The following is a 47,415-nucleotide window of genomic DNA, read 5'->3' on the forward strand; positions in this document are numbered from 1 at the left end:
CGGTCAGCGACTGGTTGTAGACCTTCTTCGCGGTACGCAGGCACAGACGGCCTTCCCAGTTCTTGTCGGCCAGCGCCTCGTAGGTGCTCAGCTCGGCAGGCTTCACCCGGTCGGTGGAGTAGGCGATGGTGCGCGCGCGAAGGCTCAGACCGGTCCAGCCGTGGGTCGACGAGCGATACTGCGGAGGAATGTTGGCTTCGATCACCGGCGAGGTGAACGGCTGCAGGATACCCATCTGCTCGGCCTGCCAGAGGTTGCCCGCATCGACCGTCAGCAACAGGTCGGCGGTGGCATTCTCGCCCTCGGCCTTGATGCGCTGCATCAGCGGCGCTTCCTTGTCGGTGATGAATTTGATCTTCACCCCGGTACTGGCCGTGTACGCATCGAATACCGGCTTGATCAGCTCGTCGATCCGGGACGAATACACCACCACTTCATCGGCAGCCTGAGCGGTGCTGCCCAGTAAGGTCAGTGTCAGAGCAGCCAGAAGACGCTTGCTTGCCTGCATCAGGGTATCTCGCGTTCGCAAAGGAGGCGAAATGGTAGTGAATCCCATTTGCTATCTCAATCGAAGCGACAGCGGAGCCGTTACCGGATGTGTCCAGGCTCGATCATGACCGGTGATCAGCACACAGCCCTGGCTCTGGAAAAGTTCGCCACCCTGCGCAGCTTGTCCACATCGAACACTTCCAGGTGTCCCTCTCCCAGGCGCACGATCCTGCGCTCATGCAGGTCCTGGAGCACTTCCAGCAAGGCCGGCGAGGCAAGCGCGAGACGCTCCGCCGCCTGAATGTCATCCAGCGCAATCAGGCGGCGTGCCTGGCTCAACGGGCCATACCCCTCGCTGAGCATCAACAGGCGCCAGGCAACTCGCGCCCGCGGCGGCAGGCGACGCATTTTCTCAGGGCTCTGCAGTGGCAAGCCGACCTTCTGGCTGAGCAGTGCGGCAAACCAGCGCCAGTACTCGGGGTGCCTGTCGAGCAGCCGGGCCAGGAATGGCTGGGGAATGTGCAGGAAGATGCTCTGTTCCAGCGAGCAGACTTCGAAACGGCGCGGCAGCCCGTCAAACAGCGAGACTTCGCCAAACCAGCACGGCGCGCTCGCCGATTCCACGTGCGTTAGCAGCCGCTGCTCGTGGGCGGCGCCGATTCGCACGCTGCCCTCCAGCAGCACATAAACACCGCACGGCAGATCGCCCTTGTCGAACAGCCGTCTGCCGGGCGTCTTGCGGCGCTGGCGGGCAGCCTCCAGCAGGCTATCCTGCAGATCGGCAGGCAGATGGGAAAACCAGTAATCGGATAGCAATCGTGACCGCCACGCCACTCCATTTGTCATTTTTGCTCCCTTCTCTTTCAGCCATGCATGTTGTACAAGAAATCAGGCTCAAGCCGGCCATCGTCTCAGGCAGGAATAATAATGAAAACCCTTGTCGATCATCTCAGCCAATACGCGGCTTATCACCGTGATTCACGCAATATCGTGACGCACTTCGTGGGTATCCCGCTGATCGTGCTGGCCGTGGCGGTGCTTCTCTCGCGACCGGGCTGGAATATGAGCGGATTGTGGCTCTCACCGGCGGCGCTGCTGGCCTTGGGCTCGACGATCTTTTACCTGCGACTCGACCGCGCTCTGGGCGTCGTCATGGCGGTGTTACTGGCGCTGTGTCTATGGGCCGGGGCCAACCTTGCGCAGCAGGCAACCATGGTCTGGCTGAGTGCGGGCGTCGGGCTCTTTGTAATTGGCTGGATCATCCAGTTCGTCGGCCATTACTACGAGGGGCGCAAACCGGCCTTCATCGATGACCTGACCGGGCTGATCATCGGCCCGCTGTTTGTGGTCGCGGAGCTGGCGTTCCTGATGGGCCAGCGCAAACCGCTGCAGCACGCCATCGAAGAGCGCGTCGGCCCGGTCGGGCGTGCGACCCGCAAGGCGACGACCTAGGCGCCAAGCGCCGGACACCGATCGTCGCCAGCGGCAACGATCAATGCCCGCCTCTTAGCCGGCAAGCCCGGTGCTGTTCTGCAACCCGGCCAGCAACAGCCGCTGATACAACTCTTCGCGCAAGCCCTGCGGCGCGTCGAGCTGCATGCGCTGCAAGTGCGTAAGGAAGGCTTCGGGGTCCGGCGCGTCGAGGGTCGCCTTGCCCAGCTCGAGGATTTCAGTGAGCTTGAGCTTGCTCTTCAGCCAGTTCAGGGCTCTCAGCAGGTCGCGCTCCTTGGCGGTAAAGTCGCAACCCAACGGGTACTCGGTAAACAGTGACGGGTAGCGTGATGCAGTGTCCTTGAGGCGCTCGGGCGTGTTGTCGGTGAAGCGCGGATCGAGACGGAAGTCCTTGGGCAGCTTGCCAGCCTTTTGCGCCTGCTCGATCAGGCCCGATTGAAACCGCGAGTCAGTGATATTCAGAATTCGCTCGATCACCGTCGCGTCGGTCTGCCCGCGCAGATCGGCGATGCCGTATTCGGTCACGACAATGTCGCGCAAGTGTCGGGGAATGGTGGTGTGGCCGTACTGCCAGACGATGTTGGAGCTGACCTCGCCACCCGACTCACGCCAGCTGCGCAGCATCAGAATCGAACGGGCGCCTTCCAGTGCATGGGCCTGCGCCACGAAGTTGTACTGACCGCCCACGCCACTGAGCACCCGGCCATCTTCCAGCTGATCAGCCACTGCCGCGCCCATCAGGGTGACGGTAAACGCACTGTTGATGAAGCGCGCATCGCGGCGTTGCAGGCGCTTGAGTTCTTCCTGGCCGTAAAGCTCGTTGATGTAGCTGATGGCGGTCATGTTGAACTGCGCCAGCCGCTCGGCGGGCAGCTCGCGCAGCCGCGCGTAAAAACTCTGCGGACCGAGGAAAAAGCCGCCATGCACGACCACGCCACCAGGATGGGCATCCTCATCCAGCGTGCCCATGTTGGCCAGCCGTTGCAGCTCTGCATCGGCATACACCTTGCGCCGCACGATGCCGGCATCGGCGAGTACCAGCAGGCCGTTGACGAACATTTCGCTGCAACCGTAAAGGCCGCTGGCAAACGGCTGAACGCCGCCTTCCCGATCTATCAGGGTCTGCCAGTTACTCATGTTCAACTCGGCCAGCAGGCCACGCCAGGTTTCGTTATCGGCCTGGCGAGCCAGCAGCGCGCCGGTCAGTGCATCGCCCATCGAGCCGATGCCGATCTGTAACGTGCCGCCGTCACGCACCAGCGTGCTGGCGTGCAGGCCGATCAGGTGGTCCTGATAGCCCACCGGCATATTGGGGGTGGAAAACAGCGTACTGCGCTCGTCTTCGTCGATCAGCACATCGAAGGCGTCGACGTCCAGTTCCGAGTCGCCCGGCATGTAAGGCAGGTCGGCGTGCACCTGGCCGAGCATCAGAATGGTCTCCCCGGCGGCCCGGCGCTTGGCGATCATGGGCAACAGGTCGAGGGTCACGTCCGGGTTGCAGCTCAGGCTCAACGTGCCTGGGCGCTGTTCGTCACGGGCCACCAGTTGCGCGACCAGATTCAGGCCATTGGCATTGATGTCGCGGGCGGCATGGCTGTAATTGCTGCTGACGTAGTCTTGCTGGGCTGAGTGGCTGTTGAGCAAACTGCCCGGCTGCATGAAGAATTGTTGCACACGGATATTGGCAGGGAGTTTGTCGCGGCGCAGTGCAGCGAGGAAATCGAGCTCCGGATAGTCAGCGAAGACGCGCTGGAGAAACGGTTCGAGAAACCGCGCCTGCAAACCCTCCCCCGGCGTCGGCCGCCCGAGTGTCAGCGCGGTATAGATCGTCATCCGTCGTTCGGGCAACTCGCTGATGCGCTGGTACAACGCGTTGACGAAGCGGTTGGGCTTGCCCAGCCCCAGCGGCATGCCGAGGTGGATATGCTCGGGTAGCTGCGCAAGAACGTGATCGACGGCATGCTCGATGGAACAGGAATACGGCATCCCAGCTCTCCTGAATTGTTATTGGGTGCAGGTTGGACCGGCGACAACGTCAAAGTGCTGCATGCTCGTCAGGCAGAGCATCATCGTTATACACAATCCCTGGAACACCCGGAACAAAAGGCTTCCTGGCTTCTGCCCAAAGGGCGTAGGAGCGAACTTGTTCGCGAAAAGGGCGTGTACTATCGCCAAAAATGCATCGATCTAAACATCATCTTCGCGAGCAAGCGAAGCGTCGCCCGGCTCGCTCCCACAAAACGTATGCACAGCGCCGGGCGTTCAGGCACGGGAACGAGGGTGCACCTCACTTCAACCCGGACATGCTCTGGATGGCGCTCTTCAGTTCGTCGTTTGTGCAATCGCCGCAGGTGCCTTTCGGGGGCATGATGCCGAGGCCTTTGATGGTGCTGGCCAACAGTCCATCAAGGCCGCCTTTTTGCTGGGCGCGCTGTTCCCAGGCCGCCGTGTCACCGATCTTCGGCGCGTTGAGCAGACCGACGCTGTGGCAGGCGACACAATGCGCCGCGATGATGTCGTCAGGGGCTCGGGCGCTATCGGCGGCTTGCGCATTGAACGCCCACAACGCCAGAACGCCTGCGCTGCTCAGAATCTTCCGGGTCAGTTTCACGCATCTCTCATCGCAAGGGGGCAGGTCAGAAATTGGCCGGGGTGGCCGCACTGATCAATCGTGCCGGGACATCGAACGGGTTACGAAAGCGATGCGGCCGGGTGCTTTCGAAATAATAGCTGTCACCTGCTTCGAGCACGTAGGTATCCAGCCCGACCACCAGTTCCAGCCGACCCTCGACGAGGATGCCGGTCTCTTCACCTTCGTGAACGAGCATTTCTTCGCCAGTGTCGGCACCCGGTGGATAGGTCTCGGTGAGAAAGGCGATGGCGCGGCCCTGATGCGATTTGCCGACCAGCTTCATGGTCACGGCACCGTCCGATATATCAATCAGCTCGCTGGCCTTGTACACCACTTGAGCCGCGTTTTCGGGCACGGATTCTTCCGAGAAAAATTCGACCATGGACATGGGGATGCCGCCGAGCACCTTGCGCAGCGAACTGATCGAAGGGCTGACGCTGTTTTTTTCGATCATGGAGATGGTGCTGTTGGTCACACCGGCGCGCTTGGCGAGTTCACGCTGGGACAAGCCTTTGAGCTTGCGAATCGATTGCAGTCGTTCACCCACGTCCAATGCGATATTCCCCCAGGTTTTGTCAGGTCTAGTCGATATGAACGCCATCATGGCAACAGCGTTCGATATTTACAACACTTCGACAGACACCTGACCTGACGCGGCCTGGGGCAAAGAGGACTGAATCAGTCTTCGGAGTAGATGCGCGGAACGCGACGCAGATTGCAGAAGATTTCGTAGGGAATGGTTTCCGCGCGCTGGGCCACTTCACTGGCGAGCACTTGCTTGCCCCACAGCTCGACTCGGCTGCCGAGCCCGGCCTGCGGCACATCGGTGAGGTCCACGCAGAGCATGTCCATGGACACGCGTCCGAGCAGCCTGGATGGCTGGCCGTCGATCTGCACGGGCGTGCCGGTGGGCGCGTGACGCGGATAGCCGTCGGCGTAGCCCATCGCCACTACCCCGATACGCGACGGCCGGTCACAGACAAATGTCGCGCCATAGCCCACGGGCTCACCAACGGGCAGTTCACGCACGCTGATGATCTTCGATTCCAGGGTCATCACCGGTTGCAGGCGATCCGCCAGCGGGTGCACCTGATCAAACGGCGTAGCACCGTAGAGCATGATGCCCGGGCGCGACCAGTCGCTCGGAATCTGTGGCCAGCCCAGCACCGCCGGGGAGTTTTTCAGACTGGTTTCTGCTGCCAGCCCCTTGCGAAAGGTCTCGAATACGGCGAGTTGTTCATCACTGCAGCCGCTGTTCAGCTCGTCGGCACGGGAGAAGTGGCTCATCAGCACGATTCTGGCCACTTTGCCGGTTGCCAGCAGACGCTGATAAGCCGCCTGGTACTCGTGAGGATGCAGGCCAACCCGGTGCATGCCAGTGTCGAGCTTGAGCCAGACCGTTATCGGCTTGCCCAGGCGCGCCTGCTCGATGGCCTCCAGTTGCCAGGTCGCGTGTACAACGGTCCACAAATCATGCTCGACAATCAGCGCCAGCTCGTCGGCCTCGAAAAAGCCTTCGAGCAGCAGGACTGGCGCACGAATGCCTGCCGCACGCAGCTCTAGTGCTTCTTCAATGCAGGCCACTGCAAAACCGTCGGCCTGTGACTCCAGTGCCTGCGCGACGCGCACCGCGCCGTGACCGTAGGCATCGGCCTTGACGACGGCGAGCGCTTTGCCGCCGCTGTTTTCACGGGCCAATTGGTAGTTGTGACGCAGTGCCTGAAGATCGATAAAGGCGCGGGCTGGACGCATGATGACGTTTACTTGCCTGAAAGGATGGAAAGGGACGATCAACCCGACGCGGGGACGCGCCGGGCAAAAAGGGTCAGGGCAGCGCGGCAACCACCGACAGTTCAACGAGGATTTCCGGCTCGCACAGCTTGGCCTCGACCGTCGCGCGTGCAGGCGCGAAACCCTTGGGCAGCCATTTGTCCCAGACGCTGTTCATGCCTGCGAAGTCGGCGTCGATGTCTTTCAGGTAAATGGTGACCGACAGGATACGCGTCTTGTCGGTGCCGGCCAGGTCGAGCAGGCGCTCGATGCTGTTCAGAACCTCTCGGGTCTGCTGCTCGACACCCGCAGTCATGTCATTACCGACCTGGCCCGACAGATAGACGGTGCCATTGTGGACAACGACCTGACTCATGCGCTCATTGGTGAGCTGGCGCTGGATGGACATGCTGTGCATTCTCCTGAGTGTTGCCGTAACGAGAGATATCAAGGCCTTCAGCACTGATACGGGGTGTCTTGCGGGCAATGAGGTCTGCCAGCAAACGACCGGAACCACACGCCATCGTCCAGCCCAGAGTGCCATGGCCGGTATTGAGGAACAGGTTACGGAACGGTGTTGCACCCACAATCGGTGTGCCGTCGGGCGTGGTCGGACGCAACCCGGTCCAGAAATCGGCCTGGGTCAGGTCGCCGCCCTGAGGATAGAGGTCACCGACGATCATCTCCAGTGTTTCGCGTCGACGCGGATTGAGCGACAGGTCAAAACCGGCGATTTCCGCCATGCCGCCGACGCGGATCCGGTTGTCGAAACGGGTGATCGCGACTTTATAGGTTTCATCGAGAATGGTCGAAGTCGGCGCCATGTCCGGGTTGGTGATCGGCACGGTCAGCGAATAGCCCTTCAGCGGATAGACCGGCGCCTTGATGCCCAACGGCTTGAGCAACTGCGGCGAGTAACTGCCCAGCGCCAGCACGTAACGATCGGCAGTTTCGAGCTTGCCGTCGATCCACACGCCATTGATGCTGTCGCCTGCGTGATCGAGGCGTTCGATGTTCTGCCCGTAGCGGAACTCAACTCCCAGCGCGACGGCCATTTCCGCCAGGCGCGTGGTGAACAGCTGACAGTCACCCGTCTGGTCATTGGGCAGGCGCAACGCACCGCTGAGGATGCCGGTCACGCCGGCCAGCGCGGGCTCGACACGGGCGATGCCTTCGCGATCCAGCAGTTCATAGGGCACACCGGACTGCTCGAGCACGGCGATGTCCTTGGCGGCGTTATCCAGCTGGGCCTGGGTACGGAACAACTGGGTGGTGCCCAGGCTGCGTCCTTCGTAGGCAATGCCGGTCTCGAGGCGCAGTTCATCCAGGCAATCGCGGCTGTATTCGGACAGGCGTACCATGCGCTCTTTATTGATGGCATAGCGGCTGGCCGTGCAGTTGCGCAGCATTTGCGCCATCCACAGGTACTGATCGATATCTGCCGTTGCCTTGATCGCCAATGGCGCATGACGCTGCAGCAGCCATTTGAGCGCTTTGAGCGGAACACCCGGCGCAGCCCATGGCGAGGCATAGCCGGGAGAAACCTGGCCGGCATTGGCAAAACTGGTTTCCATGGCAGCAGCCGGCTGACGGTCAACGACGGTCACCTGGAAACCGGCACGCGCCAGATAATAAGCACTGGTTGTACCGATGACGCCACTACCCAGGACCAGAACGCGCATGTCGATGACCTCATCGCGGATATCCGCTGATAATTCGAAGTTTTAAGCAAGGATGTGCGCAGTATATTGAGCAATGGGCAGTGCTTCTCACTGTATAAAGATCTATATTCAGTTTTTATTCGCGGCGATAAACGCTTTGCTAGAGGGGAAATGACCCGTGCGCACTCAACACCAGTCAAATCGTGAACTGGACAAGATCGATCGCAATATTCTGCGCATCCTGCAGGCCGACGGGCGCATCTCGTTCACCGAGCTTGGCGAGCGGGTCGGCCTGTCTACCACGCCTTGTACCGAACGGGTGCGCAGGCTGGAGCGCGAGGGGATCATCATGGGCTACACCGCCCGACTGAACCCGCAAAGCCTCAAGGCCAGCCTGCTGGTATTCGTCGAAATCAGCCTGGACTACAAGTCTGGCGACACCTTCGAAGAATTCCGCCGTGCCGTGCTGAAGCTTCCCCATGTGCTGGAGTGCCACCTGGTGTCAGGCGACTTCGACTATCTGGTCAAGGCACGGATTTCCGAGATGGCGTCCTACCGCAAACTGCTGGGCGATATCCTGCTCAAACTGCCGCACGTACGTGAGTCCAAGAGCTACATCGTCATGGAGGAAGTCAAAGAGAGCCTGAATCTGCCGATTCCCGACTGATTGCTCGCTATACCAGGACTTGCCGGGTCGAGGCCATATACTCATGAATCTGCTTTTCGACCCGGGGATGGATCAACTCGACCGGGCGACGTCCATTCGGGCAGGGCAGGCTTGCGGTGGTGCCGAACAGGCGGCAGATCAGCGGACGCTCGTCATACACGGTGCAGCCTTGCGGACCCAGGTGCACGCAATTGAGTTCGTCCAGCGCAGCGTCCTGTTCGGCAGCCGTCTTGCGCGGCAGACGCGACATTTCTTCGGGCGACGTGGTCACCGGCCCACAGCAGTCGTGGCAGCCGGGCACACACTCGAACGAAGGAATCTGGCGACGCAGATCCGCTATTTTCTGACGGTTGCAGCTCATTGACTCGACCACTCATACACAAGGCCGAGAGTTTGCCTCAGTTGGCAGGCTCATGACAGCGGCTTATCCTCCCGACACGCCATCCGCCGCCAACAGGACACGCTCATGAACGCCCGCGTTCAGCACTCGACTCGTCACGATCAGCACGCTGCTTCCTACTACGCCGCCAGCAGCCATGCGCAAGCGGATCATCCTGCGCTGCAAGGTGAGGTGAAGGTGGATGTGTGCGTGGTCGGCGGTGGATTCTCCGGCCTCAACACCGCCATCGAACTGGCCGAGCGCGGGTTCAGCGTTGCGCTGCTCGAAGCGCGCAAGATCGGCTGGGGGGCCAGCGGGCGCAATGGCGGCCAGCTGATTCGCGGGGTCGGTCATGGTCTCGAACAGTTCGCCAATGTCATCGGCAGCGAAGGCGTGCGGCAGCTCAAGCTGCTGGGCATCGAGGCCGTCGAGATCGTGCGGCAGCGCATCGAACGGCATGCTATCGATTGCGACCTGAAGTGGGGTTATTGCGATCTGGCCAACAAACCGCGCGACCTGCACAGCCTTGCCGAAGACGCAGAAGAGTTGCGCAGCCTGGGTTATTGCCATGCACTGCAGTTGCTGCAGCCCGAAGAGATGCACAGCGTGGTGGGCTCCTCGCGCTATGTCGGTGGCCTGATCGACATGGGCTCGGGGCATTTGCATCCGTTGAACCTGGCCTTGGGCGAAGCGGCTGTGGCGCAGTCGCTCGGCGTTCAGTTGTTCGAGCATTCAGCGGTGACGAGCATCGATTATGGCCCGCAGGTCAGGGTGCATACGGCTGGCGGCTCGGTGCAGGCGCAGACCCTGGTACTGGGTTGCAACGCCTACCTCAATGACTTGAATCCGGAAATCAGCGGCAAGGTATTGCCTGCCGGCAGCTACATCATCGCCACCGAGCCGTTGAGCGAAGCGCAGGCCCGTGAAGTGTTGCCGCAGGACATGGCGGTCTGTGATCAGCGGGTGACGGTGGATTACTACAGGCTGTCTGCCGACCGCCGCCTGCTGTTCGGCGGTGCCTGCCATTACTCGGGGCGTGACCCTCAGGACATTGCCGCGTACATGCGACCGAAGATGCTCGATGTGTTCCCGCAACTGGCCGCCGTGAAGATCGATTACCAGTGGGGCGGGATGATCGGCATCGGCGCCAATCGCCTGCCGCAGATAGGCCGGCTCAAGCAGCACCCCAACGTGTTTTATGCTCAGGCCTACTCGGGCCACGGTCTGAATGCCACGCATCTGGCGGGACGGCTGCTGGCCGAAGCCATCGCCGGGCAACACAGCGATGGCTTCGAGTTGTTCGCCAAAGTGCCGCACATGACCTTTCCCGGCGGCAAGCACTTGCGCTCGCCTCTGCTGGCATTGGGCATGCTCTGGCACCGCCTCAAAGAGCTGCGCTAGGCTCAGGGCCTCCAAAACGGCTTCATGGCCTCGACCCGCGCCTGGCGGAAATCCAGGCCGATGTCGCGCAACTGATCGTCGGTCAGTGTCAGCAAGCTGCGGCGCGATGCCCAGCGATGGCGGTACAGCGCCCAGCGCCCCATGCCTGCCAACAGATCGGCCTTGTTCGCGCGGACGGTTCTGACCGTCGCGGGCCGATACTCATTCAATTCATGGCTGTGAAGCGTAAGGCGCACATCGCTGAACCCGTTCATGTCCTATTCCCTCATCCTGGGTGGCTGTGGGTCCATGATGAAGCGAACAGCAAAACCAATACAGATTCAAAAGTCTTTTATATTTTCCATACAGATGATCAAAAAACGCCACTGAATGCTATATTTCCGGCCAATCTGTATTGCTTTACCGCACTTTAATTCCTGAGAGTACGCCATGACGCTCTACGTCAACCTCGCCGAACTGCTCGGCTCGCGCATCGAAAACGGCTTCTACCGCCCCGGCGACCGCCTGCCCTCGGTACGCGCGTTGAGCGTCGAGCATGGCGTCAGTCTGAGCACCGTGCAGCAGGCGTATCGGGTGCTGGAAGACAATGGCCTGGCCGCGCCGAAACCTAAATCCGGCTATTTCGTCTCGGTCAGCCGAAAAGCCCCTGCACTGCCAGCGGTCGGCAGGCCAGTGCAGCGGCCTGTGGATATCTCTCAATGGGATCAGGTGCTGGACCTGATTCGCGTTGCCCCTCTTGAAGCCGTCACGCAACTGGGGCGCGGCATGCCGGATGTCACCAGCCCGACCCTGAAACCGCTGATGCGCGCGCTGAGTCAGTTGAGTCGCCATCAGGACATGCCGGGGCTGTATTACGACAACATCTACGGCGTGCGCAGGCTGCGCGAACAGATTGCCCGGCTGATGCTCGACTCGGGCTGCAACCTGACCGCCAATGACCTGATCGTCACCAATGGCTGTCATGAAGCGCTGTCAGCCAGTGTCCGGGCCATCTGCTCGCCGGGGGACATCGTGGCGGTGGACTCGCCGAGCTTCTTCGGCGCCATGCAAACGCTCAAGGGCGTGGGCATGAAAGCCATGGAAATCCCTACCGACCCGTTGACCGGCATCAGCCTCGAAGCGCTGGAACTGGCGCTGGAGCAATGGCCGATCAAGGTCATTCAGCTGACGCCCAACTGCAACAACCCGCTGGGTTATGTCATGCCCGAAGCACGCAAGCGGGCACTGCTGACCCTGGCGCAGCGCTTCGACGTGGCGATCATCGAGGATGATGTGTATGGCGACCTGGCCTACAACTACCCTCGCCCGCGCACCATCAAATCCTTCGACGAAGACGGTCGCGTCCTGCTGTGCAGTTCGTTTTCCAAGACCCTGGCACCGGGGCTGCGAATCGGCTGGGTAGCGCCGGGTCGTTATCTGGAGCAGGTGCTGCACATGAAATACATCGGCACCGGCTCGACTGCCCCGCAGCCGCAGCTGGCCATCGCCGACTTCATCGAAGGCGGCCATTACGAGCCTCACGTGCGACGCATGCGTAGCCAATACCAGCGCAGCCGAGACCAGATGATCGACTGGGTGATGCGCTACTTCCCCGAGGGCACCCGCGCCAGCCGGCCACAAGGCGGCTTCATGCTGTGGGTGGAACTGGCCGAAGGTTTCGACACCCTGCGCCTGAACCGCGCCTTGCTGGGCAAAGGTGTGCAGATCGCGGTGGGGAGTATCTTTTCGGCATCGGGCAAGTACCGTAACTGCATGCGCATGAACTTCGCGGCCAAACCCAACCGCGAAATCGAGAATGCTGTGCGTATCGTGGGCGAGACAATTGCCCTACTGAATGCGCAAACTGACTGATGCGGGCAAATCTTTCCCGGTTTTGTGGGTCATATCGCCAAGTCGAGCCATGTCCAGAAGCGGAAGATCAATTTGAATAACTCATGGGCCTTGCCCTTTTGCTTGCTGGTTGCGTTGTGCGTCAGCGGTTGTGCGCATCAACAGGTCACCAGTGAGCCAAGCCAGGCCATGCCGTCTTCAGGCTCCGCGTTCGGCCGCTCGATCCAGGCCATGGCCATGCCGCACGAAGGGCGTTCGGGCTTTCGTCTGCTGCCTGACAGCAGTGACGCTTTCAAGGCTCGCGCCGAACTGATCCGCAACGCCAAAAGCAGCCTTGATCTGCAGTATTACATCGTCCACGACGGCCTGAGCACGCGCGCCCTGATCGATGAACTGCTCAAGGCGGCAGACCGTGGCGTTCGTGTGCGCATCCTGCTGGACGACACCACCAGCGACGGCCTGGACCAGGCCATCGCCACCCTCGCCGCTCACCCGAACATCCAGATTCGCCTGTTCAATCCGCAAAACCTGGGGCGCGAGACCGGCATCACCCGCAGCCTCGGGCGCCTGATGAACCTGTCGCGCCAGCACCGGCGCATGCACAACAAGCTATGGCTGGCCGACAGCAGTGTGGCCATCGTCGGCGGGCGCAATCTGGGCGATGAATACTTCGATGCCGAGCCGAACCTGAACTTCACCGATATCGACATGCTCAGCGTGGGGCCGGTGGCCGAGCAGCTCGGCCACAGCTTCGACCAGTACTGGAACAGCACGCTCAGCAAGCCTATCGGTGAATTCATCTATTTCCTGCCCGACGGCGAGGATCTGGCCGAGGCCCGGCGCAAGCTGGATGATTCTCTGGAGCAGGCGCACCAGCAGCACAAGGCGCTGTACGAGCGACTGATGGCCTACAAGACCCAGCCGCGCATGAAAACCTGGCTCAACGAACTGGTCTGGGCATACAACCAGGCGCTATGGGACGCACCGACCAAGGTTCTGGCGCAGGGCGAGCCTGATCCGCACCTGCTGCTGACCACGCAACTGGCACCTGAACTGCTGAACACTCACAAGGAACTGATGCTGATCTCGGCCTACTTTGTACCGGGCCAGGAAGGCTTGCTGTACCTGACCGGGCGGGCCGATGCCGGCGTCAATGTCAGCCTGCTGACCAACTCTCTGGAAGCCACCGACGTGCCTGCCGTGCATGGCGGCTATGCGCCGTACCGCAAGGCACTGCTGGAGCATGGCGTGAAACTGTTCGAGCTGCGCCGACAGCCTGGCGATACCGAGACGATGCGCGGCAGCGGCCCGCATCTGTTCAAGAAAAGCCATTCTCTGGTCAGTTCCGAATCGAGCCTGCACAGCAAGGCGATGATCTTCGATCGACAGAAAGTCTTTGTCGGCTCATTCAACTTCGACCCGCGCTCTGTGCTGTGGAATACCGAAGTGGGCGTGCTGGTCGACAGCCCGCAACTGGCCGAGCAACTGCGCGAACTGACCTTGCAAGGCATGGCCCCGTCGCTCACCTACGAAGCGCGGCTGGAGGACGGCAAAGTGGTGTGGGTGACCGAAGACAACGGCCAGATCCACACCCTGCATACCGAACCGGGCGACTGGTGGCGGCGTTTCAACGCTTGGATGAGCCGCGCCATCGGCCTGGAAAGAATGCTTTAAGCGAGCGCAGCCTGCGCATCCCCGAACGCGCCGCGTCGCCGGATCAGTATCAGCAGACCCAGCGCACCTGCAGCCATCATCAGCGGCAAGGCCTCACCGCTGACCCACTGGCTGCCCGCGCCGGCTATTAACGGGCCGAGCAGGCAGCCGATGCCCCACAGTTGCGCCACATGTGCGTTGGCGCGGACCAGCGAGTCATCGCGATAGCGTTCGCCGATCAGAATCAGCGACAGGGTAAACAGCCCGCCGGCACTGGCACCGAACACGGTCCACAGCGGCCAGATCAGAACAGTGTCGATCAGCAGCGGCACCAACAGGCTGGACGCCAGCAGCAGGGCGGCACAGCCGGTGAACATCGCGCGACGTGAAATGCGGTCGGCGAGCATGCCGATCGGCAGTTGCAGCAGCGCATCACCGACCACCACCACGCTGACCATGATCAGGGCGATTTCCGGGGTGAAGCCGTGGCGTATGCAATAAAGCGGCAACAGGGTGAGGATCAGCGCTTCGAACGCAGCAAACAGGGCGACCGCCCAGGCGATGGCAGGCATGCCGCGACAGAAGCCGGACAGATCGGCAAACGTCACATTGCAGGATTCGGTCGACGGCGCACCGGTACGCCCCAGCAGCAGAAACGGTGAGCCGACCAGCAGCGCGACACCAATCCAGAAACCATAGTCGCCCTGGGTGCCGATCACGCCCAGCAGCAGCGGACCTGCCAGTTGGCTCAATGCGTAGGTGCTGCCATACAGCGCCACCAGACGCCCGCGCAGGCGCTCGATGACCAGCTGATTGATCCAGCTTTCACCCAGCACGAAGACGATGGTCAGAATCACCCCAAGCGTCAGGCGCAAGACCAGCCAGATCCAGTAATACGGCAGCAGCGCCAGCGCGCCGACCGAAACCGCCCCGGCCCATAAGCACAGGCGCATGAGATTGGCCGTGCCGAAGCGCGCCGCCAGACGACTGGCCAGCGCCGCGCCGAGCAGCACGCCCACCGCCGGCATCGCCGCCATGATACCAATGGCAAACGAGCCATAGCCCCAGCCCGCCAGCCGCAATGAAACCAGCGGCATGCTGACGCCCATTGCCAGACCGACGCCCAGTACGGACGCCAGCACAGCAAAATAAGTCCCCCAACGCATTTCCACGCTCCTGCCCGGCGCTGCGCTACGCGCTTATCGCCTTGTACAAATCCTGTGCGGCGCGATGATCAATCTTGAGACCCCATCGTGCCAACGCTCCGAGGGCAGAGCCTCGGAGCAATAGGCAAATGACTACAGCTTGATCCAGGTCGACTTCAGCTCGGTGTATTTGTCGAACGCATGCAGCGACTTGTCACGACCGTTGCCCGACTGTTTGAAGCCACCGAACGGTGCGGTCATGTCGCCGCCGTCGTACTGGTTGACCCATACGCTGCCTGCGCGCAAAGCCTTGGCGGTCAGGTGCGCCTTGGAGATGTTCGCGGTCCATACGGCAGCCGCCAGGCCATACTGCGTGTCGTTGGCGATCTGGATCGCCTCTTCGGCCGTATCGAACGTCAGCACCGAAAGCACCGGGCCGAAGATTTCTTCCTGAGCGATTTTCATCGCATTGTTCACACCATCGAAAATGGTCGGCTCGACATAGGTGCCGCCGGTTTCCTGCAGGATGCGCTTGCCGCCCGCAACCAGCTTGGCACCATCGGTGTGGCCCGCTTCGATATAGGACAACACAGTGTTCATCTGTTGGGTATCAACCAGCGCGCCCACGGTGGTCGCAGGGTCCAGCGGATTGCCGGGCTTCCAGGCGCTGAGCGCCTCGATCACCATCGGCAGGAAGCGATCCTTGATGGAGCGCTCGACCAGCAGACGCGAACCGGCGGTACACACTTCGCCCTGGTTGAAGGCAATCGCGCTGGCGGCTGCGCTGGCGGCGGCCTGCAGATCAGGCGCGTCGGCAAAGACGATATTCGGGCTCTTGCCACCGGCTTCCAGCCACACGCGCTTCATGTTCGATTCGCCCGCATAGATCATCAGTTGCTTGGCGATCTTGGTCGAGCCGGTGAACACCACAGTGTCCACATCCATATGCAGGGCAAGCGCCTTGCCGACGGTGTGGCCATAGCCAGGCAGTACGTTGAGCACGCCCGCAGGAATGCCAGCCTCGATGGCCAGTTGTGCGATACGAATGGCCGTCAGCGGAGATTTTTCCGATGGCTTGAGGATGACCGAGTTGCCAGTGGACAGCGCAGGACCCAGCTTCCAGCAGGCCATCATCAGCGGAAAATTCCACGGCACGATGGCGGCCACGACACCCACCGGCTCGCGCGTTACCAGACCCAGTTGGTCATGAGGCGTTGCCGCGACTTCGTCATACAGTTTATCGATGGCCTCGCCGCTCCAGCTCAGGGCTCTGGCGGCACCGGGAATGTCGACACCGAACGAGTCGCCAATCGGTTTGCCCATGTCCAGCGTTTCAAGCAGCGCCAGCTCTTCGGCATTGTGCTTGAGCAGCTCGGCGAAACGGATCATCGTTTCCTTGCGCTTGGCCGGAGCCAGTCGCGACCAGGCACCGGAGTTGAAGGCGCTGCGCGCACTGTCGACCGCGCGTTGTGCGTCAGCGGTGTCGCAGCTGGCAACCTTGGCAAGCATCCGGCCATCGACCGGGCTAATGCAGTCAAACGTCTCGCCGGAGGAGGCTGCGGTGTATTCACCTTGAATGAAGGCACGGCCTTCGATCTTCAAATTCTGGGCGCGTTGCTCCCAGTCAGCACGAGTCAGGGTGGTCATTTGCATGTCCTCCTCTTGTTGAATGTGGGTGTGTCATGGTTGATTAAAGACACAATCTGAAATTTTTCAGGACGGCCGTTACCCTAAACCAGCGGCCCGACAAAACCAATATATTTGACATAAATAGCCGCTACGGTGCTTTTATGTTGATTTTATTAAACAGCTCCGCACGCGCGCCGAGGCACTAACGCACTGCACGCACGTCAAACCTTCAACGCATTCAGGACAAGGGGCCCATCATGAGCATCGAAAGCATCGTCGACTTCAGTGAAGCCAGCACCGCCGCCGAGCACTATCGCCCTGCACCGGAAAAGGTCTTCAAGGGCGATCCGGCACAAACCCTCTACAACCACTACAACAGCCCCTGCGGACAGATGAGCGCGGGCGTCTGGAATGGCGAGCCCGGGCAGTGGCAGGTGAATTATTCAGAGCATGAGTATTGCGAGATTGTGCAGGGTGTTTCAGTCCTGCGCGACGAGCAGGGCCACGCGAAAACCCTGCGCGCAGGCGACCGCTTCGTGATCCCGGCAGGCTTCAAGGGTACCTGGGAGGTGCTGGAAACATGCCGCAAGATTTATGTGGTGTTTGAGGCGACTGCAGATAAATAAATACCGCCCTGGCAGCGACGCCAGGAGCGCAGGCACAAAAAAACCCGCCAGAGCGGGTTTTTTTGCAGCCGACAGAATCAATTACTTGATTTTGCCTTCTTTGTAGATCACGTGCTTGCGTACAACCGGATCGAATTTTTTGATTTCGATTTTATCCGGAGTAGTACGTTTGTTCTTGTCGGTGGTGTAGAAATGGCCTGTACCAGCGCTCGACACCAAACGGATCAATTCACGCATGATTTTCTCCCTTAAATTTTGCCGTCGCGACGCAGTTCAGCGAGCACAACTTCAATGCCACGCTTGTCGATGATACGCATGCCTTTAGCAGATACGCGCAGACGAACAAAACGCTTCTCGCCTTCAACCCAGAAGCGGTGATGCTGCAGGTTTGGCAGGAAACGACGACGGGTTTTGTTGTTTGCGTGGGAAATGTTATTCCCAGTCACCGGACCCTTACCGGTAACTTGACATACTCTCGACATGCCTCAGCCCTCTAAAACCACATGCCCAACCCGGCATGGGTTGGCCGCTTAATCTCTCAGTCATTTGGCGCCAGGCGCCGCGTTTCTTTAAGGGTCTTACCGGCTACACCTACAGTGAAGGAACCGGGCCCCTAGAAAAGAGCGCTGCTTTATACCAGAAAGCCTTGGGCACAACAACAGGCAAAGCACTTTGACCCGAATGATCACGCCTCGCGCAGCGGTATGCTCAAGCACTGCGGGGGCACAGGCAAATCGACCGCTCGTCGCTCCATGACGATTGTTCTGCGCCAGTACATGGTCTAGGGTTAGTCCCTCACCAGACTGCGCCGGCAGATGGGGCCCTTTCTGAACAGGAAATAACGCCATGCGCCTAGCTGCACTCCCTTTTTTACTCGTTCCACTCCTGCTTCCCGTCGCTGCCCAGGCATCGAACCTTGTGGTCTGCACCGAAGCCAGCCCCGAGGGTTTCGACGTTGTACAGTACAACTCGCTGACCACCACCAACGCATCGGCCGACGTGCTGATGAACCGCCTTGTGGACTTCGATGCCAAGAGCGGCAAGCTGGTGCCGAGCCTGGCAGAAAGCTGGACCGTGTCCAAAGACGGCCTGACTTACGACTTCAAGCTGCACCCCGGAGTGAAATTCCACACCACAGATTATTTCAAGCCGACTCGCGAGCTGAGCGCAGATGACGTGCTGTTCAGCTTCCAGCGCATGCTCGACCCGCAGAACCCGTGGCACAAGATCGCCCAGAGCGGTTTCCCGCATGCGCAGTCCATGCAGCTGCCCGCCTTGATCAAGAGCATCGAAGCGCCTGACGCACACACCGTGCGCTTCACGCTCAACCATGCGGACTCGACCTTCCTGGCCACGCTGAGCATGGGTTTCGCCTCGATCTACTCAGCCGAATATACCGCGCAGCTGTTGAAGGCGGGCACGCCGGAGAAACTCAACAGCCAGCCGATCGGCACCGGGCCGTTCGTGTTCAAGCGCTTCCAGAAAGATGCCGCGGTGCGCTATGAGGCGTTCGACGATTACTTCGCCGGCAAGTCTGATATCGACACACTGGTGTATGCCATCACCCCGGACGCCAATGTGCGCCTGCAGAAAATCCGTCAGGATGAGTGCCAGATAGCGCTCTCGCCCAAGCCTCTGGATATACAGGCAGCCAGCGAGGACAAATCGCTCAAGGTCGAGAAGACTGAAGCGTTCATGACCGCATTTGTCGCGATCAACGGCCAGCATCCACCGTTCGACAAGCCGGAAGTTCGCCAAGCCATCAACCTGGCGTTCGACAAGGACAATTACCTGAAAGCCGTGTTCGAAGGCACCGCTGAAAAGGCCAATGGTCCTTACCCGCCCAACACCTGGAGTTACGCCAAGGACCTGCCCGGCTATCAGCACGATGTTGCCAAGGCCAAGGCGCTGCTGGCCAAGGCCGGTGTAAAAGAGGGCTTGAAGACCACCATCTGGACGCGACCATCCGGGAGCCTGCTGAACCCGAACCCCAGCCTGGGCGCTCAATTGCTGCAGGCTGACTTGAAACAGATCGGCATCAATGCCGAGATCAAGATCATTGAATGGGGCGAGCTGATTCGCCGCGCCAAGGCTGGCGAGCATGACCTGCTGTTCATGGGCTGGGCGGGCGACAATGGCGACCCGGATAACTTCCTGACCCCGCAGTTCTCGTGTGCGGCTGTGCAGTCGGGCACCAACTTCGCCCGCTATTGCGATAAGACACTGGACAAGCTGATCGCAGACGGCAAATCAGTCAGTGATCAGACCGAACGCAGCAAGCTGTATCACCAGGCTCAGCAACAGATTCAACAGCAGGCACTGTGGCTCCCCCTCGCCCACCCGACGGCTGCAGCTCTGGTACGCAAGGACGTCACTGGCTATCAGGTCAGCCCGTTCGGCAGGCAGGATTTCTACAAGGTGCAGGTCAAGTAAGTCGCCAGACTGACCTTGGCGTCTGTGTGTGATGTCGTGCCAATGCCTGCATTGGCACGACCCACCTCAAGACCGGGAAGAGCTCGCTACATCAACCCGCGTTCCACCATCGACAGTGGCTCGCCGTCCCCAACGATCACGTGATCAAGCACATGCACATCCACCAGCATCAGTGCTTCCTTGAGGCGCTTGGTCAGGTCGATGTCGGAACGGCTGGGCGTGGTGATACCGGAAGGATGGTTGTGGCAGAGGATCAGGCAGGCAGCGTTGTGCGCAATGGCTCGCTTTACCACCTGGCGCGGGTGCACGTAGGACGCGTTGATCGTCCCGCGAAACAATATCTCGAAGGTCATGACCCGGTGTTTGGTATCGAGAAACAGACAGCCGAAGACTTCGTGCGGCTCATGCCGCAGCAGGGCCTTGAGATAGCTGCGGACCTGGGTCGGGTTTTCCAGCGCTGATTCACGGCGCAGGGACTCGGCCATGTGCCGACGCGCCATTTCCATGACCGCCTGCAACTGCGCGAACTTGGCGGGCCCAAGCCCCAGTTGCGAGGTGAATGCCGACAGATCCGCATCCAGTAACGATCTGAGCCCGTCAAATTGATTCAGCAGATGACGCGCAAGGTCTACAGCGCTTTTTCCGGCCACGCCGGTGCGTAAAAAGATAGCCAGCAACTCGGCGTCGGAAAGGCTCGCCGCCCCCAACTCCAACAAGCGTTCCCGGGGGCGTTCAGCCGCGGGCCAACTGCGAATACTCATAGCACCTCCATGTGATTGGGCACCGCTGTTCCGGTGCGGTCGCTGTGCTATCTTAGCCCATCTTTTTTGCACGACGATCTGGCCTGGGGAGGCGTCATGGCCGTCGTGTGTTCACTCGACCAAAAAGGCAGGTCTATGCAGCGGCTGTATCGAAAACGCATCGTTCTTGGCGTCGGCGGCGGCATCGCGGCCTACAAGAGCGCTGAGCTGGTCCGCCGCCTGCGCGATCAGGGCGCTGAAGTGCGTGTGGTCATGACCCGGGGCGGCGCAGAGTTCATCACGCCGCTGACCATGCAGGCCCTGTCCGGGCACCCCGTGCACCTGGACCTTCTCGATCCGGCCGCCGAGGCCGCGATGGGCCATATCGAACTGGCCAAATGGGCCGACCTGATCCTCATCGCACCGGCCACCGCCGACCTCATCGCGCGCTTGGCGCAAGGCATCGCCAACGACCTGCTGACCACCATCGTGCTGGCCACCGACGCGACTGTCGCCATCGCCCCTGCGATGAATCAGGCGATGTGGCGTGACGCCTCGGTGCAGGCCAATACCCGTCTGCTCGAAGAACGCGATTTTCGTGTGTTCGGGCCGGCGTCCGGCAGCCAGGCGTGTGGCGATGTCGGCTTCGGGCGCATGCTGGAGGCCGACGACCTGGCCCAGTGCGCGGCCGACTGCTTCCAGCGCCTGACCCTGACCGGCAAGCATGTGCTGATCACCGCAGGCCCGACCCAGGAAAACATCGACCCGGTGCGCTACATCACCAACCACAGCTCGGGAAAAATGGGCTTTGCCCTGGCCGAAGCGGCGGTGGAGGCCGGCGCCCGCGTCACGCTGATCACCGGCCCGGTCAACCTGCCCACGCCTGATCGCGTCTCGCGCATCGACGTGGTCAGCGCCCGCGACATGCTGGCAGCGTGTGAGGCGGCCATCCCCTGCGACCTGTTCATCGCTTCTGCAGCCGTGGCCGACTACCGCCCGGAAGTCGTTGCCCCGCACAAATTGAAGAAAGATCCTTCGAACGGTGATGGCTTGCTGCTGCAGATGGTGCGCAATCCGGATATTCTGGCGACCATCGCAACCCGCCCGGATCGCCCCTTCAGTGTCGGCTTTGCCGCCGAGACCGAACACCTGCTCGAGTACGCTGCCCGCAAGCTCAAGGACAAGAACCTCGACCTGATTGTCGCCAACGATGTCGCTAACCCGAGCATTGGCTTCAACAGTGAGGAAAACGCCTGCAGCGTGATTGACCGAGGGTTGCACGCAACGCTTTTCGCCCAGACCAGCAAGGCCAAGATCGCTCGCCAGCTGGTCACTTTTATCGCCGACCGCATGAATCAGGTTTAACTACGAATGCACGCTCTACAAGCCAAGATCCTCGACCCTCGCATTGGCAACGAATTCCCGCTGCCGGCCTACGCCACTGTCGGCTCGGCTGGCCTGGACCTGCGCGCCATGCTCAAGGAGGACACGCTCCTCGAGCCCGGCCAGACCCTGCTGATCCCTACCGGCCTGTCGATCTACATTGGCGATCCGGGCCTTGCCGCGCTGATCCTGCCGCGCTCCGGCCTGGGCCATAAACACGGCATCGTGCTGGGCAATCTGGTGGGCCTGATCGACTCCGATTATCAAGGCGAACTGATGGTCTCCTGCTGGAACCGCGGCCAGACGGCTTTCAACATTGCCGTGGGCGAGCGCATCGCCCAATTGGTCCTGGTGCCGGTCGTACAGGCGCATTTCGAGCTGGTTGAAACGTTCGACGAAAGTCAGCGTGGCGCTGGCGGCTTCGGTCATTCCGGCAGCCATTGATCGCCATTCGGCACATAATCCGGGTTCGGGACAAGGCTCAGGGAGAGGTCGGTGAAAGGTAGTCAGCACAGCGCTTCACAGCACGTCGTACCCGCCGATAACTCGCCTCCGGCTGCGAGCCTCAAAGGCCTCGCGCCCGGCCTGGTGCCTGCCGCCATCGGCCTGCTCATCGCTGCGGCACTGGTCTGGATGGCTCTGGCCACCGGCCCGCAGCAACAGGACCAGCTGGTTCAGGCCTGGGGCGGCAGTCAGGCGGCAGCGGTGGGTCTGGCCCTGCGCCAGATCAACGCGGACACTCAGTCGGCCGCCTCCGGTGCTGCGCTTGTGCAGACACTGCAAAGCAATGATGCCGCTGCCCTGCTGTCCGCTCAGGATCGATTCACCCGCTGGGACGGTCTTGCAGGCGCCCGGCTTTACCCCAAGGGGCTGGCCGATGTGGATACGCAAGGCACACTGCCCGTCAGCTTCGCCACCCTGGACATGCTCAACAAGGCTGCACAAGGTGAGGCCGTCGCTCCGGAGGCGCGCAAGGTCGGCGAGCGCTGGTTGATCTACAGCGCCGCGCCGGTGCGTGCCGCTGCCAGTCAGCCGGTGGTGGGTACGTTGCTGTTGGCCTTTGATCTGCAGCGTTTGCTCAATGCCTTGCCGACGCTGCCTGCCGATGCCGGGCAAGTGGTGCTCAGCCAGCAGTTCGGCAGCGGACCTGCGCAGGTTTTCCTGCAGCGCGGTCAGGCCGATGAAGGCAAAGCCCAGGCCTTCGATACCGGTTATCCCGGCTGGAAACTCGAATTCACGCCCGGTCCCGGCCTGAAAACCTCTCCGTCCGTGCTGCTTCTGCTGCTGGCACTGATTATCGCTGCAGCAGGCGTGCTGCTTGGCTTGCACCGTAATGAGCGGGCCCTGCAGAAGCGTATTTGCGCCGACGCACGGCAACTGGATCAGCTGCTCCAAGAACTCTCACGCGGAAAAGCCGTCAAACCCTTCGGTTTGAGCCTCCCGGCCCTTAGCGGTCTGGCTCAGGCCCTTGCTCGTGTCTCGCTTCGTAGTCAGCCTCAGGCAGCGCCTGTCCTGGCGGCGGGCGAGCAGCGCGATGCAGATATTGCCAAAGGCAGTGCTTCGTCCACCGTGGCTGCATCACGCACCGACTGGACCGATCCGCTGTTTCAAGATACCGATATCCTTGATATCGACCTTCTCGACGAAAACCAGGACTTCCTGAGATCGGAGCATAACCTCGCTATGAACAGCCCAGCATCCGTGGCACCCAACCTTCCCGAGACTATTTTCCGTGCCTACGACATTCGTGGCGTGGTCGGGGACACCCTCAACGCTGAAACGGCTTACTGGATCGGCCGCGCCATTGGCTCCGAAAGCCTGGCGCAGAACGAACCCAACGTCAGCGTTGGCCGCGATGGTCGCCTTTCCGGTCCTGAACTGGTACAGCAACTGATTCAAGGCCTGCACGACAGCGGCTGCCACGTCAGCGATGTGGGCCTGGTGCCAACGCCTGCGCTGTATTACGCAGCCAACGTGCTGGCCGGCAAAACCGGCGTCATGCTGACCGGCAGCCATAACCCGAAGGACTACAACGGCTTCAAGATCGTCATCGCTGGCGACACCCTCGCCAACGAGCAGATCCAGGCGCTGCACGAGCGCATCAAGACCAACAACCTGACGTCGCAGAAAGGCAGCATCACCCAGGTCGACATCCTTGAGCGCTACTTCCAGCAGATCAAGAATGACATCGTCATGGCGCGCAAGCTGAAGGTCGTGGTCGACTGCGGCAACGGCGCGGCAGGCGTGATCGCTCCGCAACTGATCGAAGCGCTGGGCTGCGAAGTGATTTCGCTGTTCGCGGAAGTCGACGGCAACTTCCCTAACCACCACCCGGATCCGGGCAAGCTGGAAAACCTGCAGGACCTGATCGCCAAGGTCAAGGAAACCGGTGCCGACCTGGGCCTGGCTTTCGACGGTGACGGCGACCGTGTCGGTGTCGTGACCAACGCAGGCAACGTGGTGTACCCGGACCGCCTGTTGATGCTGTTCGCGCTGGACGTGCTCAAACGCAATCCGGGTGCCGACATCATTTTCGACGTCAAATGCACACGCCGCCTGACTCCGCTGATCAGCGAACATGGCGGTCGTCCGGTGATGTGGAAAACCGGTCACTCGCTGATCAAGAAAGAAATGAAGAAAAGCGGTGCGCTGCTGGCAGGCGAAATGAGCGGCCACATCTTCTTCAAGGAACGCTGGTTCGGTTTCGACGACGGCATCTACAGCGCAGCACGCCTGCTGGAGATCCTCAGCCAGGAGTCGGCCAATGCCGAAGACCTGTTCGAGACCTTCCCGAACGATATTTCGACGCCTGAAATCAACATCAAGGTGACGGATGTCACCAAGTTCAGCATCATCGAGGCCCTTGAGACGGATGCACAGTGGGGCGACGCCAAACTGACCACCATCGACGGTGTCCGTGTGGACTATCCGAAGGGCTGGGGTCTGGTTCGCGCTTCCAATACCACGCCGGTACTGGTGCTACGCTTCGAAGCCGAGACCGAGGCCGAATTGCAGCGTATCAAGGACGTGTTCCACGCAGAATTGAAGAAAGTTGCGCCGGACCTCGACCTGCCATTTTGATTGTTTTTCCTTTTGACTGGAGCCCTGAATGACCCTCGAACGCGATGCCGCCTCTAATGTAGCCAAGGTCCTTTCCGAAGCGCTGCCTTACATTCGCCGCTTTGTCGGCAAGACGCTGGTTATCAAGTACGGCGGCAACGCCATGGAGAGCGAAGAGCTGAAAACCGGCTTTGCGCGCGACATCGTGTTGATGAAAGCAGTGGGCATCAACCCGGTGGTGGTTCACGGCGGCGGCCCGCAGATCGGTGATCTGCTCAAGCGCCTGTCCATCGAAAGCCACTTCATCGACGGCATGCGAGTTACCGATGCGCAAACCATGGATGTCGTGGAGATGGTACTGGGCGGTCAGGTCAACAAGGACATCGTCAACCTGATCAACCGTCACGGCGGCAGCGCGATCGGTCTGACCGGCAAGGACGCTGAGCTGATTCGTGCGAAGAAGCTCACCGTCACGCGCCAGACGCCGGAAATGACCAAGCCCGAAATCATCGACATCGGTCAGGTCGGTGAAGTGGTCGGGGTCAACACCGGGCTGCTCAACATGCTGGTCAAAGGGGACTTCATTCCGGTCATCGCGCCTATCGGCGTGGGCCCGGACGGCGAGTCGTACAACATCAACGCCGACCTGGTCGCAGGCAAGGTTGCCGAAGCCCTCAAGGCCGAGAAGCTGATTCTGCTGACCAACATCGCCGGCCTGATGAACAAGCAGGGCGAAGTCCTGACCGGCCTGACCACCGAGCAGGTCGACGGCCTGATCGCCGACGGCACCATCTACGGTGGCATGCTGCCGAAGATTCGCTGCGCGCTGGAAGCGGTTCAGGGCGGGGTCAACAGCTCGCACATCATTGACGGTCGAGTGCCCAACGCGGTCCTGCTGGAGATCTTCACCGACAGCGGTGTAGGTACCCAGATCACCAACCGCAAGCGGCACTGATGCACACGTAACACCCAAAGGCCCCGTGAGCTAACACTCACGGGGCCTTTTTTGTTGGCTGATGCTCGAGAACACTATCGTGTTCATGCTCCGCGCTCAGCGTCATATACAAGTCTGCTCTTGATTCTGGCCGCAGGCCGTGGGAGCGAGCTTGCTCGCGAAGAGGCCGGTAAAGCCCCTGAAAATGGGGCGTCTGGACCATCGTATTCGTGAGCATTGCGGATCGCCGCCCGGTCACTCCCACGCACTTCGGGCAGAAGCCGGAAAGTCACGTTTCACGGGCTCTTCAAGACTTATGTATAACGTTGAGTGCTCCGCGTGGGTATGCCGTTCTGGACGCTCTGCGTCCTATCCTGATTGAGCGGCGCGGCGCAGATTTGTGACGCGGAGCGTCACGACAGGCATTCCCACGCTGGAGCGTGCGGAACGATAGGTGTCTGGCGGCGGCTCCTTTCGCGAACAAGTTCGCTCCTACGGCCTTCGGCCAGAATCAAAAACAGACCCGGGCATGACGATAGTGTCCGGTCACTGAGTCAGCCGCTGGACGCGGGCGCGATCGACGGCGAAGTCTGCTTCGGCCTTTACGCGTGCGGCCTGATACCCGGTGATATCGGCTTGCAGTTTCTGCTGCTGATCGCGCAGGTCGTTCAGTTGATCGACAAGTGCCTGCTGAACTGGACGCCCTGCGCGCTCAAGGTCGGCGGCCTGGCCTTGCAGACTGCGCTGCTGCGCCGCCAGCCCCTGAATGTTGCCTTGGGCAACGCCAACCAGTGCATCGAGCTCAGCCAGTTTGCGGGCCTTCATGCGGTCCACTTCAGCGACGCTGCTGTACAGGCTCAGCAGTTGTGCATCGGCGGCGGCCTGGCGTTTGTCCGCTTCGGACTGACGAATCTGCTCGGCCGTAGGCGCAGGTGGCACGACCTGAACCACCCGGCCACGACTGTTGAGCACTTCATAGCCTTTGGCAACGTAGTCGGGCGGCACGCCTTGCGTGTCGATCACTGTCACCCCGCGGCTGTCGACGTAGCGATAAAGCCGTGGCTCAGGTGCGTCGGCCGCTTGGGCGAGCATGGGCGCAAGCATGACGACAGCCAGCAAGGCCCGAAAAACGCTCAGCGCGCCTGAAACCGAAACCCATGCACCGCCGCCGACCGCCATAGGCACGTCCTCAGATTCCGAATTGCGCGCGATAGGCTTCGACGGCAGGCAGATGCTGCTTGAGCTGCGGATCGTCGGCCAGGAACTCGAGCACCTGATTCAGCGACACGATACTCACCACCGGAATCCCGAAGTCTCGCTCGACTTCCTGAATCGCCGACAGCTCGCCATTGCCACGCTCCTGACGATTGAGCGCGATCAGCACGCCCGCAGCTGTCGCGTCCTGGTCCTTGATGATCTGCATGACCTCACGGATCGCAGTGCCTGCAGTGATCACGTCGTCGATGATCAGCACATTACCCGCCAGCGGGGAGCCCACCAGACTGCCGCCTTCGCCGTGCGCCTTGGCTTCCTTGCGGTTGAAACACCACGGCAGATCACGGTCATGATGCTCGGCCAGCGCCACAGCAGTGGCCGACGCGAGCGGAATGCCCTTGTAGGCCGGACCGAACAGAACGTCGAAGGCAATACCGCTTTCAACCACGGCTGCTGCGTAGAAACGCCCCAGTTGTGCCAGTGCGGAACCGGTGTTGAACAGCCCGGCATTGAAGAAGTACGGGCTGGTGCGCCCGGACTTGAGAGTGAACTCACCGAAGCGCAGAACACCGCGATCGATGGCAAAACGAATGAAATCGCGTTGATACGCCTGCATGAAAAAAGCTCCGAATACCACGGATTTAGCTAATTAGGTAGAGCTCGGGTATCATACACGCACGTGATTTTTGGGGCCATTTATGCGGATCATCAGTGTGAACGTAAATGGCATTCAGGCTGCGGTCGAGCGTGGTTTGCTCAGCTGGCTGCAAGCTCAGAATGCCGACGTCATCTGCTTACAGGACACCCGCGCCTCCACCTTTGAACTGGACGATCCAGCCTTTCAGCTGGATGGTTACTTCCTCTATGCCTGCGAAGCCGAGGTTCCCGCTCAGGGTGGTGTGGCGCTGTATTCGCGGTTGCAGCCGAAGGCGGTAATCAGCGGCCTCGGCTTCGAGACAGCCGACCGCTACGGGCGCTACCTGCAAGCAGATTTCGACAAGGTCAGTATCGCTACCCTGCTCTTTCCGTCGGGGATGAATGGCGATGAAGACCTGAATCAGAAATTCAAGCTCATGGACGATTTCGGCAAGTACATGGACAAGCAGCGCCGCAAGCGTCGCGAATACATCTACTGCGGATCGCTCTATGTGGCGCAGCAGAAGCTCGATATCAAGAACTGGCGCGACAGCCAGCAGTCGCCCGGCTTCCTCGCGCCCGAGCGCGCCTGGATGGACGAGATCGTCGGCACCATGGGCTACGTCGATGCCCTGCGCGAAGTCAGCCGTGAAGGTGACCAGTACAGCTGGTGGCCGGACAACGAGCAGGCCGAGATGCTGAATCTGGGTTGGCGCTTCGATTATCAGATCCTGACCCCAGGCCTGCGCCGCTTCGTGCGCAGCGCCCGTCTGCCACGCCAGCCGCGCTTCTCGCAGCACGCGCCGTTGATCGTGGATTACGACTGGACCCTGACTATCTGATAGCCAGGCAAGGCAGCGAACACGAAAAAGCCGACTTGAAGTCGGCTTTTTGCGTTGCCTGAAGTGATGCTACTTGATCAGGCGCAAGGTGAACGGATAGCGATAATCGACGCCGTCATTGGCTTTTATCCCGGCAATGATCGCCAGCACTGCGGCACCGATCCCCACCAGCGTCAGTAACGCAAAGCCGATGATGAGCAGCACCAGCAGCATGCTGACGGTGGCCGCAATGGCGACCGTGATCTGAAAGTTCAGCGCTTCCTTGCCTTGCGCGTCGATAAACGGATCGGAATCTTTCTTCAACTGCCAGATAATCAGCGGGCCCAGCAGATTGCCGAACGGAAACATCAGTCCGGCAAACGCCGACAAGTGACAGAACATCGCCCACTGGCGAGCGCTTTGCGGCGGTTTGCTGAGCGGTTGCAAGCTGTCACTCATGATCGGACCCCTTCTGGGTATCAGTCGGCCAACGCGGCACGCTGCAATTCAAACAACTCGGTCATACCCTTCTGCGCCAGCGCGAGCATCGCGTTCAGCTCTTCAGGCTGGAAGGGCGCGCCTTCGGCAGTACCTTGAACTTCAATGAAACCGCCTGCGCTGGTCATCACCACGTTCAGGTCGGTTTCGGCAGCCGAGTCTTCGAGGTAGTCCAGGTCGAGCACTGGCTCACCCTGATACATGCCGACCGAAACAGCCGCGATCATTTGCTTGAGCGGGTCGCCGCCTTTCAGGCCGCCGCGCTTCTTGATCACCTTCAGCGCATCTGCCAGAGCAACCATCGCACCGGTAATAGAAGCCGTACGAGTGCCACCGTCAGCCTGAATGACATCGCAATCGACGTAGAGGGTGACGTCGCCCAGCTTGGACATGTCCAGCGCAGCGCGCAGCGAACGACCGATCAGGCGCTGGATTTCGAGTGTACGACCGCCCTGCTTGCCGCGGCTGGCTTCGCGCTGATTACGCTCGCCGGTAGCGCGTGGCAGCATGCCGTATTCGGCTGTCAGCCAGCCCTGGCCTTGGCCCTTGAGAAAGCGTGGCACGCCGTTTTCGACGCTGACGGTGCAAATCACCTTGGTATCACCAAACTCGACCAGTACAGAACCCTCGGCGTGTTTGGTGTAGTTGCGGGTGATGCGGATCGAGCGGAGCTGATCGGCGGCGCGACCACTTGGACGTTTCATCTGGGATACCTGTACTGAGACGGAAAACTGCTGGGCATTATAGAGGCCACAGCTGCCGCTGGGCATCTCTAAAAGCCGTCAATGCCGATCCGGCGCAACCAGAAGGCCCTGAATCAAGGCTTTCGACGCGCAGATAGGGGGTAAAACAACGCCTTGCGTCACTTGTCACACTGTCGGATTGGGAGCCTGCGCCGCACTGCGCTACAATCCTGCGCCTCTACAGCCAGCCGGCTTTCACGACGCCCATGACCGCCACTTCTGCGCGCTCATGAACCGAACAACGCTTTTGCAAGCGAACCAAGAGGTATCTCCCATGGTGCACAGCATGACTGCCTTTGCCCGAGTAGAGCGGGCCGGTGCCCAGGGCACACTGAGCTGGGAACTGCGCTCGGTCAACCACCGCTATCTTGAGCCGCACCTGCGCCTGCCGGAGTCGTTCCGCGATCTGGAAGGCGCGATTCGCGAAGCGCTGCGTCAGGGCCTGTCGCGCGGCAAGGTCGAGTGCACACTGCGCTTTGTCGAGGAAACCGCCGGCAAGCCGCTGCAGGTGGACCTTGAACGCGCTGGCCAATTGATCGCCGCAGCCGAGTCGGTTGCCGGCTTGATCAAACAGCCTGCCGCCTTGAACCCGCTTGAGGTGCTGGCATGGCCGGGCGTGCTGGTCGCCGATGCCAACGATCCGCAGGTCTTGAACACCGAGGCCCTGAAACTGTTCAATGATGCGCTGACCGAATTGAAAAGCGGGCGCGGGCGCGAAGGCGCAGATCTGGCGCGGCTGCTCGACGAACGCCTGTCCTCCATCGTTGAAGAAGTCGCCACCTTGCGCACGCTGGTGCCACAGATGCTCGCAACACAGCGGCAGAAGGTGCTCGATCGCTTTGCCGACATGAAAGCCGAACTCGACCCTCAGCGTCTGGAACAGGAAATGGTTCTGCTGGCACAGAAAAGCGATGTCGCCGAAGAACTGGACCGCCTCAGCACCCACGTCACCGAAGTGCGTCGCGTACTCAAGGCTGGCGGCCAGGCAGGACGCCGTCTTGATTTCCTGATGCAAGAGCTTAACCGCGAAGCGAACACACTGGGCTCCAAGGCCTTTGACCCACGCAGCACGCAGGCTGCCGTCAACCTCAAAGTGTTGATCGAGCAGATGCGTGAGCAAGTGCAGAATATTGAGTAAGGCTAAACCTGACATGACCCATATCACTGGCACCCTGTACATCATTTCCGCTCCGTCCGGCGCGGGCAAGACCAGTCTGGTCAAGGCGCTGATGGACGCTCAGCAAGAGCCTCAGCACGGCGCGCAGGCAAAGATTCGCGTCTCTGTCTCGCACACCACGCGCGCCATGCGCCCCGGCGAAGTGGACGGTGTGAACTACAACTTCGTCGATCGTGCCACGTTCCTGAGCATGATCGAGCACGGCGACTTTCTCGAGCAGGCCGAGGTCTTCGGCAACCTGTACGGCACGTCGCAGAGCCACCTGCAGCAGACGCTGGACGAAGGCCACGACCTGATTCTGGAAATCGACTGGCAGGGTGCGCGTCAGGTTCGTGCGCAGATGCCGCAGGCCCGCTCCATCTTCATTTTGCCGCCGACCCAGCAGGCCTTGCGCCAGCGCCTGACCAATCGCGGCCAGGACAGCGACGAGATCATCGAAGCGCGGATGCGTGAAGCGGTCAGCGAAATGAGCCACTACAACGAGTATGAGTACGTCGTGGTCAATGATGACTTTGCCGGCGCGCTGGAAGACCTCAAGGCGATTTTCCGCGCCAACCGCCTGACTCAACAGCACCAGCAAGAGCAATACAGCGAGCTTTTTCAGGAGTTGCTGGCTTGATCGAAACGTTTCCAGACATCAGGCAACAGGTTAAAAGCATGCCGTTGGTGGCATGCCGCTTGATGACTGGTGCTGTCCGCTTGTAAACTACCGAGTCCGCTCGCCCATCCGGGCATCGCGCATCCGCATTTGCTACGAGGAATACCCATGGCCCGCGTAACCGTTGAAGACTGCCTAGAACACGTGGATAACCGCTTTGAGCTGGTCATGCTCTCTACCAAGCGTGCCCGTCAACTGGCAACCGGCGGCAAAGAACCAAAGCTGGCCTGGGAAAACGACAAGCCTACCGTTATGGCCCTGCGTGAAATCGCAGCTGGCGTAATGGATTACTCTGTAATCGCAGAAGCTGAAATCGTTGAAGATGAGCCATTGTTCGCAGCGTTCGAGGACGAGTCCAACGAGGCCGTCTAAGCCTATGCCAGGTCGACGTAGTACGGCGCAGGGTAAAAGCCATTGGCAAGGGGTAGCGCCTTGCCGAGCATAGACGCCCTCGCCGACAGACTGTCGGCCTACCTCGGCAAGGACCAGGTCAATCTGGTCCGCCGAGCGTATTTCTACGCCGAACAAGCCCACGATGGCCAACGCCGTCGCAGCGGTGAAGCCTACGTCACCCATCCTCTCGCGGTGGCGAACATCCTTGCCGATATGCACATGGACCATCAGAGCCTGATGGCTGCGATGCTGCATGACGTTATCGAAGACACCGGGATTGCCAAGGAAGCGCTCAGCGCCCAATTTGGCGAGACCGTCGCGGAACTGGTCGACGGGGTCAGCAAACTGACCCAGATGAATTTCGAGACCAAGGCCGAAGCCCAGGCGGAAAACTTCCAGAAAATGGCCATGGCCATGGCGCGCGACATTCGCGTCATTCTGGTCAAGCTCGCCGATCGCCTGCACAACATGCGTACGCTGGAAGTCCTGTCCGGCGAAAAGCGCCGGCGCATCGCCAAGGAAACCCTCGAAATCTATGCGCCCATCGCCAATCGGCTGGGCATGCACAGTGTGCGCATCGAATTCGAGGACCTGGGCTTCAAGGCGATGTACCCGATGCGCTCCTCGCGAATCAACCAGGCGGTCAAGCGCGCCAGGGGCAATCGCAAGGAACTGGTCAACAAGATCGAAGAGTCCCTGAGTCATTGCCTGGCCGTCGATGGCATCGAAGGCGACGTCAGTGGGCGGCAGAAACATCTGTATGGCATCTACAAGAAGATGCGCGGCAAGCGTCGCGCCTTCAACGAGATCATGGATGTCTACGCGTTCCGCATCATCGTCGACAAGGTCGACACCTGCTATCGCGTGCTCGGCGCTGTACATAATTTGTACAAGCCGCTGCCCGGTCGCTTCAAGGATTACATCGCGATCCCCAAGGCCAACGGCTATCAGTCCCTGCACACCACCTTGTTCGGTATGCATGGCGTGCCTATCGAGATCCAGATTCGCACCCGCGAAATGGAAGAAATGGCCAACAACGGCATCGCGGCGCACTGGCTGTACAAGTCCAGCGACGACGAGCAGCCCAAGGGCACTCACGCCCGAGCCCGACAGTGGGTCAAGGGCGTTCTGGAAATGCAGCAGCGCGCCGGCAACTCCTTGGAATTCATCGAAAGCGTCAAGATCGACCTGTTCCCGGACGAGGTCTACGTTTTCACGCCCAAAGGCCGAATCATGGAGCTGCCCAAAGGCTCCACAGCGGTGGACTTCGCCTACGCGGTACACACCGATGTAGGCAACAGCTGCATTGCCTGCCGGATCAACCGCCGACTGGCGCCGCTTTCCGAACCGCTACAAAGTGGCTCGACCGTCGAGATTGTCAGCGCCCCCGGCGCACGTCCGAATCCGGCCTGGCTGAACTTCGTCGTCACCGGCAAGGCGCGCACCCACATTCGTCATGCACTCAAGCTGCAACGCCGCTCCGAGTCGATCAATCTCGGTGAGCGCCTGCTGAACAAGGTCCTCAACGGGTTTGAGTGCAGCCTCGACAAGATCGGTCAGGAGCGCATTCAACTGGTGCTCAACGAATACCGGGTCGAAGTGCTGGAAGACCTGCTCGAAGACATCGGCCTGGGTAATCGCATGGCTTATGTCGTTGCCCGCCGCCTGCTGGGCGAAGGCGATCAACTGCCAAGCCCTGAAGGCCCGCTGGCGATTCGTGGCACCGAAGGTCTGGTGCTCAGCTACGCCAAGTGCTGCACGCCAATCCCGGGCGACCCGATTGTCGGCCACCTGTCTGCAGGCAAGGGCATGGTTGTGCACCTGGACAACTGCCGCAACATCAGCGAAATCCGCCACAACCCGGAAAAATGCATTCAGCTGTCCTGGGCCAAGGACGTGACGGGCGAATTCAACGTCGAGCTGCGTGTCGAACTCGAGCATCAGCGCGGCCTGATCGCGCTGCTGGCCAGCAGCGTCAACGCGGCGGACGGCAATATCGAAAAAATCAGCATGGACGAACGCGATGGTCGCATCAGCGTGGTCCAACTGGTGGTCAGCGTGCACGATCGCGTGCACCTGGCTCGTGTGATCAAGAAACTGCGCGCCCTGACCGGTGTCACACGCATCACCCGGATGCGCGCGTAGGCCATCCCACTATCAGGAGTTCTCATGACCAAGACTGTCATCACCAGCGATAAAGCCCCTGCGGCCATCGGCCCTTACTCACAGGCCATCAAAGCTGGCAATACCGTCTACATGTCCGGACAGATCCCGTTGGACCCGAGCACCATGGAACTGGTCGAGGGCATCGAAGCCCAGATCACTCAGGTTTTCGAAAACCTCAAGTCGGTTGCCGAAGCAGCGGGCGGATCCTTCAAGGACATCGTCAAACTGAACATCTTTCTGACTGATCTGGGCCACTTCGCCAAGGTCAACGAGCTGATGAGCGCCTACTTCACCCAGCCTTATCCGGCCCGTGCAGCCATCGGCGTTGCGGCCTTGCCGCGTGGCGCCCAGGTTGAAATGGACGCGATTCTCGTCATCGAATAAATCCCCGACGGAGCGTGCCTTGCGCTCCGTTCTCCCTGAAGGAAGGAATCCGTTATGCGCTCCGCGCTCGCCATCTCGCTGCTCGCCGTCATTCTGGGCGGCTGCGCCAGCCACGCCGACCGCAATCCGGACGGCACCTGGATCAACCAGACCGCCATCGACGCCGCCGTCAAGCAAGGCAACTTGCGCCAGGCCCTGCTCGCCAATGGTCCCAATCTGGAGTGGAAAATCAACTCCAAGGCCAATCAGGCCATTTACTCCAATGGCTTCGAGCTCGGCGAAGGCAAGATCGTCAGCGCTGCCGAAGGCAAGATGCATGTCGATTTCTACGGCAACTTCTTCGAAGACCTGAGCGTCAAGGGCGACGAACTGGTCCAGGCGGCCAGCGAATCAGGCCCTGAACAGCACTTCCAGAAACCCGAAGATCCGGCACCGGACGGCGCTCAGCCAGGCAGCAGCTTCGAAAAAGCTCTGTATGGCGCCTACATGGGCGGCAAGTGGACGGTCGTCGAAGGCGACGGTCAGGGCAGCACTGTGCAATTCATGCCTGACGGCAGTGTGCAGGGGCTTCCGGAAAACGATCGTTACGCGCTCTGCCTGGCAGGCGATTGTGCAGCGATGAGCGGCGAATACGACAGCATGTGGCTGGAGAAGGCCGAGAAAGGCAACCCGTGGATTTTCGCCCGCAAAGGCAAGCAGCTGGAGATATTCCAGGCTGTGAACAACGCCGGCGCGGACCAGATGCCCGAGCTGCGTCCCGGCCCACGTCGCTGGTTGCTCGAACAGCAGTAAGCGATTCAGGCATCAGGAGCGCCCTGCTTGGCGCTCCTGATCGACCACTGTTTTAGCCTAGCAAAGCCGCATAACCGGCCCTGTAGTCCGGGTACATGGGTTTCCACCCCAACGCTCGCGCCCTGGCATTGCTGCAACGCTTGCTGCCCACGCGCTGCACGCTGACCTCCTCTGACCATTCGGTCACCCCCAGATACTCACGGATCCACGCCACCACATCGGCCAGCGCGGCCGGATCGTCGTCGACGCCCAGGTAGCAACTCTCCAGCGCAACGCCGCGTTGATCCGCCAGCAGCACGTGCTCCAGCAGACCGGCCGCATCGTCGGCATGAATGCGATTGGCGTAGACCGGCGGATCGATCCTCACGCTGTGCCCTTGGCGGACGCGGTTCGACAGGTCACTGCGGCCCGGGCCGTAAATACCGGTCAATCTCACCGCCGTGGCCGGAAACCCGCTGTTCAGCGCGACCTGCTCGGCTTCCAGCATCACCGTGCCGGTGTAGTTGCCGGGCTCGGTGGCGGAGGTTTCATCCACCCATTCCCCATTCTGCTGACCGTAAACACCGCTGCTTGACACGAAGATCAGGCGCTTTGGCCGCTGCCCGGTCTGCTTGAGCCAGCTCAACACATTACGCAGGCCCTCGACATAAGCCATCCGGTAACCCGCTTCGTCACGCTGCGAGGGGGTCGCGCAATACACCACATAATCCAGTGCCGCAGCAGGCCATTGGGCAGGTTTTGGCGTCTCGAACAGATCGCCCGCCACACCGATAACACCGGCAGGAAGCTCGGAAACAGTGCGCCGCAGCCCATGCACGGTCCAGCCGTGAGGCAGCAGGCGAGTAGCGAGTCGCGAACCAATGTCGCCACAGCCGGCGATCAGAAGCGAAGGAGCAGTCATTCGGTATCTCCAGAAAAGGCGGTGTCAGTATCGTTAAAAACGCTCATCGACAGGCAAGCGTTCGGGCGAATATGTAAAAAAGATACTGTATTACTTTTGTTAACAAGAACGATTTGCAATAATGGCGGCCCATTCGTTCCCCGTGAGCGTCGACAGCACCACGCGACGCACTGGAACCATCCCCTTTTTTCCTCTCAGGTCCGGCCAGCATGAAACGCATTCAATCAATCGCTTCGCCTACCCAGATGCCTCGCCTGCCTCGTGCATGGCGCAGTATCGCAGCCCTTGTCTTGAGCCTGATGTTCGTCCCCATGGCACTCGCGGATCAATCGGCTCCGACCGCGGCCCCTGCGACCTCCACCGCACCTGCGGCAACGGCACCTGCCGCACCTGACGCAGCAGTCCCGGTGCAGGCCATGGAGCCCGCCGCCGAAGACAACAGCCTGGGCATGGCGCATGACCTGTCGCCGTGGGGCATGTATCAGAATGCCGACGTCGTGGTCAAAGCGGTCATGATCGGTCTGGCCATCGCCTCGATCATTACGTGGACCATCTGGATCTCCAAGGGTTTCGAGCTGCTGGGCGCCAAGCGCCGGTTGCGCGGCGAGATCGTCAACCTGAAAAAAGCCCGCTCCCTGACTGAAGCGAGCGCCACCGCCAGCACGGAAGGCACCCTCGCCCACCTGCTGGTGCACGACGCCCTCGAAGAGATGCGCCTGTCCGCCAACAGCCGCGAGCGCGAAGGGATCAAGGAGCGTGTCAGCTTCCGCCTCGAGCGTCTGGTCGCCGCCTGTGGCCGCAACATGAGCATGGGCACCGGCGTGCTGGCGACCATCGGTTCGACTGCGCCGTTCGTGGGTCTGTTCGGTACGGTATGGGGCATCATGAACAGCTTCATCGGCATCGCCAAGACCCAGACCACCAACCTCGCCGTGGTCGCACCCGGCATCGCCGAAGCCCTTCTGGCCACGGCGCTGGGCCTGGTCGCTGCGATCCCTGCGGTGGTGATCTACAACGTCTTCGCCCGCTCCATCGCCGGTTACAAGGCTCAGGTGTCCGATGCCTCGGCACACGTCCTGCTGCTGGTCAGCCGCGATCTGGATCATCTGCCAGAGCCGTCCGAGCGCAATCAACAACAACCGCACATGGTCAAGGTGGGCTAACACGTGGGCCTGCATCTTAACGAAGGCGGCGACGATCTCGCCGAGAACCATGAAATCAACGTGACGCCGTTCATCGACGTCATGCTGGTGCTGCTGATCATCTTCATGGTGGCTGCGCCGCTGGCGACCGTAGACATCAAGGTCGATCTGCCAGCGTCTACCGCCACACCGCAGCCCAGGCCCGAGAAGCCGATCTTTCTCAGCGTGAAAACCGACAAGAGCCTGTACCTGGGCGAAGAGAAGGTTGCCCGCGAGCAGATCGGTCAGGTGCTGGACGCCCGCACCAAGGGCAAGAAAGACACCACGATCTTCTTCCAGGCCGACAAGGGCGTGGATTACGGCGATCTGATGGAGGTCATGAACACGCTTCGGGGTGCGGGTTACCTGAAGGTCGGTCTGGTGGGTCTTGAGACGGCTGGTAAGAAATGATCAGTACGCGCCAAAAACTGACGCGCTATAGCGGTAGTCTGTTGTTGGTGCTGGCCGTGCACGCCATCGCAATCATTGTTGCCGTTCGCTGGCCTGCCCCGCAGCCTGTCGAATTGCCACCGGCCGCCATGATGGTCGAACTTGCACCAGTGCCCGAGCCCGCTCCGCCGCCACCGCCCAAGGTCGTTCAGCCGCCCCCGCCGCCAGCCCCGGAGGAGCCGACACCGGTGCCGGAAGTCGTGCAGGCGCCGAAGCCGGAAATCGTGGTGCCCAAGAAGGTCGAGAAGCCCAAGCCCAAACCACAGCCGCCAAAGCCGCAGAAGAAGCCTGAGCCGCCCAAGGAAAAGCCTGCCGACGAAAAGCCGGTCGATACACCGCCGACCACGGCGCAACCGGCAAAGCCGGTGGCTCCCAAGCCTGCTCCTGCACCTTCGCCACCCAGCAACGCATTACCGAACTGGCAGGGTGATTTGCTCGGTCATCTGAGCAAGTACAAGAAGTACCCTGAGGATGCACGCCGTCGTGGCATGCAGGGTGTTGCTCGTTTGCGCTTCGTGGTGGACGCTGACGGCAACGTGCTGTCCTACTCGATTGCCGCCAGTTCAGGCAGCTCTTCGCTGGACCGGGCGACCATGGAAATGATCCGTCGCGCTCAGCCTTTGCCCAAGCCGCCTAAGGAAATCCTCAACAACGGCACCATTGAAATCCTCGCACCGTTCGTTTATTCGCTGGATAAACGCTGAATTGTACTTTTGTTACTCATAAGTACTTCTGATAACGTGCGTCTATCGATTGCACCCGCTATGCTGGGGTCGCAACTTCATGGACGCACGTTATGACTCTTACAGAATTGCGCTACATCGTTACGCTCGCCCAGGAGCAGCACTTTGGCCATGCAGCGGAACGCTGCCATGTCAGCCAGCCAACGCTGTCGGTGGGTGTCAAAAAACTCGAAGACGAACTCGGCGTGCTCATTTTCGAGCGCAGCAAGAGCGCTGTACGCCTGACACCGGTCGGTGAAGGCATCGTGGCGCAGGCGCAGAAAGTGCTGGAGCAGGCCCAGGGTATTCGCGAGCTGGCCCAGGCCGGCAAGAACCAGCTGACCGCCCCGCTGAAAGTCGGCGCGATCTACACCGTCGGCCCTTACCTGTTTCCTCACCTGATCCCGCAACTGCACCGGGTCGCCCCGCAGATGCCGTTGTACATCGAAGAAAACTTCACGCATGTGCTGCGCGACAAGCTGCGTAACGGTGAGCTGGATGCCGTCATCATTGCCTTGCCGTTCAACGAAGCCGACGTGCTGACCCTGCCGCTTTACGACGAACCGTTCTCCGTCCTGATGCCGGCCGACCATCCCTGGACTCAGAAAGAGACCATCGATGCCTCGGCGCTCAACGACAAGAGCCTGCTGTTGCTGGGCGAAGGTCACTGCTTCCGTGATCAGGTTCTGGAAGCCTGCCCGACGCTGGGCAAGGGCAACGAAGGCGCCAAGCACACGACAGTAGAGTCCAGCTCGCTGGAAACCATTCGGCACATGGTCGCCTCCGGGCTGGGCATTTCGATCCTGCCACTGTCGGCAGTCGACAGCCACCACTACGCGCCCGGCGTGATCGAAGTCCGCCCGCTGACGCCGCCCGTGCCTTTCCGCACGGTCGCCATCGCCTGGCGTGCAAGCTTCCCGAGACCCAAAGCCATCGAAATCCTCGCTGACTCTGCACGTCTGTGCTCGGTGGCACGTCCGAAAACAGTCGCTAGCTAGGCAGAACAGAAATGAGCGAGCTTTCCAGGGTCTCGGTCACGGCGCTCAAGGGTGTCGGCGAAGCGATGGCAGAAAAGCTGGCCAAGGTCGGGCTGGAAACCCTGCAGGACGTGCTGTTCCATCTGCCGCTGCGTTATCAGGACCGTACGCGCATCGTACCGATCGGTGCGCTGCGTCCTGGTCAGGATGCCGTCATCGAAGGCGTGGTCAGCGGTGCCGATGTGGTAATGGGCAAGCGCCGCAGCCTGCTGGTCCGGCTCGGCGACGGCACGGGGGTCGTCAGCCTGCGCTTCTACCATTTCAGCAACGCCCAGAAAGAAAGCATGAAGCGTGGCACACACCTGCGTTGCTTCGGCGAAGCGCGTCCCGGAGCTTCCGGACTGGAAATCTATCACCCGGAATATCGGGCGATTACCGGTGATGAGCCCGCGCCCGTCGAACAGACCCTCACGCCGATCTACCCGACGACCGAAGGCCTGACCCAACAGCGTCTGCGCCAGCTGTGCCAGCAAAGCCTGGCGATGCTCGGCCCCAAAAGTCTGCCGGACTGGCTGCCTGAAGAACTGGCCCGCGATTATCAGCTGGCCCCGCTGGACGATGCGATCCGTTACCTGCATCACCCACCGGCCGATGCCGACGTGGAGGAGCTGGCCCTCGGGCATCACTGGGCGCAGCACCGACTGGCTTTCGAAGAACTGCTGACTCACCAGCTTTCCCAGCAACGCCTGCGTGAAAGCCTGCGCTCACAGCGCGCACCGGCATTGCCCGTTGCGAAAAAACTGCCGAAACAGTTTCTCGCCAACCTCGGCTTTGCCCCCACCGGCGCGCAGCAGCGTGTCGGCAAGGAAGTCGCCTATGACCTGAGTCAGCCTGAGCCGATGCTGCGGCTGATTCAGGGCGACGTAGGGTCGGGCAAGACCGTGGTTGCTGCGCTGGCTGCCTTGCAGGCACTGGAAGCGGGTTATCAAGTGGCGCTGATGGCGCCCACCGAGATTCTCGCCGAGCAGCACTACATCAACTTCCAGCGCTGGCTCGAGCCCTTGAGCGTGGGCGTGGCCTGGCTGGCAGGCAAGCTCAAAGGCAAGGCGCGCGTAGCGTCTCTGGAGCAGATCGCCGGTGGCACACCCATGGTCGTCGGCACCCATGCGCTGTTTCAGGACGAAGTGCAGTTCAAGAACCTGGCGCTGGTGATCATCGACGAGCAACACCGGTTCGGCGTGCAGCAGCGCCTGGCGCTGCGCAAAAAGGGCGTTGGTGGCCTGATGTGCCCGCATCAGTTGATCATGACCGCCACACCGATCCCGCGCACGCTGGCCATGAGTGCCTACGCCGATCTGGATACTTCGATCCTCGACGAACTGCCGCCGGGCCGGACGCCGGTCAATACCGTGCTGGTTGCCGACAGTCGTCGCCTGGAAGTCGTGGAGCGGGTGCGCGCCGCCTGTGCAGAAGGTCGCCAGGCCTATTGGGTGTGCACGCTGATCGAAGAATCCGAAGAGCTGACCTGCAAGGCCGCTGAAACCACCTACGAAGAATTGAGCAGCGCGTTGGGTGATGTGCGCGTCGGGCTGATTCACGGACGCATGAAACCCGCAGAAAAAGCCGCGATCATGGCCGAGTTCAAGCAAGGTGCGCTGCAATTGCTGGTGGCGACGACGGTCATCGAAGTCGGTGTCGACGTGCCGAACTCCAGCCTGATGATCATCGAGAACCCCGAGCGCCTCGGCCTGGCGCAATTGCACCAGTTGCGCGGCCGCGTCGGGCGCGGCAGCGCGGTGAGTCATTGTGTGCTGCTCTACCATCCGCCGCTTTCACAGATTGGACGGCAGCGACTGGGCATCATGCGCGAAACCAACGATGGTTTTGTCATCGCCGAAAAAGACCTCGAACTGCGCGGCCCCGGCGAAATGCTAGGTACCCGACAAACGGGCCTTCTGCAATTCAAGGTCGCCGACCTGATGCGCGACGCAGACCTGCTACCGGCCGTACGCGACGCGGCTCAGGCGCTGTTGGAGCGCTGGCCGCAACACGTCAGCCCGCTGCTCGACAGGTGGCTGCGTCATGGCCAGCAGTATGGCCAGGTGTGATGCAGACTATGCTTTGCAAACCGCGTGCGACCCAAATCGAATAACGTGGTTATACTTCAGAAAATGTAGGAATTTGGACATAGCTCATGACAGAAGTCGCCCACGTCAATGATCCGCACCATGCGCCGTCGGTAATCCGGCAGTTGCTTGAAAAATTGGCTATCAGCTACAACGAAGTCGTGGACGAAAAAAGCCTTCCTCCAGCTCGCAAGGTGCAGGCTGTGCTGGTCGAGGACGCTGTCGGTGCATTGCTTATCCTGTTTCCGCAAAGCCAGTTGCTCGACCTCTCCCGCATCACTGAGCTGACCGGCCGCAAACTGACCGCCGTGCCGCACGAGCGGCTGGAGCGCATGCTCACCAAGCACAACCTGCGCGTACTGCCAGGTCTCCCGGCGCTGACCAGCTCACCGTGCCTTTACGACGAGCGCCTGCTTCAGGAGCCAACCCTGCTGGTGGGTTCGGGCGAGCCTGGGGTCCTGCTGGAAATCAGCAGCGACGACTTCAAGGGCATGCTGAGCAAGGCCAGCGCCGCGCACTTTGGTCAACCGGTGGCGACGATCCGGCCGAACCTCGATCGTCCTGACGACGATCCTGCAGAAATCACCCAGGCCATGCATGCCTTTACAGCGCGCCGCATCCAGCAGCGTCTGGAGGCGACCCTGGAGATTCCGCCGCTGGCTGGCACTGCGCAAAAAATCATCAAACTGCGTGTCGACCCCGATGCGACCATCGATGACATCACCGGCGTCGTCGAAACCGATCCAGCGCTGGCCGCTCAGGTCGTCAGCTGGGCCGCTTCGCCGTATTACGCGTCGACCGGCAAGATTCGTTCGGTCGAAGACGCAATCGTCCGCGTACTGGGCTTCGATCTGGTGATCAATCTGGCACTGGGCCTCGCACTGGGCAAAACCCTGAGCCTGCCCAAGGATCAGCCGCAACAGACCACGCCGTACTGGCAGCAATCGATCTACACCGCTGCTGTCATCGAAGGCCTGACCCGCGCCATTCCGCGCGCCAGCCGGCCGGAGGGCGGTCTGAGCTACCTCGCCGGCTTGCTGCATAACTTCGGTTACCTGCTGCTGGCGCACGTGTTTCCACCGCACTTCACCCTGATCTGCCGGCAACTGGAAGTGAACCCGCATTTGCACCACAGCTTTATCGAGCAGCACCTGCTGGGTATCAGCCGCGAGCAGATCGGTGCGTGGCTGATGCGCTATTGGGACATGCCGGATGAGCTGTCCATCGCATTGCGTTTCCAGCACGACCCGCACTACAAGGGTGAGCATCACGTCTATGCCAACCTGGTCTATCTGGCAGTGCGCCTGCTGCGAGCCAACGGTATCGGCTCCGGTCCCGAGCAGGACATCCCGGACGAACTGTTCGATCGCCTGGGTCTGACGCGCGAAAAAGCCAACGAATCGGTGAAAAAAGTGCTCGAGGCCGAAGTGCTGCTGCGCGAACTGGCGTCGCAGTTCAGCAAGTAACCTGCGGATCTAGTATGCGAATAGTGCCGACGGCTCCGGCCTTGGCGCTCTCCCCTCGAGCCTTAGAAAGGCTCGCCTTCAACTCCCGGCAGGTGCTCATCCAGGCGTAGCCATGGAAGCCGGTTCTCTATCCAGATGTGTCGAGAGGGCGCGGCCAGCTCCGGTTGGTCAAGTGTTGCAATGGTGACATCGATCTCGTCAGGGCTGTTGCGCGTGAACAACGCCAGGTGAGCGCCGCACTTGCCGCAGAAATAGCGGACGCAGCTGGGTGCAGAGTCATAAGCGCAGGGGCTGCCCGTCAGCCACATAAACGAAGCCAGCGGCACACTTATCCAGGTGACGACCGTTGCACCCGAGGTGCGTCGACAGATGGAGCAATGACAGTGAGCGATGTCCCGCAACGGCGCATCGAACTGGTAACGCAGCCCGCCGCAATGGCAGCCACCCGAGTGTATCTCGCTCATCCGTGCTTCTCCTGTTCATGCCCATAATCCCTGTGACAATAAAATTCCGGCAACTGCCGAATGAAAGCTCGGTGAAAGCTTGGCCAATTAGCATCAACCCACTTCCGGCAAAAAGACCGGTTAGCCAGGAACGGATTCCGAGGTGTTTCAGGCTCAATTAACAACAATAATGGTGATTCCGATGCTTCCTGACTTCTCGCTCCACACTCTCCTTGCGCCCCCACTCCACGTACCGATCTGCTGAGCTGACTCGTTCATTTCACGTTCTGTAGCCGTATTACGTCTGGAGTATTCCCATGCTGACTTTCCTTGGCTTTGCCATGGTTATTGCGTTCATGTACCTGATCATGAGCAAGCGCCTGACTGCGCTGATCGCCTTGATCCTGGTGCCGATCATCTTCGCCCTGTTCGGTGGCTTCGCGTCGCAGATCGGCCCGATGATGCTGGCAGGTATCACCAAGCTGGCGCCGACCGGCGTGATGCTGATGTTCGCCATTCTGTACTTTGCGCTGATGATCGACTCCGGTCTGTTCGACCCGGCCGTGCGCAAGATCCTGAAAATGGTCAAGGGCGACCCGATGCGCATTTCGGTCGGCACCGCCGTACTGGCGCTGGTGGTGTCCCTCGACGGTGACGGCGCGACCACCTACATGATCTGCGTTGCCGCCATGCTGCCGCTGTACAGCCGCATCGGCATGAGCCCGCGCATCATGGCCGGCCTGATCATTCTGGCCGGCGGCGTGATGAACATGACGCCCTGGGGCGGCCCGACCGCTCGTGCGGCCAGTGCCCTGCACGTCGATGCCTCCGACATCTTCGTACCGATGATCCCGGCCATGCTGGCAGGTGTGATCGCGATCCTGGCGATTGCCTACTTCTACGGCAAACGCGAACGTGCCCGTCTGGGTGAACTGCACCTGCAGGGTGATGAAGTCGACCACAGCGAAATCAGCGTCTCGCAATTCCCCGACGCGCGTCGTCCAAAGCTGATCTGGTTCAACGCCGCCCTGACCCTGACCCTGATGGTCGCCCTGATCATGGGCCTCCTGCCCCTGCCGGTCCTGTTCATGATCGCGTTCAGTATCGCGATGATCATCAACTACCCGAACCTGCAGGACCAGAAAGACCGCGTATCGGCCCACGCCGGTAGCGTACTGGCGGTGGTCGGCCTGATCTTCGCCGCGGGTATCTTCACCGGCATCCTGTCCGGCACCGGCATGGTCGACGCGATGTCGAAAAGCCTGCTGGCCGTGATCCCGGATGCGCTGGGCCCGTACCTCGCCGTGATCACGGCGCTGGTGAGCATGCCGTTCACCTTCTTCATGTCCAACGACGCGTTCTACTACGGCGTCCTGCCAGTGCTGTCCGAAGCCGCTGCTCACTACGGCATCAGCCCGGTGGAAATGGCCCGCGCCTCGATCGTCGGTCAGCCGGTCCACCTGCTCAGCCCGTTGGTGCCTTCGACCTACCTGCTGGTGGCACTGGCCGGTATCGAGTTCGGCGACCACCAGCGCTTCACCCTGAAATGGGCGATTCTGGTGTGCATGTGCATCCTGGTTGCCGCGCTGCTGATGGGGATCTTCCCGTTCTATAGCAGCATGTAAGCGTCTTTAGCTGTCCCAAAACTCGCCGTCGACTTGATCGTTGACGGCGAGTTTTTGCGTTTGCGGCCATCAATTGGTTGAAGGCCGATACTGCAAGGCCTCCGCCAGATGACTGCGGTTGATCGCGTCCACCTGCTCCAGATCCGCCAGGGTCCGCGCCACCTTCAGCAATCGATGCGCCGAGCGTAATGAGAGGGTCAGACGCTCACACGCCGTCTCCAGCCAGCTTTCATCGACACTGGACAGCGCGCAGTACTCGCGCAGCCCCGGCAGATCGAGAAATGCATTGGCACAGCCCTGACGACGTTGCTGACGGTCTCTCGCCTCAGCGACCACGGCTGCGGCGCTGGCGGTGTTTTCACTGGTGGTGGGGTCAGGGTTGAGGGCGGTGGCTTCGCGAGCGACGGTCAGGTGCAGATCGATCCGGTCCAACAGCGGGCCGGACAACTTGTTGCGATAGCGCTGCACCTGCTCAGTGGAACAACGGCAGCGCCCGGTCGGCTCACCGAGATAGCCACAGGGACACGGGTTCATCGCCGCCACCAACTGGAACCGCGCCGGAAAGCGCACGCGATCCCGCGCCCGGGAAATAACGATATGCCCGGACTCCAGCGGCTCACGTAAAACCTCCAGCACGCGGCGATCGAACTCCGGCAGCTCATCAAGGAATAGAACGCCGTGATGCGCCAACGTGATCTCGCCAGGTTGCGGACGACTGCCGCCGCCCACCAACGCAGGTCCGGACGCCGAGTGATGCGGCTGCCGAAACGGCCGCTGCGGCCAACTGGTCAGCGGCACCTGGCTGGCAACCGACTGAATCGCCGCCACCTCCAGCGCTTCATGCTCGTCCAGCGGCGGCAACAAACCCGGCAGGCGGCTGGCGAGCAGCGTCTTGCCGGTGCCGGGCGGCCCGCTGAACAGCAGGTTATGCGCCCCCGCAGCGGCAATCACCAAGGCACGCTTCGCGGCGGTCTGGCCCTGCACTTCGCTAAGGTCCGGATAAGGCTTGGGCTGATGCAGCAAACCGCTGGACTGATACGGCGCAATCACCGTACGCCCGTTGAAATGCGCGACCAGCTCCAGCAAGTGACTCACCGCAATCACCCGCAGCCCCGACGCCAGACAGGCTTCCTCGGCGTTCACCGCCGGGATGATCAGCGTCCGCTCCACAGCACGCGCTGCCAGCGCAGCAGGCAGCACCCCCTGAATCGGCCGAATCGCCCCCGACAACGCCAACTCGCCCAGGCACTCAACATCCTGCAACGCAACCAACGGCACCTGCCCGCTGGCGGCCAGCAAACCCAGCGCAATCGCCAGATCAAACCGCCCGCCATCCTTGGGCAAATCAGCCGGGGCAAGGTTGAGCGTGATCCGCCGCGCCGGAAAATCCAGCCCGGAATTGAGAATGGCACTGCGCACCCGGTCCTTGCTCTCCTTGACCGCCCCCTCCGGTAACCCCACCAGCGTCAGGGCCGGCAGGCCGTTGGCCAGATGCGCTTCAACAGTAACCGCCGGGGCTTCCACCCCGACCTGGGCACGACTATGGACAATAGCCAGCGACATGGATCATTCCTTGATATGAGCGATGGGCGGGTATCGTGCTTTATTTACGGGGTGGGGGTGAGGGGGGAATGGATACAGGGTGTGAGTGGGGTCGACAGGCACGACACTTAGTCGGCTAAAGGCTGCATGCAAAACATAGATGCGCAAATTTTTGCGCATCCGATGGCCGGGGCTTAACCAGCAAAGCCCTATATTCAAAGCGATGCGGCACACATTCACGAGTCAGCGCAGGTGCGCAGACGCTTGCGCACTATTTCACGCTTTTTTTGCTCGATGTCTTTGCTTTAAATCTCTATCTATTTGTTTTTTAAGGATAAATAGACAGTCGGCACATATCTTGGAATGCACCTCTGTATACAGCGGGCGATATCGCCCGTTTCTGCGCAGAGATTCCATGCATGACCGATAAATCCGGCACACTAACGCAACGACGTGCTGCAACGTTCGCCAAGATACCCGCCACGGCCACCAGTCTGTGCCCCTTCCGAAAACCTGACGTCGCCATCGTGCCAGTGCGCTACGCGCTCGACCGCTCCCGCTACGATACCGCTCCCGAAAAGCTGAAACCGCTGCTCAAGGGCAGCCGCTGGGCGG

48 protein-coding genes (1 of these 48 cut by a window edge) are annotated in these 47,415 nt (G+C 60.8%); 26 read left to right on the top strand and 22 right to left on the bottom strand.

The annotated features are described in order from the left end of the window. On the bottom strand, positions 1 to 508 hold the 5' portion of the coding sequence (locus tag GE543_RS23935; protein ID WP_003414043.1) for an extracellular solute-binding protein. The gene continues 494 nt to the left of window position 1, outside the view; 508 of the gene's 1,002 nt are visible here — the first part of the coding sequence; it begins with the start codon at positions 506 to 508; its stop codon lies beyond the left edge, outside the window. 116 nt (positions 509 to 624) lie between these two features. Further along, a complete protein-coding gene (locus GE543_RS23940; protein ID WP_153222523.1) occupies positions 625 to 1,335 on the bottom strand; it encodes a Crp/Fnr family transcriptional regulator in 711 nt (236 codons plus the stop codon). 81 nt (positions 1,336 to 1,416) lie between these two features. On the opposite strand from GE543_RS23940, the gene GE543_RS23945 reads away from it, so the two are divergent. Beyond that, positions 1,417 to 1,941, top strand: a complete 525-nt coding sequence (locus GE543_RS23945) for a DUF962 domain-containing protein (RefSeq protein WP_016566909.1) — start codon at positions 1,417 to 1,419, stop codon at positions 1,939 to 1,941. A gap of 54 nt (positions 1,942 to 1,995) precedes the next feature. On the opposite strand, the gene GE543_RS23950 is transcribed toward GE543_RS23945, so the two are convergent. The 6 genes from GE543_RS23950 to dadA all read right to left on the bottom strand — a co-directional run bounded on the left by GE543_RS23950 (position 1,996) and on the right by dadA (position 8,025). Beyond that, positions 1,996 to 3,927 carry an acetyl-CoA hydrolase/transferase C-terminal domain-containing protein gene (locus tag GE543_RS23950; RefSeq protein WP_153222524.1) on the bottom strand — a complete coding sequence of 644 codons (1,932 nt, stop codon included), beginning with the start codon at positions 3,925 to 3,927 and terminating at the stop codon, positions 1,996 to 1,998. A 301-nt stretch (positions 3,928 to 4,228) separates the two neighbouring features. Further along, positions 4,229 to 4,552, bottom strand: coding sequence for a cytochrome c5 family protein (locus GE543_RS23960; RefSeq protein WP_371927248.1), 324 nt, complete (start codon positions 4,550 to 4,552; stop codon positions 4,229 to 4,231). Positions 4,553 to 4,577: 25 nt separating this feature from the next. After that, positions 4,578 to 5,126: a cupin domain-containing protein gene (locus GE543_RS23965; protein ID WP_003314015.1), complete on the bottom strand. Its 549-nt coding sequence runs from the start codon at positions 5,124 to 5,126 to the stop codon at positions 4,578 to 4,580. Between the two features lie 125 nt (positions 5,127 to 5,251). Next, on the bottom strand, positions 5,252 to 6,325 hold the full coding sequence (gene alr, locus GE543_RS23970; protein ID WP_103689130.1) for an alanine racemase: 1,074 nt from the start codon (positions 6,323 to 6,325) through the stop codon (positions 5,252 to 5,254). A 73-nt stretch (positions 6,326 to 6,398) separates the two neighbouring features. After that, positions 6,399 to 6,752 (bottom strand): RidA family protein, encoded by a 354-nt coding sequence (locus GE543_RS23975; protein ID WP_003392569.1) that lies wholly within the window; start codon positions 6,750 to 6,752, stop codon positions 6,399 to 6,401. Beyond that, positions 6,724 to 8,025, bottom strand: coding sequence for a D-amino acid dehydrogenase (dadA, locus tag GE543_RS23980; RefSeq protein ID WP_003392572.1), 1,302 nt, complete (start codon positions 8,023 to 8,025; stop codon positions 6,724 to 6,726). Before dadA ends, GE543_RS23975 begins: the two co-directional genes overlap by 29 nt. Positions 8,026 to 8,182: 157 nt before the next feature. On the opposite strand from dadA, the gene dadR reads away from it, so the two are divergent. Next, a complete protein-coding gene (gene dadR, locus GE543_RS23985) occupies positions 8,183 to 8,671 on the top strand; it encodes a transcriptional regulator DadR (RefSeq protein ID WP_003314011.1) in 489 nt (162 codons plus the stop codon). 7 nt (positions 8,672 to 8,678) lie between these two features. Here the strand turns inward: dadR and GE543_RS23990 are convergent, their stop codons facing one another. After that, on the bottom strand, positions 8,679 to 9,032 hold the full coding sequence (locus GE543_RS23990) for a YkgJ family cysteine cluster protein (protein ID WP_003314010.1): 354 nt from the start codon (positions 9,030 to 9,032) through the stop codon (positions 8,679 to 8,681). A gap of 105 nt (positions 9,033 to 9,137) precedes the next feature. Between GE543_RS23990 and GE543_RS23995 the strand changes: the two genes are divergently transcribed. Continuing rightward, entirely contained in the window at positions 9,138 to 10,451 is a 1,314-nt protein-coding gene (locus GE543_RS23995) for an FAD-binding oxidoreductase (protein WP_153222525.1), read from the top strand. A gap of 2 nt (positions 10,452 to 10,453) precedes the next feature. On the opposite strand, the gene GE543_RS24000 is transcribed toward GE543_RS23995, so the two are convergent. Next, positions 10,454 to 10,705 (bottom strand): DUF1127 domain-containing protein, encoded by a 252-nt coding sequence (locus tag GE543_RS24000; protein ID WP_153222526.1) that lies wholly within the window; start codon positions 10,703 to 10,705, stop codon positions 10,454 to 10,456. Between the two features lie 175 nt (positions 10,706 to 10,880). Here GE543_RS24000 and GE543_RS24005 point away from each other — a divergent pair, with 175 nt between their 5' ends. Together GE543_RS24005 and GE543_RS24010 are read left to right on the top strand one after the other, a co-directional pair. Next, positions 10,881 to 12,302 carry a PLP-dependent aminotransferase family protein gene (locus GE543_RS24005; RefSeq protein WP_003414024.1) on the top strand — a complete coding sequence of 474 codons (1,422 nt, stop codon included), beginning with the start codon at positions 10,881 to 10,883 and terminating at the stop codon, positions 12,300 to 12,302. A gap of 72 nt (positions 12,303 to 12,374) precedes the next feature. After that, complete coding sequence (locus GE543_RS24010; RefSeq protein ID WP_004408943.1) at positions 12,375 to 13,955, top strand: phospholipase D family protein; 1,581 nt, start codon at positions 12,375 to 12,377, stop codon at positions 13,953 to 13,955. On the opposite strand, the gene GE543_RS24015 is transcribed toward GE543_RS24010, so the two are convergent. Continuing rightward, positions 13,952 to 15,100, bottom strand: coding sequence for an MFS transporter (locus GE543_RS24015; protein ID WP_003437441.1), 1,149 nt, complete (start codon positions 15,098 to 15,100; stop codon positions 13,952 to 13,954). The two genes, GE543_RS24010 and GE543_RS24015, sit on opposite strands and share 4 nt — an antisense overlap. 132 nt (positions 15,101 to 15,232) lie before the next feature. After that, positions 15,233 to 16,726, bottom strand: coding sequence for an aldehyde dehydrogenase (locus GE543_RS24020; protein WP_003425933.1), 1,494 nt, complete (start codon positions 16,724 to 16,726; stop codon positions 15,233 to 15,235). Positions 16,727 to 16,965: 239 nt separating this feature from the next. On the opposite strand from GE543_RS24020, the gene GE543_RS24025 reads away from it, so the two are divergent. Beyond that, complete coding sequence (locus GE543_RS24025) at positions 16,966 to 17,334, top strand: cupin domain-containing protein (protein WP_153222527.1); 369 nt, start codon at positions 16,966 to 16,968, stop codon at positions 17,332 to 17,334. 81 nt (positions 17,335 to 17,415) lie between these two features. Here the strand turns inward: GE543_RS24025 and rpmG are convergent, their stop codons facing one another. Both rpmG and rpmB read right to left on the bottom strand, forming a co-directional pair. Beyond that, a complete protein-coding gene (rpmG, locus tag GE543_RS24030) occupies positions 17,416 to 17,571 on the bottom strand; it encodes a 50S ribosomal protein L33 (RefSeq protein ID WP_002551515.1) in 156 nt (51 codons plus the stop codon). 11 nt (positions 17,572 to 17,582) lie between these two features. Next, entirely contained in the window at positions 17,583 to 17,816 is a 234-nt protein-coding gene (gene rpmB, locus GE543_RS24035) for a 50S ribosomal protein L28 (protein WP_002551514.1), read from the bottom strand. A 364-nt stretch (positions 17,817 to 18,180) separates the two neighbouring features. Between rpmB and GE543_RS24045 the strand changes: the two genes are divergently transcribed. Next, positions 18,181 to 19,767 (top strand): ABC transporter substrate-binding protein, encoded by a 1,587-nt coding sequence (locus GE543_RS24045; protein WP_153222528.1) that lies wholly within the window; start codon positions 18,181 to 18,183, stop codon positions 19,765 to 19,767. Between the two features lie 86 nt (positions 19,768 to 19,853). Here GE543_RS24045 and radC read toward each other — a convergent pair whose 3' ends face one another. Further along, on the bottom strand, positions 19,854 to 20,528 hold the full coding sequence (gene radC, locus GE543_RS24050; RefSeq protein WP_046270315.1) for a DNA repair protein RadC: 675 nt from the start codon (positions 20,526 to 20,528) through the stop codon (positions 19,854 to 19,856). Positions 20,529 to 20,663: 135 nt separating this feature from the next. Between radC and coaBC the strand changes: the two genes are divergently transcribed. Genes coaBC through argB form a run of 4 tightly spaced genes read left to right on the top strand, consistent with a single transcriptional unit; the run spans position 20,664 to position 25,905 of the window. Next, complete coding sequence (gene coaBC / locus GE543_RS24055; RefSeq protein WP_178118665.1) at positions 20,664 to 21,872, top strand: bifunctional phosphopantothenoylcysteine decarboxylase/phosphopantothenate--cysteine ligase CoaBC; 1,209 nt, start codon at positions 20,664 to 20,666, stop codon at positions 21,870 to 21,872. Positions 21,873 to 21,878: 6 nt separating this feature from the next. Further along, entirely contained in the window at positions 21,879 to 22,334 is a 456-nt protein-coding gene (gene dut, locus GE543_RS24060) for a dUTP diphosphatase (protein WP_003313999.1), read from the top strand. 51 nt (positions 22,335 to 22,385) lie between these two features. Then, positions 22,386 to 24,971 (top strand): phosphomannomutase/phosphoglucomutase, encoded by a 2,586-nt coding sequence (locus GE543_RS28030; RefSeq protein WP_371927250.1) that lies wholly within the window; start codon positions 22,386 to 22,388, stop codon positions 24,969 to 24,971. 28 nt (positions 24,972 to 24,999) lie between these two features. Continuing rightward, entirely contained in the window at positions 25,000 to 25,905 is a 906-nt protein-coding gene (gene argB / locus GE543_RS24070) for an acetylglutamate kinase (protein WP_002551508.1), read from the top strand. A 525-nt stretch (positions 25,906 to 26,430) separates the two neighbouring features. Here the strand turns inward: argB and GE543_RS24080 are convergent. Together GE543_RS24080 and pyrE are read right to left on the bottom strand one after the other, a co-directional pair. Beyond that, a complete protein-coding gene (locus GE543_RS24080; RefSeq protein WP_164490394.1) occupies positions 26,431 to 26,988 on the bottom strand; it encodes a DUF4124 domain-containing protein in 558 nt (185 codons plus the stop codon). Between the two features lie 85 nt (positions 26,989 to 27,073). Further along, positions 27,074 to 27,715 carry an orotate phosphoribosyltransferase gene (pyrE, locus tag GE543_RS24085; protein ID WP_003403990.1) on the bottom strand — a complete coding sequence of 214 codons (642 nt, stop codon included), beginning with the start codon at positions 27,713 to 27,715 and terminating at the stop codon, positions 27,074 to 27,076. An 82-nt stretch (positions 27,716 to 27,797) separates the two neighbouring features. On the opposite strand from pyrE, the gene GE543_RS24090 reads away from it, so the two are divergent. Further along, a complete protein-coding gene (locus GE543_RS24090; RefSeq protein WP_002551505.1) occupies positions 27,798 to 28,577 on the top strand; it encodes an exodeoxyribonuclease III in 780 nt (259 codons plus the stop codon). 69 nt (positions 28,578 to 28,646) lie between these two features. On the opposite strand, the gene GE543_RS24095 is transcribed toward GE543_RS24090, so the two are convergent. Together GE543_RS24095 and rph are read right to left on the bottom strand one after the other, a co-directional pair. Further along, entirely contained in the window at positions 28,647 to 29,015 is a 369-nt protein-coding gene (locus tag GE543_RS24095; protein WP_153222531.1) for a DUF4870 domain-containing protein, read from the bottom strand. A 20-nt stretch (positions 29,016 to 29,035) separates the two neighbouring features. Next, positions 29,036 to 29,758 carry a ribonuclease PH gene (gene rph / locus GE543_RS24100; RefSeq protein WP_003313989.1) on the bottom strand — a complete coding sequence of 241 codons (723 nt, stop codon included), beginning with the start codon at positions 29,756 to 29,758 and terminating at the stop codon, positions 29,036 to 29,038. A gap of 313 nt (positions 29,759 to 30,071) precedes the next feature. Here rph and GE543_RS24105 point away from each other — a divergent pair, with 313 nt between their 5' ends. The 6 genes from GE543_RS24105 to GE543_RS24130 all read left to right on the top strand — a co-directional run bounded on the left by GE543_RS24105 (position 30,072) and on the right by GE543_RS24130 (position 35,367). Next, a complete protein-coding gene (locus tag GE543_RS24105; RefSeq protein WP_003344441.1) occupies positions 30,072 to 30,935 on the top strand; it encodes a YicC/YloC family endoribonuclease in 864 nt (287 codons plus the stop codon). A 13-nt stretch (positions 30,936 to 30,948) separates the two neighbouring features. Beyond that, on the top strand, positions 30,949 to 31,593 hold the full coding sequence (gene gmk / locus GE543_RS24110; protein WP_003344442.1) for a guanylate kinase: 645 nt from the start codon (positions 30,949 to 30,951) through the stop codon (positions 31,591 to 31,593). 147 nt (positions 31,594 to 31,740) lie between these two features. Continuing rightward, complete coding sequence (gene rpoZ / locus GE543_RS24115) at positions 31,741 to 32,004, top strand: DNA-directed RNA polymerase subunit omega (protein ID WP_003320174.1); 264 nt, start codon at positions 31,741 to 31,743, stop codon at positions 32,002 to 32,004. Positions 32,005 to 32,064: 60 nt separating this feature from the next. After that, positions 32,065 to 34,170: a bifunctional GTP diphosphokinase/guanosine-3',5'-bis pyrophosphate 3'-pyrophosphohydrolase gene (gene spoT / locus GE543_RS24120; protein WP_003404001.1), complete on the top strand. Its 2,106-nt coding sequence runs from the start codon at positions 32,065 to 32,067 to the stop codon at positions 34,168 to 34,170. 24 nt (positions 34,171 to 34,194) lie between these two features. Beyond that, complete coding sequence (locus GE543_RS24125; protein ID WP_003313984.1) at positions 34,195 to 34,575, top strand: RidA family protein; 381 nt, start codon at positions 34,195 to 34,197, stop codon at positions 34,573 to 34,575. Between the two features lie 54 nt (positions 34,576 to 34,629). Further along, positions 34,630 to 35,367: a lipoprotein gene (locus tag GE543_RS24130; protein WP_046236133.1), complete on the top strand. Its 738-nt coding sequence runs from the start codon at positions 34,630 to 34,632 to the stop codon at positions 35,365 to 35,367. Between the two features lie 52 nt (positions 35,368 to 35,419). Here the strand turns inward: GE543_RS24130 and GE543_RS24135 are convergent, their stop codons facing one another. After that, on the bottom strand, positions 35,420 to 36,268 hold the full coding sequence (locus tag GE543_RS24135) for an SDR family oxidoreductase (RefSeq protein WP_046236134.1): 849 nt from the start codon (positions 36,266 to 36,268) through the stop codon (positions 35,420 to 35,422). A 209-nt stretch (positions 36,269 to 36,477) separates the two neighbouring features. On the opposite strand from GE543_RS24135, the gene exbB reads away from it, so the two are divergent. From exbB to GE543_RS24165, 6 genes are all read left to right on the top strand, one after another. Next, positions 36,478 to 37,431 (top strand): tonB-system energizer ExbB, encoded by a 954-nt coding sequence (gene exbB / locus GE543_RS24140; RefSeq protein ID WP_003413988.1) that lies wholly within the window; start codon positions 36,478 to 36,480, stop codon positions 37,429 to 37,431. 3 nt (positions 37,432 to 37,434) lie between these two features. Then, on the top strand, positions 37,435 to 37,860 hold the full coding sequence (gene exbD / locus GE543_RS24145) for a TonB system transport protein ExbD (RefSeq protein ID WP_002551495.1): 426 nt from the start codon (positions 37,435 to 37,437) through the stop codon (positions 37,858 to 37,860). Beyond that, on the top strand, positions 37,857 to 38,603 hold the full coding sequence (locus tag GE543_RS24150; RefSeq protein WP_003413986.1) for an energy transducer TonB: 747 nt from the start codon (positions 37,857 to 37,859) through the stop codon (positions 38,601 to 38,603). Before exbD ends, GE543_RS24150 begins: the two co-directional genes overlap by 4 nt. A 92-nt stretch (positions 38,604 to 38,695) precedes the next feature. Continuing rightward, positions 38,696 to 39,619: a hydrogen peroxide-inducible genes activator gene (locus tag GE543_RS24155; protein ID WP_002551493.1), complete on the top strand. Its 924-nt coding sequence runs from the start codon at positions 38,696 to 38,698 to the stop codon at positions 39,617 to 39,619. An 11-nt stretch (positions 39,620 to 39,630) separates the two neighbouring features. Continuing rightward, positions 39,631 to 41,706 carry an ATP-dependent DNA helicase RecG gene (gene recG, locus GE543_RS24160; RefSeq protein ID WP_153222532.1) on the top strand — a complete coding sequence of 692 codons (2,076 nt, stop codon included), beginning with the start codon at positions 39,631 to 39,633 and terminating at the stop codon, positions 41,704 to 41,706. An 86-nt stretch (positions 41,707 to 41,792) separates the two neighbouring features. Then, positions 41,793 to 43,190, top strand: a complete 1,398-nt coding sequence (locus tag GE543_RS24165) for an aminoacyl-tRNA deacylase and HDOD domain-containing protein (protein ID WP_004408917.1) — start codon at positions 41,793 to 41,795, stop codon at positions 43,188 to 43,190. Between the two features lie 62 nt (positions 43,191 to 43,252). Here the strand turns inward: GE543_RS24165 and GE543_RS24170 are convergent, their stop codons facing one another. Beyond that, positions 43,253 to 43,654 carry a GFA family protein gene (locus GE543_RS24170; RefSeq protein WP_046236136.1) on the bottom strand — a complete coding sequence of 134 codons (402 nt, stop codon included), beginning with the start codon at positions 43,652 to 43,654 and terminating at the stop codon, positions 43,253 to 43,255. Between the two features lie 296 nt (positions 43,655 to 43,950). On the opposite strand from GE543_RS24170, the gene GE543_RS24175 reads away from it, so the two are divergent. Next, on the top strand, positions 43,951 to 45,258 hold the full coding sequence (locus GE543_RS24175) for a CitMHS family transporter (protein ID WP_003313973.1): 1,308 nt from the start codon (positions 43,951 to 43,953) through the stop codon (positions 45,256 to 45,258). Between the two features lie 69 nt (positions 45,259 to 45,327). On the opposite strand, the gene GE543_RS24180 is transcribed toward GE543_RS24175, so the two are convergent. Beyond that, positions 45,328 to 46,821, bottom strand: coding sequence for a YifB family Mg chelatase-like AAA ATPase (locus tag GE543_RS24180; RefSeq protein ID WP_153222533.1), 1,494 nt, complete (start codon positions 46,819 to 46,821; stop codon positions 45,328 to 45,330). A 398-nt stretch (positions 46,822 to 47,219) separates the two neighbouring features. Between GE543_RS24180 and GE543_RS24185 the strand changes: the two genes are divergently transcribed. Beyond that, positions 47,220 to 47,415 (top strand): hypothetical protein (locus tag GE543_RS24185; RefSeq protein WP_371927253.1); only part of this gene is annotated, 196 nt, incomplete at its 3' end.

Origin of the sequence: Pseudomonas sp. SZ57, assembly GCF_009495975.1 — a bacterium.
Lineage (GTDB): Bacteria > Pseudomonadota > Gammaproteobacteria > Pseudomonadales > Pseudomonadaceae > Aquipseudomonas > Aquipseudomonas syringae.

Bases quoted from the DNA above. Each gene is read 5' to 3' on its own strand.
- rph (WP_003313989.1), bottom strand. From the start codon at position 29,758: ATGAAACGTCCAAGTGGTCGCGCCGCCGATCAGCTCCGCTCGATCCGC.
- argB (WP_002551508.1), top strand. From the start codon at position 25,000: ATGACCCTCGAACGCGATGCCGCCTCTAATGTAGCCAAGGTCCTTTCC.
- GE543_RS23940 (WP_153222523.1), bottom strand. From the start codon at position 1,335: ATGACAAATGGAGTGGCGTGGCGGTCACGATTGCTATCCGATTACTGG.
- GE543_RS24005 (WP_003414024.1), top strand. From the start codon at position 10,881: ATGACGCTCTACGTCAACCTCGCCGAACTGCTCGGCTCGCGCATCGAA.
- pyrE (WP_003403990.1), bottom strand. From the start codon at position 27,715: ATGCAGGCGTATCAACGCGATTTCATTCGTTTTGCCATCGATCGCGGT.
- alr (WP_103689130.1), bottom strand. From the start codon at position 6,325: ATGCGTCCAGCCCGCGCCTTTATCGATCTTCAGGCACTGCGTCACAAC.
- rpoZ (WP_003320174.1), top strand. From the start codon at position 31,741: ATGGCCCGCGTAACCGTTGAAGACTGCCTAGAACACGTGGATAACCGC.
- rpmG (WP_002551515.1), bottom strand. From the start codon at position 17,571: ATGCGTGAATTGATCCGTTTGGTGTCGAGCGCTGGTACAGGCCATTTC.
- GE543_RS24045 (WP_153222528.1), top strand. From the start codon at position 18,181: ATGCGCCTAGCTGCACTCCCTTTTTTACTCGTTCCACTCCTGCTTCCC.
- GE543_RS23950 (WP_153222524.1), bottom strand. From the start codon at position 3,927: ATGCCGTATTCCTGTTCCATCGAGCATGCCGTCGATCACGTTCTTGCG.
- GE543_RS23975 (WP_003392569.1), bottom strand. From the start codon at position 6,752: ATGTCCATCCAGCGCCAGCTCACCAATGAGCGCATGAGTCAGGTCGTT.
- GE543_RS24015 (WP_003437441.1), bottom strand. From the start codon at position 15,100: ATGCGTTGGGGGACTTATTTTGCTGTGCTGGCGTCCGTACTGGGCGTC.
- dut (WP_003313999.1), top strand. From the start codon at position 21,879: ATGCACGCTCTACAAGCCAAGATCCTCGACCCTCGCATTGGCAACGAA.
- gmk (WP_003344442.1), top strand. From the start codon at position 30,949: ATGACCCATATCACTGGCACCCTGTACATCATTTCCGCTCCGTCCGGC.
- GE543_RS24095 (WP_153222531.1), bottom strand. From the start codon at position 29,015: ATGAGTGACAGCTTGCAACCGCTCAGCAAACCGCCGCAAAGCGCTCGC.
- GE543_RS24020 (WP_003425933.1), bottom strand. From the start codon at position 16,726: ATGACCACCCTGACTCGTGCTGACTGGGAGCAACGCGCCCAGAATTTG.
- coaBC (WP_178118665.1), top strand. From the start codon at position 20,664: ATGCAGCGGCTGTATCGAAAACGCATCGTTCTTGGCGTCGGCGGCGGC.
- GE543_RS23990 (WP_003314010.1), bottom strand. From the start codon at position 9,032: ATGAGCTGCAACCGTCAGAAAATAGCGGATCTGCGTCGCCAGATTCCT.
- dadA (WP_003392572.1), bottom strand. From the start codon at position 8,025: ATGCGCGTTCTGGTCCTGGGTAGTGGCGTCATCGGTACAACCAGTGCT.
- GE543_RS24135 (WP_046236134.1), bottom strand. From the start codon at position 36,268: ATGACTGCTCCTTCGCTTCTGATCGCCGGCTGTGGCGACATTGGTTCG.
- GE543_RS24000 (WP_153222526.1), bottom strand. From the start codon at position 10,705: ATGAACGGGTTCAGCGATGTGCGCCTTACGCTTCACAGCCATGAATTG.
- GE543_RS24125 (WP_003313984.1), top strand. From the start codon at position 34,195: ATGACCAAGACTGTCATCACCAGCGATAAAGCCCCTGCGGCCATCGGC.
- GE543_RS24155 (WP_002551493.1), top strand. From the start codon at position 38,696: ATGACTCTTACAGAATTGCGCTACATCGTTACGCTCGCCCAGGAGCAG.
- GE543_RS24080 (WP_164490394.1), bottom strand. From the start codon at position 26,988: ATGCTTGCGCCCATGCTCGCCCAAGCGGCCGACGCACCTGAGCCACGG.
- GE543_RS24180 (WP_153222533.1), bottom strand. From the start codon at position 46,821: ATGTCGCTGGCTATTGTCCATAGTCGTGCCCAGGTCGGGGTGGAAGCC.
- radC (WP_046270315.1), bottom strand. From the start codon at position 20,528: ATGAGTATTCGCAGTTGGCCCGCGGCTGAACGCCCCCGGGAACGCTTG.
- rpmB (WP_002551514.1), bottom strand. From the start codon at position 17,816: ATGTCGAGAGTATGTCAAGTTACCGGTAAGGGTCCGGTGACTGGGAAT.
- GE543_RS24175 (WP_003313973.1), top strand. From the start codon at position 43,951: ATGCTGACTTTCCTTGGCTTTGCCATGGTTATTGCGTTCATGTACCTG.
- GE543_RS24150 (WP_003413986.1), top strand. From the start codon at position 37,857: ATGATCAGTACGCGCCAAAAACTGACGCGCTATAGCGGTAGTCTGTTG.
- GE543_RS23995 (WP_153222525.1), top strand. From the start codon at position 9,138: ATGAACGCCCGCGTTCAGCACTCGACTCGTCACGATCAGCACGCTGCT.
- GE543_RS24130 (WP_046236133.1), top strand. From the start codon at position 34,630: ATGCGCTCCGCGCTCGCCATCTCGCTGCTCGCCGTCATTCTGGGCGGC.
- GE543_RS24090 (WP_002551505.1), top strand. From the start codon at position 27,798: ATGCGGATCATCAGTGTGAACGTAAATGGCATTCAGGCTGCGGTCGAG.
- GE543_RS24165 (WP_004408917.1), top strand. From the start codon at position 41,793: ATGACAGAAGTCGCCCACGTCAATGATCCGCACCATGCGCCGTCGGTA.
- GE543_RS24025 (WP_153222527.1), top strand. From the start codon at position 16,966: ATGAGCATCGAAAGCATCGTCGACTTCAGTGAAGCCAGCACCGCCGCC.
- recG (WP_153222532.1), top strand. From the start codon at position 39,631: ATGAGCGAGCTTTCCAGGGTCTCGGTCACGGCGCTCAAGGGTGTCGGC.
- GE543_RS24105 (WP_003344441.1), top strand. From the start codon at position 30,072: ATGGTGCACAGCATGACTGCCTTTGCCCGAGTAGAGCGGGCCGGTGCC.
- GE543_RS23945 (WP_016566909.1), top strand. From the start codon at position 1,417: ATGAAAACCCTTGTCGATCATCTCAGCCAATACGCGGCTTATCACCGT.
- exbB (WP_003413988.1), top strand. From the start codon at position 36,478: ATGAAACGCATTCAATCAATCGCTTCGCCTACCCAGATGCCTCGCCTG.
- GE543_RS24170 (WP_046236136.1), bottom strand. From the start codon at position 43,654: ATGAGCGAGATACACTCGGGTGGCTGCCATTGCGGCGGGCTGCGTTAC.